Annotated in this window: 45 protein-coding genes (1 of these 45 cut by a window edge); 29 read left to right on the top strand and 16 right to left on the bottom strand. The window is 67.2% G+C overall.

Features of this window, described 5'->3' with window-relative positions; translation table 11 throughout:
- The 6 genes from ACQ4WR_RS18000 to ACQ4WR_RS17975 all read left to right on the top strand — a co-directional run.
- Positions 1–424, top strand: partial view of a M20/M25/M40 family metallo-hydrolase gene (locus ACQ4WR_RS18000; protein WP_436488935.1) — the final stretch only. It extends 656 nt beyond the left edge of the window; only the last 424 of its 1,080 coding nucleotides appear in the window; its start codon lies beyond the left edge, outside the window; its stop codon occupies positions 422–424.
- A 73-nt stretch (positions 425–497) separates the two neighbouring features.
- Entirely contained in the window at positions 498–731 is a 234-nt protein-coding gene (locus ACQ4WR_RS17995) for a hypothetical protein (RefSeq protein ID WP_436488934.1), read from the top strand.
- Positions 732–951: 220 nt separating this feature from the next.
- Positions 952–2,496 carry an ABC transporter substrate-binding protein gene (locus tag ACQ4WR_RS17990; protein WP_436488932.1) on the top strand — a complete coding sequence of 515 codons (1,545 nt, stop codon included), beginning with the start codon at positions 952–954 and terminating at the stop codon, positions 2,494–2,496.
- Positions 2,497–2,560: 64 nt separating this feature from the next.
- Complete coding sequence (locus tag ACQ4WR_RS17985; protein ID WP_436488930.1) at positions 2,561–3,499, top strand: ABC transporter permease; 939 nt, start codon at positions 2,561–2,563, stop codon at positions 3,497–3,499.
- The gene (locus ACQ4WR_RS17980; protein ID WP_436488928.1) at positions 3,496–4,281 is read left to right on the top strand and encodes an ABC transporter permease; all 786 of its coding nucleotides are present in this window, start codon (positions 3,496–3,498) and stop codon (positions 4,279–4,281) included. Before ACQ4WR_RS17985 ends, ACQ4WR_RS17980 begins: the two co-directional genes overlap by 4 nt.
- Positions 4,275–5,885, top strand: a complete 1,611-nt coding sequence (locus ACQ4WR_RS17975) for an ABC transporter ATP-binding protein (RefSeq protein ID WP_436488926.1) — start codon at positions 4,275–4,277, stop codon at positions 5,883–5,885. Before ACQ4WR_RS17980 ends, ACQ4WR_RS17975 begins: the two co-directional genes overlap by 7 nt.
- Here the strand turns inward: ACQ4WR_RS17975 and ACQ4WR_RS17970 are convergent.
- The 4 genes from ACQ4WR_RS17970 to gshB all read right to left on the bottom strand — a co-directional run bounded on the left by ACQ4WR_RS17970 (position 5,882) and on the right by gshB (position 12,025).
- Positions 5,882–6,646, bottom strand: coding sequence for an SAM-dependent methyltransferase (locus ACQ4WR_RS17970; protein WP_436488925.1), 765 nt, complete (start codon positions 6,644–6,646; stop codon positions 5,882–5,884). The genes ACQ4WR_RS17975 and ACQ4WR_RS17970 overlap by 4 nt on opposite strands.
- Before the next feature lie 45 nt (positions 6,647–6,691).
- Positions 6,692–8,758, bottom strand: a complete 2,067-nt coding sequence (locus ACQ4WR_RS17965) for a TonB-dependent receptor domain-containing protein (protein WP_436488923.1) — start codon at positions 8,756–8,758, stop codon at positions 6,692–6,694.
- Between the two features lie 247 nt (positions 8,759–9,005).
- The gene (paaZ, locus tag ACQ4WR_RS17960; protein WP_436488921.1) at positions 9,006–11,060 is read right to left on the bottom strand and encodes a phenylacetic acid degradation bifunctional protein PaaZ; all 2,055 of its coding nucleotides are present in this window, start codon (positions 11,058–11,060) and stop codon (positions 9,006–9,008) included.
- Positions 11,057–12,025: a glutathione synthase gene (gene gshB / locus ACQ4WR_RS17955; protein ID WP_436488920.1), complete on the bottom strand. Its 969-nt coding sequence runs from the start codon at positions 12,023–12,025 to the stop codon at positions 11,057–11,059. Before gshB ends, paaZ begins: the two co-directional genes overlap by 4 nt.
- A 275-nt stretch (positions 12,026–12,300) precedes the next feature.
- Between gshB and ACQ4WR_RS17950 the strand changes: the two genes are divergently transcribed.
- From ACQ4WR_RS17950 to ACQ4WR_RS17915, 8 genes are all read left to right on the top strand, one after another.
- Positions 12,301–12,717, top strand: a complete 417-nt coding sequence (locus ACQ4WR_RS17950; protein ID WP_102299494.1) for an acyl-CoA thioesterase — start codon at positions 12,301–12,303, stop codon at positions 12,715–12,717.
- Position 12,718: 1 nt separating this feature from the next.
- Positions 12,719–13,279, top strand: coding sequence for a hypothetical protein (locus tag ACQ4WR_RS17945; RefSeq protein WP_436488918.1), 561 nt, complete (start codon positions 12,719–12,721; stop codon positions 13,277–13,279).
- A complete protein-coding gene (locus tag ACQ4WR_RS17940) occupies positions 13,276–13,983 on the top strand; it encodes a peptidoglycan DD-metalloendopeptidase family protein (RefSeq protein ID WP_436488916.1) in 708 nt (235 codons plus the stop codon). The genes ACQ4WR_RS17945 and ACQ4WR_RS17940 overlap by 4 nt, the downstream gene beginning before the upstream one ends.
- Complete coding sequence (locus ACQ4WR_RS17935; RefSeq protein WP_102298742.1) at positions 13,976–14,698, top strand: glutamine amidotransferase; 723 nt, start codon at positions 13,976–13,978, stop codon at positions 14,696–14,698. The genes ACQ4WR_RS17940 and ACQ4WR_RS17935 overlap by 8 nt, the downstream gene beginning before the upstream one ends.
- Complete coding sequence (locus ACQ4WR_RS17930; RefSeq protein WP_436488914.1) at positions 14,695–15,915, top strand: MalY/PatB family protein; 1,221 nt, start codon at positions 14,695–14,697, stop codon at positions 15,913–15,915. Before ACQ4WR_RS17935 ends, ACQ4WR_RS17930 begins: the two co-directional genes overlap by 4 nt.
- A 36-nt stretch (positions 15,916–15,951) precedes the next feature.
- Positions 15,952–16,560, top strand: coding sequence for a flavoprotein (locus tag ACQ4WR_RS17925; protein WP_436488912.1), 609 nt, complete (start codon positions 15,952–15,954; stop codon positions 16,558–16,560).
- 30 nt (positions 16,561–16,590) lie between these two features.
- Positions 16,591–17,283 (top strand): glutathione S-transferase family protein, encoded by a 693-nt coding sequence (locus tag ACQ4WR_RS17920; protein WP_102298746.1) that lies wholly within the window; start codon positions 16,591–16,593, stop codon positions 17,281–17,283.
- A gap of 62 nt (positions 17,284–17,345) precedes the next feature.
- Positions 17,346–18,473 carry an acyl-CoA dehydrogenase family protein gene (locus ACQ4WR_RS17915; RefSeq protein WP_436488910.1) on the top strand — a complete coding sequence of 376 codons (1,128 nt, stop codon included), beginning with the start codon at positions 17,346–17,348 and terminating at the stop codon, positions 18,471–18,473.
- A 43-nt stretch (positions 18,474–18,516) separates the two neighbouring features.
- Here the strand turns inward: ACQ4WR_RS17915 and ACQ4WR_RS17910 are convergent, their stop codons facing one another.
- The 3 genes from ACQ4WR_RS17910 to ACQ4WR_RS17900 form a co-directional block, all read right to left on the bottom strand.
- Positions 18,517–19,404 carry a LysR family transcriptional regulator gene (locus tag ACQ4WR_RS17910; protein ID WP_102298750.1) on the bottom strand — a complete coding sequence of 296 codons (888 nt, stop codon included), beginning with the start codon at positions 19,402–19,404 and terminating at the stop codon, positions 18,517–18,519.
- A 242-nt stretch (positions 19,405–19,646) separates the two neighbouring features.
- Entirely contained in the window at positions 19,647–21,041 is a 1,395-nt protein-coding gene (locus ACQ4WR_RS17905; protein WP_436489253.1) for an SLC13 family permease, read from the bottom strand.
- Positions 21,042–21,117: 76 nt separating this feature from the next.
- Complete coding sequence (locus ACQ4WR_RS17900; protein WP_436489251.1) at positions 21,118–24,657, bottom strand: indolepyruvate ferredoxin oxidoreductase family protein; 3,540 nt, start codon at positions 24,655–24,657, stop codon at positions 21,118–21,120.
- Positions 24,658–25,086: 429 nt separating this feature from the next.
- On the opposite strand from ACQ4WR_RS17900, the gene gshA reads away from it, so the two are divergent.
- From gshA to ACQ4WR_RS17875, 5 genes are all read left to right on the top strand, one after another.
- A complete protein-coding gene (gene gshA / locus ACQ4WR_RS17895; RefSeq protein WP_436488908.1) occupies positions 25,087–26,715 on the top strand; it encodes a glutamate--cysteine ligase in 1,629 nt (542 codons plus the stop codon).
- A 32-nt stretch (positions 26,716–26,747) separates the two neighbouring features.
- Positions 26,748–27,143: a lactoylglutathione lyase gene (gloA, locus tag ACQ4WR_RS17890; protein ID WP_102299658.1), complete on the top strand. Its 396-nt coding sequence runs from the start codon at positions 26,748–26,750 to the stop codon at positions 27,141–27,143.
- Between the two features lie 83 nt (positions 27,144–27,226).
- Positions 27,227–28,744, top strand: a complete 1,518-nt coding sequence (gene bufA1, locus ACQ4WR_RS17885; protein ID WP_436488906.1) for a BufA1 family periplasmic bufferin-type metallophore — start codon at positions 27,227–27,229, stop codon at positions 28,742–28,744.
- Positions 28,745–28,758: 14 nt separating this feature from the next.
- Positions 28,759–29,604, top strand: coding sequence for an MNIO family bufferin maturase (gene bufB, locus ACQ4WR_RS17880; protein ID WP_436488904.1), 846 nt, complete (start codon positions 28,759–28,761; stop codon positions 29,602–29,604).
- Complete coding sequence (locus ACQ4WR_RS17875; RefSeq protein WP_436488903.1) at positions 29,594–30,403, top strand: HvfC/BufC family peptide modification chaperone; 810 nt, start codon at positions 29,594–29,596, stop codon at positions 30,401–30,403. Before bufB ends, ACQ4WR_RS17875 begins: the two co-directional genes overlap by 11 nt.
- A gap of 219 nt (positions 30,404–30,622) precedes the next feature.
- Here ACQ4WR_RS17875 and ACQ4WR_RS17870 read toward each other — a convergent pair whose 3' ends face one another.
- Entirely contained in the window at positions 30,623–31,417 is a 795-nt protein-coding gene (locus tag ACQ4WR_RS17870) for a class I SAM-dependent methyltransferase (RefSeq protein WP_436488901.1), read from the bottom strand.
- Positions 31,418–31,463: 46 nt separating this feature from the next.
- Between ACQ4WR_RS17870 and ACQ4WR_RS17865 the strand changes: the two genes are divergently transcribed.
- The gene (locus ACQ4WR_RS17865; protein WP_102299625.1) at positions 31,464–32,369 is read left to right on the top strand and encodes a LysR family transcriptional regulator; all 906 of its coding nucleotides are present in this window, start codon (positions 31,464–31,466) and stop codon (positions 32,367–32,369) included.
- Between the two features lie 19 nt (positions 32,370–32,388).
- Here ACQ4WR_RS17865 and ACQ4WR_RS17860 read toward each other — a convergent pair whose 3' ends face one another.
- From ACQ4WR_RS17860 to ACQ4WR_RS17825, 8 genes are all read right to left on the bottom strand, one after another.
- Positions 32,389–33,837 carry an efflux transporter outer membrane subunit gene (locus ACQ4WR_RS17860; protein ID WP_436488899.1) on the bottom strand — a complete coding sequence of 483 codons (1,449 nt, stop codon included), beginning with the start codon at positions 33,835–33,837 and terminating at the stop codon, positions 32,389–32,391.
- Complete coding sequence (locus tag ACQ4WR_RS17855) at positions 33,834–36,974, bottom strand: efflux RND transporter permease subunit (RefSeq protein WP_436488897.1); 3,141 nt, start codon at positions 36,972–36,974, stop codon at positions 33,834–33,836. Before ACQ4WR_RS17855 ends, ACQ4WR_RS17860 begins: the two co-directional genes overlap by 4 nt.
- Before the next feature lie 9 nt (positions 36,975–36,983).
- Positions 36,984–38,126: an efflux RND transporter periplasmic adaptor subunit gene (locus tag ACQ4WR_RS17850; RefSeq protein WP_102299591.1), complete on the bottom strand. Its 1,143-nt coding sequence runs from the start codon at positions 38,124–38,126 to the stop codon at positions 36,984–36,986.
- Positions 38,123–39,592, bottom strand: a complete 1,470-nt coding sequence (locus ACQ4WR_RS17845) for an MFS transporter (protein WP_436488896.1) — start codon at positions 39,590–39,592, stop codon at positions 38,123–38,125. The genes ACQ4WR_RS17850 and ACQ4WR_RS17845 overlap by 4 nt, the downstream gene beginning before the upstream one ends.
- Positions 39,593–39,714: 122 nt before the next feature.
- The gene (gene cysE, locus ACQ4WR_RS17840) at positions 39,715–40,572 is read right to left on the bottom strand and encodes a serine O-acetyltransferase (RefSeq protein ID WP_436488894.1); all 858 of its coding nucleotides are present in this window, start codon (positions 40,570–40,572) and stop codon (positions 39,715–39,717) included.
- A gap of 316 nt (positions 40,573–40,888) precedes the next feature.
- The gene (locus ACQ4WR_RS17835; RefSeq protein WP_102293359.1) at positions 40,889–42,217 is read right to left on the bottom strand and encodes a hypothetical protein; all 1,329 of its coding nucleotides are present in this window, start codon (positions 42,215–42,217) and stop codon (positions 40,889–40,891) included.
- A 130-nt stretch (positions 42,218–42,347) separates the two neighbouring features.
- The gene (locus tag ACQ4WR_RS17830; protein ID WP_436488892.1) at positions 42,348–44,477 is read right to left on the bottom strand and encodes a T6SS effector phospholipase Tle3 domain-containing protein; all 2,130 of its coding nucleotides are present in this window, start codon (positions 44,475–44,477) and stop codon (positions 42,348–42,350) included.
- 181 nt (positions 44,478–44,658) lie between these two features.
- Positions 44,659–45,516 carry an MBL fold metallo-hydrolase gene (locus tag ACQ4WR_RS17825; protein ID WP_436488891.1) on the bottom strand — a complete coding sequence of 286 codons (858 nt, stop codon included), beginning with the start codon at positions 45,514–45,516 and terminating at the stop codon, positions 44,659–44,661.
- 177 nt (positions 45,517–45,693) lie between these two features.
- Here ACQ4WR_RS17825 and ACQ4WR_RS17820 point away from each other — a divergent pair, with 177 nt between their 5' ends.
- From ACQ4WR_RS17820 to ACQ4WR_RS17780, 9 genes are all read left to right on the top strand, one after another.
- Positions 45,694–45,930: a hypothetical protein gene (locus ACQ4WR_RS17820; RefSeq protein ID WP_102293362.1), complete on the top strand. Its 237-nt coding sequence runs from the start codon at positions 45,694–45,696 to the stop codon at positions 45,928–45,930.
- A gap of 121 nt (positions 45,931–46,051) precedes the next feature.
- Positions 46,052–46,300 carry a hypothetical protein gene (locus tag ACQ4WR_RS17815; RefSeq protein WP_034783948.1) on the top strand — a complete coding sequence of 83 codons (249 nt, stop codon included), beginning with the start codon at positions 46,052–46,054 and terminating at the stop codon, positions 46,298–46,300.
- A 384-nt stretch (positions 46,301–46,684) separates the two neighbouring features.
- On the top strand, positions 46,685–47,572 hold the full coding sequence (gene prpB / locus ACQ4WR_RS17810; RefSeq protein ID WP_086136626.1) for a methylisocitrate lyase: 888 nt from the start codon (positions 46,685–46,687) through the stop codon (positions 47,570–47,572).
- 69 nt (positions 47,573–47,641) lie between these two features.
- Positions 47,642–48,796: a bifunctional 2-methylcitrate synthase/citrate synthase gene (gene prpC / locus ACQ4WR_RS17805; protein WP_102293363.1), complete on the top strand. Its 1,155-nt coding sequence runs from the start codon at positions 47,642–47,644 to the stop codon at positions 48,794–48,796.
- A 23-nt stretch (positions 48,797–48,819) separates the two neighbouring features.
- Positions 48,820–51,414: a Fe/S-dependent 2-methylisocitrate dehydratase AcnD gene (acnD, locus tag ACQ4WR_RS17800; RefSeq protein ID WP_436489249.1), complete on the top strand. Its 2,595-nt coding sequence runs from the start codon at positions 48,820–48,822 to the stop codon at positions 51,412–51,414.
- A 114-nt stretch (positions 51,415–51,528) separates the two neighbouring features.
- On the top strand, positions 51,529–52,728 hold the full coding sequence (prpF, locus tag ACQ4WR_RS17795; protein WP_436488889.1) for a 2-methylaconitate cis-trans isomerase PrpF: 1,200 nt from the start codon (positions 51,529–51,531) through the stop codon (positions 52,726–52,728).
- Positions 52,729–52,894: 166 nt separating this feature from the next.
- Positions 52,895–54,421 (top strand): MBOAT family O-acyltransferase, encoded by a 1,527-nt coding sequence (locus tag ACQ4WR_RS17790; RefSeq protein WP_436488887.1) that lies wholly within the window; start codon positions 52,895–52,897, stop codon positions 54,419–54,421.
- Between the two features lie 12 nt (positions 54,422–54,433).
- A complete protein-coding gene (locus tag ACQ4WR_RS17785; RefSeq protein WP_436488886.1) occupies positions 54,434–55,687 on the top strand; it encodes a hypothetical protein in 1,254 nt (417 codons plus the stop codon).
- The gene (locus tag ACQ4WR_RS17780) at positions 55,644–57,629 is read left to right on the top strand and encodes a propionate--CoA ligase (protein WP_436488884.1); all 1,986 of its coding nucleotides are present in this window, start codon (positions 55,644–55,646) and stop codon (positions 57,627–57,629) included. Before ACQ4WR_RS17785 ends, ACQ4WR_RS17780 begins: the two co-directional genes overlap by 44 nt.
- Positions 57,630–57,671: the final 42 nt, after the last annotated feature.

Below are 57,671 nucleotides of genomic sequence, written 5' to 3'. Positions count from 1 at the left end.
CGGCCGTGGCGGCCAGGCCTATTTCGAGGCCAACAAGCAGGCGCTGGGCAAGCAGTATGCGGCCATTGAAATGGACAGCGGCGCCGGCCGGCCGTTCGGCATCAAGGCCAGCGTGGGCCCGAAAGCGGAAAAACTGTTCGCCCCCTTGCTGGCGGCCTTGCAGCCGATGGGCGCGCACGCCTTCACGCGCCGCGACGCGCTGGGTACGGGCGACTTGCACCGCCTGGAAACGGGTGGCGTGCCCAGTTTCGAGCCGCTGGTCGACAGCCATAGCTACTTTCACTACCACCACACGGCCGCCGATACGCTGGACAAGGTCGATCCGGAGAACCTCAAGCGCAACGTCGCGCTGATGTCATCGCTGGCCTGGTTCCTCGCCAATATCGATGGCGAGATCGGCCGCGCGCCGGCGCAGGGCGAGTAATTCACGCTATCGCGGGCCGCCGGCTTGCCGGCGCGGCCCGCGTGCTGTTGACCACATCCATCGAACGCATGCCATGACCTCATCTTCCGCCGCCATCGACAGCGCCATCCACCTGATCCGCACCTACACGGCCCTGCATCCCCGCAGCGCCGACACGCTCGAGGGCGTGGCGCAGTGGTGGCTGGACAGGCAAATTCCCCTCGACGTCACGGCGGCCGCGCTGGCGCAGCTGCGCGCGGCCGGCGAAATGGAGCATGTCGACGTCGGCACGCGCCAGCTGTGGCGCCGGCACCGATCCGGCGACTGAACAGGGGCGGGTGGCCAGTCCACCCCTCAGTTTTTCAGATACCAGCCCTCCGCAAAGACAATTTGCCTGGATGGGGCGGCAATCATAAGATGTGCAGCTGTAAATAATTCTCATTTAGTTGGGAATCCATCCTACGCTGCATACTCGCCTGGCCCATGGCGGCCCGGTTTGGCCTCTCTTCTGATTGTCAGGAACGCTGGTGCCCCGTCTTCGCTTGCTTTTGCCCCTACTCCTTGCCGGCTGGCTGGCGCTTGCCGGCGCCCGCGCGCAAGCGCTGGCCGCAGCGCCCGCGCCACGCATCGAGCGCTGTACCATCGCCGATGAACAGGGCGACTTCGGCTTGCCCACGCCCTATACCCATGCCAGCGGCGGCATGGGCTATACGCTGACCAGCCTGATTTTCGACACCCTGGTGTGGCGCGACGCCACTGGCAAGCTGGTGCCGGGGCTGGCCAGCGCGTGGCGGGAAAGCGCCGACCACCGCACCATTGAGTTCACCCTGCGCCCCGACGCGCGCTGGCATGACGGCAAGAGCGTCACGGCGGCCGACGTGGTGTTTACGTTTGCGTATCTGCGCCAGCACCCGCATCCGCTGTTCGACCTGGGCGCCATCGACAATGTGGACGACCTGGGCAAGGGGCGGGTGCGGGTGCGCCTGAAGCGCGTGTATGCGCCATTCGTGGCGCAGCTGGCCGGCTCCGTGCCCATCCTGCCGCAGCATGTGTATGCGCGCCTGGCCGATCCGCAGCACATCAAACAGGCCGACATCGTCGGCAGCGGTCCCTATCGCCTGGGCGCGTATGACAAGGCGGCGGGCCGCTACCTGTTTACGGCGAACGAACAATACTACCTGGGTCCGCCCAGGGTGCGCAGCCTGCTGTTCCTGCGCATGCAGCCTTCGCTTGCCGTGGGCGCGCTCAAGCGGGGGCAGGTGGACATGATCCGCAGCCTGCCGGCGCCGCTGGCCGCCGAAGTGGCCCGTTTCGCCAGCGTGGTCAGCGCCCCTTCCGGCCATCCCGTGCGGCTGCGCTTCAATCATGCGCGTGCGCCGTTCGACGACAAGCGCCTGCGCCAGGCCATCGCGCGCGGCATCGACCGCCAGGAGCTGCTGCGCGTGGTCGAGAACGGGCAGGGCGAAGTGTCCGCCGGACGCTTCGTGCGGGGCAGCATCTGGCAGAGCGGCGCGCCGTTCGATGCGTATGCCTACGATCCCGCCGTCGCGCGGCGCATGCTGGCGGAGCTGGGCTACCGCGCCGCGCCCGATGGCCGCCTGCGCGACAGCGGCGGCAAGCCCTGGGTGCTGGAACTGGCGGCGGCGCGCAGCCTGGCGCGGCCCGCCAGCCAGCTGGCCGGCCAGCTGGAAAAGCTGGGCATGGAAGTCAATGTGCGCATCATGGACAGCGGCATCCTGGGCGCGCGCATCGCCGCCGCCGATTTCGACCTGGCCCTTGTCAGCCAGGGCAGCAATGGCGATCCGGAAAGCATGCTGCGGCAAACGGCGGGCAACGGCGCCTACAGCGATGCCTTCCGCCGCGCCGACCTGCTGGAGCTGCTGCAGCAGCAGGTCGGCACCGTCGACGTGGCCAAGCGGCGCGCGCTGCTCGACCGCGCCCAGGCCATCTATGCCGACGAGCTGCCGGCCTTTTTCCTGTATTCGCCGCAGTGGATCACGGCGGCCAATGCGCGCCTGCGGCCGTGGTTCACGCCGGGCGGCATCGCCGTCGGCATCTCGCTGCCGCTGAACAAACTGATGTTCGTGCAGTAGACGGGAGCCGACGCTGAGCGCTTTTTCCTTCCTGGGCCGGCGCGCCGCAGGCTATGCGCTGGCCTTGCTGGCGCTCGTCAGCCTCGACTTCGCGCTGCCGCTGCTCATGCCGGGCGACCCCGTCACGGCCTTGCTGGGGCAGGATGCGCTGATCGAACTCGATGCGGCCGAACGCGGTGCCCTGCTGGCGCGCCATGGCCTGGGCGGCGGGCAGCCGCTGTGGCAGCTGTACCTGGCGCACCTGGCGCAGCTGCTGCGGTTCGACCTTGGCTATTCCATCCGCCATGGCATGCCGGTGGCGGACCTGCTGGCGCAGCACCTGCCGTGGACCGTGCTGCTGGTGGCCTGCGCGCTGGCGCTGGCCCTGCTGCTGGGCGTGGTGCTGGGCATCGAGGCCGCGTTCGCGCAGGGCAGGCCGATGGACCGCGCGCTGACGGCGGCCACCCTGGCGCTCGACAGCATCCCGCCCTTTGCCCTGGCGATGGGCCTGGTGATGCTGTTCGCCTACGGCCTGGAATGGCTGCCCAGCAATGGCGCCATGGCGCCGTTTTCCACGCGGACGGGCATGGCAGCCTGGCGCGAGCGCGCGCAGCACCTGCTGCTGCCCGTGTGCGCCATGGCGCTGCCGGCCGCCGCCGGCGTGTTCCTGAGCGCGCGCGCCACGGCCGTCGCCGTGCGCCAGCGCACCTTCATGGACCTGGCCCGCGCGCAGGGCACGGGGCCGTTCGCCTTGCGCTACCGCCACCTGGCGCCCAACGTGCTGGCCGTGGTGCTGTCGCGCCTGGGCGCCGTGTCCGCGCGCCTGGTGTCGGGCGCCGTGTACGCGGAAACCGTGTTCGCCTATCCGGGCATCAACCTGGTGCTGACGGACGCCATCGTCAAGCACGACTACCCGCTGGTGCGCGGCGCCCTGCTGGCCACGGGGCTGCTGCTGTTCGCCATGAATCTGCTGGCCGATGTGCTGGCCGGCCGCCTGGCGCGGCGTGCGCAGCGCGCGCCATGAATGCCTCGGTGCGCGCGGGAACGGTGCTGCTGCTGGCGCTGACGCTCATGCTGGCCGGCGCCAGCTGGCTGCAGCCGGGGCCGGGCGACGCCATCGATGCCGTGCTGGCGCCGCCCGGCGCCGGGCACTGGCTGGGCACCGACGACCTGGGCCGCGACGTCTTGCTGCGCCTGGCCGCCGCCGCGCTGCCCATCCTGGGCATCGGCGTGGCCGTGAGCGCTGCCAGCATCGCGCTGGCCGTGCTGCTGGCGCTGTGCGGGCTGGCCTGGCCGGCCGCCGACGCGCTCGTGCTGCGGCTGGCCGACCTGTTCAGCGCCTTGCCGTCGACCCTGGTCTTCATCGTCATCGCCTCGGCCATGCAGCCTGGCGTGCCGGCCCTGGTGGCGATGCTGGCCGTGTTTGGCTGGGATGCGGAATTTCGCGCGTTGCGCCTGCGCCTGCGCCAGGTGTGGCGCCAGGAGAGCCTGGACGCGGCGCGCCTGGCGGCGGCATCGGGCACGTATCTGCTGCGCCGCCATGTGTGGCCGGCCATGGCGGGGCTGCTGGCCGTGCAAGCCGTCGCCCTGGTGCGGCGCGCCGTGTTTCACTACGCGGGCCTGGCTTTCCTGGGGCTGGCCGATCCGCGCACCCCGACCTGGGGCGGCATGCTCAATGAAGCCATGCCCTATCTGGCCCACCCGGACGCGCGCGCCTGGATCCTGGCGGCATGGGGATGCCTGGCCATGCTGCTGATCGCGCTGGCGCTGCTGGGCCAGGGCCTCGACGAGCGCGCGCGATGCTAGCGGCGCGCGCTTTCTGCGTCGAAGCCGATGGCCGCCAGTTGCTGCGCCAGCTGCACTTCCAGGCGCGCCCCGGCTTGCCGCTGGTGATCATCGGCGAATCGGGCGCCGGCAAGAGCACCCTGGCGCGCGCCTTGCTCGGCATGGCGCCGGGGCGCGCCAGCGGCAGCCTGCGCGCCGGCGGCATGCAGCTGGTGGGGGCGGACGAAGCGGCGCTGCGGCGCTGGCGCGGCCGCCAGGCGGGCCTGGTGCCGCAAGACGTGCACGACGCCCTCAACCCCCAGCACACCTTGCTGGCCCAGGTGGCGGCGCCGTTGCGGCGGCACCTGGGCCTGCGGCGCGGTCCGGCGGAACAGGCGGCCGCTGACTTGCTGCTCTCGCTGGGCCTGGCGGAAAACCTGCACCGGCGCTATCCGGCCCAGTGCAGCGGCGGCCAGCTGCAGCGCGTGCTGCTGGCGGCGGCGCTGGCGCCTGCGCCGGCCCTGCTGGTGCTGGACGAACCGACGTCCGCGCTCGATCCGGCCACCAGCGCGCTGGTGCTCGAACGCCTGCGCGCCGAGGCGGCGCGGCGCCAGCTGGTGGTGGTGACGCACGACCTGGATCTGGCGCGCGCGCTCGATGGCGACGTGCTGGTGCTGTATGGAGGCAGCGCCGTGGAAATGGGGCCGGCCGCATCGCTGCTGGCGTCGCCGCGCCATCCCTACACGCGCGGCCTGCTGCGCGCCTGGCCGCGCGAGAACGGCAAGGATTTGCAGGGCATCGCCGGCATCCATGAAGAAAGAGCGCGCGGCTGCGCCTTCGCCAGCCGCTGCAGCCAGCGCATCGCCCGCTGCGGCGAAGAAGCGCCGGCGCTCGACGCGCAAGGCGTGGCCTGCCTGCGTGGCGGCATCGTCAGCGTGCTGTCGGCGCGCGGCCTGCACAAGCGCCTGGGCGGGCAAGCCGTGCTGGCGGGCGCGGACCTGGAAGTGCAGTCGGGCGAGACGGTGGTCATCGTCGGCGCGTCCGGCGCCGGCAAGTCGACCCTGGCGCGCATCCTCGTCGGTCTGCAGCAGGCCGACGCGGGCACGGTGGCCACGCCGGCGCGCGAGGAGGGCGGCGCGGCGGTCGGCATCGCCTATGTGCCGCAACATGCGGGCGCCTCGGTGGCCAGCCATTTCACGGTGTTCGAGGCGGTGGCCGAGCCGCTCCTCATTGCAGGCAGCGACGGCATGGACGCCTGCCGCGCGGCGGCGCTGCGGGCGCTGGCCGACGTGCGCCTGCCGGCCACGCCGGCTTTCCTGGCGCGCCAGGCGCGCAGCTTGAGCGGCGGGGAATTGCAGCGCCTGGCCATCGCGCGGGCGCTGATCGCCGATCCTGCCGTGCTGGTGGCCGATGAGCCGACCGCCGCGCTGGACGCCTCGGTGCAGGCCAAGGTGCTGCGGCTGCTGCTCGATGTGCAGGAGGCGCGCGGCCTGGCCCTGCTGCTGATCACGCACAATCTGCCCGTCGCCCGCCACGTGGCGGACCGCATCGTGCGGCTGGAAAACGGCCGCTGCGTGGCAGAGGCCCCGGGGTCGCCGGCGGGCCAGGAAGGCGCCGCGCCGGTGGCCTGGATGCGCCTGGCCTAATTGAGGAAATCGCCTACATACACCAGGTGTTCGAACGGCGGTTTTTCGTTCTCCGTGCGGGCCAGCACCGTGCCCAGGGTGGCGCGCAGCACGGCCTGTTTCGCGTCGGCGCCCGCATGCGCGACGATGGCCAGCGGCGTGCTGGCTGGCAGGTGGCGCGAGAGGCGTTCGACCAGCGAGGGCAGGTCGGCGCGCATGGTGAAGAACACCAGGGTGGAACCCGTGGCGGCCAGCTTGTCCAGGGTGTCGCTGCCCGTGTAGTCGTCGCGCGTGTCGGCCGAGGCGGCGAGGATGACGGAGCGGCTGTGCTTGCCGCCGGTGACATCGCGGGCCAGCGCCGCATTGGCCGCATTGAAGCAGGAGATGCCAGGCACGACGATGGGATTGAGTTCGCTGAACTCGCTCAGGTAGCCAGATTGCGGCCCGAAGATCATGGCGTCGCCATAGTCAAGCACGGCGACGGTCTTGCCGGCCGCCGCCGCCGCGTGGATGATCTCGCGCGTCTGCTTTTCCATGGCATCGACTTCCTCTTCCGGCGTATCGCGCCGCGCCAGGGGGCTGAACAGGCCGTGGCCCGCCTTGTGCTGCTCCTTGCCGCTGAGCAGTTCGGCGAATGCTTCCAGCAGGCGCGGGATGCCGAACACGATATCGACGCCGCGCAGGGTTTTCTGCGCCTTGACGGTGATGCTGTCCGGGTCGCCGATGCCGGCGCTGACGAGGTACAGGCCGCAGCGCGCGCCCGCTTGGGTGGTGTAGGTCATGGTGGTCTTCTCTCTACGGATGGATGATGGGGATGATGCTTTCGCTTAAAAATGGTAGCTGGCGCTCACGCGCACGTCGCGTCCCGGCTCCGGCAGGATGTTGCCGGTACCGCCATCGAGCGAACTGTGGCTCGTGTAGCGCTTGTCGCCCAGGTTGCGCACGGCCAGCGCCAGGCTCAGGGCGCGCAGCGCGGCCGGCTGCCATTGCAGCTGCACGTCGTGCAGCACGTAGCCGGCCCGCTGCACCGCCGCTTTCGGCACGTCGTCCAGGCGCCGCACGGCGTTCAGCGTGTAGCCGGCTGTCAGGCCGGGCAGCACCTGCCACTGGCTGTCCCACGTCAGGCGGTCGCCCAGCGCCGTGCCCACGCGCCGCGCCGGGCTCAATGGCTTGCCGCCCACGGTGGTATCGGCCAGCACCACGCCCAGGGACGTGTGATAGCTGCCGCGCTGCCAGAGCGCTTTGCCTTCCCAGCCCTTGCTGCGCAAGGTGTCGGGCATGTTGCGGATATACGCGGGGTAGACGGCGCCCTGGCCGGCCCATTCGATCAGGTTGGCGATGCGCGTGTCGAAATAGCCGAGGCGCACGGTCAGGCGGTCGCCGTCCCGCAGCGCATTGGCGCCTTCGTACTGCAGGCCCGCTTCGCGCGTGGCGGAGGTTTCCGGCTTGAAGGGCTTGCCGTTATTGAAATTGCTTTTTTTATCCACGCTGGTGAGGAAACCGATGGGGATGATGCCGCTGGCGCGCACGGCTTCGCCATAGCTGGCGAAGGCGCCCACGCCGCGGCCCAGTTCCAGTTCGGCGCCCGCGTTCGGCGACGTCTTGCCGCCCTTCACATTACGCGGTCCGAAGGCCGTGTTGTAGTGGTCATGGCGCACGCCCAGCGACAGCTGCAAGGCTTGCCAGCGCATGCGCTCCTGTACGAAGACGCCCAGGTTGCGCGCCTGCGTCGATTTGCGGCCCGGCCCCAGGATGGCCGCACCGAGCACGCCATTGGTGATGCCTTCCTCGTCCATGAAGTCGGCGCCGGCCGTCAGGCGGTGCTGCGTGCCGGCCCAGGCCAGGTGCGCCGTGTTGCGCACGCTGCCGCCCCGTTCCCGCGTCCTGGCGCTGCGCGCCTGGCTCACGTCTTCCAGTGCGTTCTCATTCTGGTACAGATTGAATTTCCAGTCCAGCAGGCCATTGCCGGCCGGCTGGTAGCGGTGCTCCACGGTATAGGTATGGCGTTCGCTGCGCTGGTAGGTGGGCACGGCGTTCGCGGGTGCATAGCCGTTGTCGCTGCCGACCCTGCTGAACAGGTAGAGGCCCGCATTGCGGTTGCGCGCCGCGCCCAGCCGCAGGCTGTGGCCGGCCAGGTCCAGCAAGCTCAGTTTGAGCAGGTAGTCGCGGTCATGGCCGGCCGAATTGGGCACGTCGCCGCCGCCGCCGATGCGGTAGTTTTCGCGGTTGACGGCGCTCACGTGGGCCAGCAAGCCCAGTTTATTGTCCAGCGTTTCGCCGGGCATACCATACACGCTGATGGCGCCGCGCAGCGCCTCGTCGGCGCTGGCGTAGGCCGCGCGCACGCTGGCGCCCGCGCGCTTGCCGGGCGCCAGCAAGTCTTGCGCATCGACCGTGTCAAAGCGGATGCTGCCGCCCAGCGCGCCCGGCCCCGCATCGGCGCTGGGCCCAGGCTGGATATCGACCTGTTTCAGCAGGTCGGGGTCGATGCCGCCCAGGTCGCCCCGGTGCTGGTGCAGGCTGCGTCCCTGGTGCGCGCCATCGATGCTGATGTTCAGGTTGGCGCCATCGACGCCGCGTAGGTAGAGGCGCTGCGCATTGCTGGCGCCGCCGCCGATGCTGACGGCAGGTTCGTTGGCGAAGATGTCGGCCACGTCCATCGCCTGCTGGCGCTGCAGGGTCTCGCGGGAAATGCGCGTAATGCCGGGCAGCGGCGCGTCCGGTGCGGACTGGCCGATGAGTTTGACTTCGGGCAGGGTCGCCAGCGGCGCGGCTGGTTCGGCGAGTTCGGCGCGCGTGTCCGGCGTTTGCTGCGCGAAAGCGAGGGGGGCGATGGGCAGCGCGCTGGCGCCAAGCAGGAACAGTGGAACGGCAAGGGGTACGGCATGTCGCATGGGAAGGTCGTCTTTATCAGAAGGGAAGCCACGGGGGTAGGGAGGGCGCAGGTGCTGGCCTGCGCAGCGTCAGTCGAATCTGCTACAGCAGCGCTGTCCCGGGACTGGAAGTGGCGCGCCGCGCCGCTCCCGGTCCCTGAAATACCCGGTTGGCTTCATCTCGTCAGCCGCCATTCTGGAAGAGGCGGACGACCTTGGCTATTTGTATTTCTTGAGACGGCCCATCAGGAAAACTGAGGGCTGGCGCTCAATGGCAGGCGCGCTTGGCCACCAGGGTCAGGATGTCGTAGCTGGCCACCAGCTCGTCGTTCTGGTTGGTGACCTGCACGTCCCACGACACCACGCCCTGGCCCACGCCCTTGTCGTCGCGGCGCTGGCGGTCGACCTTGCGCTTGCAGGTGAGGCGCGCGCGGATGGTGTCGCCGATGCCGACCGGGGCGACGAAGCGCAGGTCGTCGAGCCCGTAATTGGCCAGCACGGGACCGGGCGCCGGCGAGACGAACAGGCCGGCGGCCGCGGCCAGCACGAAATAGCCGTGCGCGATGCGCCTGCCGAACTGCGAATCGCGCGCGGCGATCTCGTCGAAATGCATGTAGAAATAATCGCCCGAGATGCCGCCAAAGCCGACGATGTCGGCCTCGCAGACGGTGCGCCGGTGCGTCAGCAGCGATTCGCCCACTTCCAGTTCGTCGAAATGCTTGCGGAACGGATGCTGCACGCTTTCGCGCACGGCGGCGCCGCGCACGTATTCGCCCGTCACGGCCGTCAGCATGGTGGGTGAGCCTTGCAGCGCCGAGCGTTGCAAATATTGCGAGATGGCGCGCAGGCCGCCCAGCTGCTCGCCGCAGCCGGCGCGTCCGGGGCCGCCGTATTTCAGGTGCGCCGACGCCAGCACGTCCGTTCCCGCCGCCGCCACTTCGCGTTCCAGCACCAGCACGCGCCCGTGCGAGGCGGCCAGGCGCGGCACGGCATACGCGGCCAGCTTCGGATCGCGCGTGGCCAGCGTGCTGGCCAGGCTGCCCCGACCACGCGCGGCCAGCGCCAGCGCTTCTTCCACGTCCGCATACGGCATCAGCGCGCAGACGGGGCCGAAGGCCTCGATTTCATGCACGGCGTCGCCGCGCGCGCCGCCACGGCACAGCAGCAGGGTGGGCGCGGCAAAGGCGCCATCGCGCACGCCGTCGCCCGAGGGCGCGTAGCCGTCCACCTGGCCGCAGACGATGTCGCTTTCCTCGGCCAGCGCGCGCACGCGGGCGCCCAGTTCGCTGCGCTGTGCCTGCGAGGCCAGCGGTCCCATTTGCACGCCAGCCTGCGCCGGGTCGCCGATCACCACGGCCGCCAGGCGTTCGCGCAGGCGCGCCGTCAGCGCCTCGATCTGCCCGTGCGGCACCATGACGCGGCGGATGGCGGCGCCGTCCTGGCCCGCCTTGACCGTCATCGACCGCACGATGGCGTCGACCAGCAGCTCGAATTCCGGCTCGCCGCTGCGCACGTCCGGTCCCAGGATGGCGCAATTGAGCGACGCCGCGCCCAGGCTGACCTGCACCGAGCGCGCCAGCAGGTTGGGGTGGTTGCGCAAGGTCGTGGCGGTGGCGTCCGAACCGGTGAAGCTGACGGCGTCGTTGTCCTGCAGCCGTGCCAGCAGCGCGTCGGCCGGGCCGATGGCCAGCTGCAGCGCGCCTTTCGGCAGCAGGCCGGAAGCGTCGATCAGGCGCACCAGCGCCTCGGCCAGGTAGCTGGTGCAGGTGGCCGGCTTGACGATGCAGGGCATGGCGGCCAGGAAGCTGGCGGCGAATTTTTCCAGCAGCGACCAGACGGGCAGGTTGAAGGGGTTGATATGCAGGGCCACGCCGCCGCGCGGCACCATGATGTGGGTGCCGGCCGCGCCGCCGCGCCGGCACAGCGACATGGCGGGCGCTTCATGCAGCACATTGCCCGAAGGCAGGCCGCTGGCGGCGATGCCGGCGTAGGAATTGAGCACGCCGATGCCGGCGCAGATATCCTGCTTGCTGTCGGCGCGCGTGGCGCCGCTCTGGTAGGCGATGGTATACAGCGCTTCGCGATGCTGCTGGATATGCGTTGCCAGCGCCCGCAGGCAGGCCGCCCGCTGCTGGAAGTCCAGGGCCATCAGGGCCGGCACGCCGGTGCGGCGCGCATAATCGAGCGCCTGCTGCGCGTCGACCGACTCGGCATGCGTGTGATAGATCAGCGAATTGTCGATGGCGCTGTGCAGCGACAGGCCCGCTTCGCTGCCCATCCAGCGTCCGCCTATCCAGCTTTGCAGTGTGCTTACCTTGTTCATGCTTGTTCCTCGTTTGTCTGCGTGAGCGATGCCGCCGTTTCCAGCGCATCGATGAACATGCCCGCCACGTCGAAACCCGTCTGCTGCATGATTTCGCGGAAGCAGGTGGGACTGGTGACATTGATTTCGGTCAGGTGCGCGCCGATCACGTCCAGCCCGACCAGCAGCAGGCCGCGCGCCGCCAGCAGCGGCGCCAGGGTCTCGGCGATATCGCGGTCGCGCGCCGTCAGCACGCGCGCTTCGCCGCGTCCGCCGGCCGCCAGGTTGCCGCGCACTTCGCCTGCCTGCGGTATGCGTGCCAGCGCATGCGGCACGGGCTTGCCGCCGATCAGCAGGATGCGCTTGTCGCCTTCGCTGATGGCTGGAATGTAGCGCTGCGCCATGATGGTGACGGCGCCGTCGCGCGTCAGCATTTCCACGGTGGCGCCCAGGTTCATGCCATCCTCGCGCACGCGGAAAATGCCGGCGCCGCCCATGCCGTCGAGCGGCTTGAAGATGACGTCGCCGTGCTCGGCGTGGAAGGCGCGCAGGCGCGACGGCTCGCGGCTGACGAGGGTCGGCGCGCAGAATTGCGCAAATTCCAGGATCGCCAGTTTCTCGTTGTGCTTGCGCACGGCCGAAGGCCGGTTGAAGACGCGCGCACCCTGGCGCTCGGCCATGTCCAGCAGGTGCGTGCTGTACAGGTATTCCATGTCGAAGGGTGGATCCTTGCGCACCAAAACCGCGTCGAACTGCGCCAGCGGCAGCGTTGTCGCCGCCTCGCGGCGGAACCACGTGCCCGCTTCGTCGACCAGCTGCACGCGCGCCGCGTTGGCGCTGACCACGCCGCCTTCGCAGTGCAGATGCTGCTGCTCGAACACGTGCAGTGCGTGGCCGCGCGCGGACGCTTCCTGCATCATCGCGTAAGTCGAATCTTTCTTGATGTTCAACAGCTCGAGGCGGTCGGCCAGGATCGCGATTTTCATCGATGCGCCTTTCATTCAAATGGGGTGGGGTAGAGGAAAACTATGCTGCCGCGCCAGTGCGCGCCGCAGCCGTGGCGCCATGCGCCAGGTCCGTGTTGCCGGCATATTTCTGCAGCGATGGTAGCGCAACGAACGCCATTCGGCTCCTCAGATATTTGGACGTCCGCCCTCAGATATTGCGTCTTGTGAGGCACCCTCGATCGGTCTTAGCATCATTGGCGAAATGTCACTACCCAAGCCGGCATGACCGGATATAACCGCCACATGAGGACACAATGATGCGCCGCTCTTTCAAGACCAATCTCGACATCCGTTACCGCGACACCGACTCGATGGGCCACGTCAGCAGCCCCGTGTACTACGAGTACATGCAGACGGCCTACCTCGAATACATGCACCGCATCCTGGAAATTCCAAAGAGCGAAAAGCTGCCGCACATCATGGTGAAAACCGCGTGCGAATACATCGCCCAGGCCAAGTACGGCGACAAGGTGCTGGTGCTCAGCCATGTCTCCAAGTTCGGCGGCAAGAGCTTTGAAATGGAGCACATCATGCACATCGGCGACGAGCAGGGCGTGGTGATGGCCAAGGCCATTTCCGTGCACGTCATGTACGACTACGACAAGCAGGCCACGCAGCCCGTGCCCGAGTCGTTCAAGCAGACCGTGCTGGCCTACCAGGGCAGCCTTTAAGATGGCGCGCCTGGCATCGCTGCAAGCGTTGGGCGCTTCGCTGCTCATGATCGCGGGCGCCACGGCGTGCGTGGCCGCCGGCGCCGCAGAACCGGCGCGGCGCGTGCTGACGCCGATCGACTGGCCCGCTGCCGGCCAGGCCCGCGCCAGCGCGGCGCAGGCCGACGCCGTGCTGCGGCCGCTGCGCGCCACGGCGCCGGCCGGCCTGGCGCAGGTCAGGATACCGGTACTGCTGCTGCCGGCCGAAGGCGACTGGGGCGCGCCGCGTTTCCATGGGCAGGGCACGGCCTATGCGGCCCTGTATGCGCCGGCCGGTGCGAAGCTGGGCCTGTTCGGCAGCGCCACGCACCTCGTCGCGCCAAGTGACCTGAAACTTGAACATGCGGGCGGCGCCTTCGAATCGATAGGCGACGGCGCCGACTACAGCTTCACGCGCTTTGGCGCCGCCTACACCTTGCGCATGAGCTGCGACGAACCGCTGAAGGACAAGCGCTGCACCGATCCGCAATATCTGGCCGACACGGCGCGCGCGCTGCTGCTGGTGGCGGGAGAAAAACCATGATGAAAATGACTGTATTACATGGCGTGCTGGCCGCTGCGCTGGGCGCCATGGCGCTGCCGGCGCTGGCCGGCAACGATGACCGTTTCCTGCCACCCGGCGCGCTGCTGCCCGGCAGCGGCAGCGGCGTGGCCAGCACCGCCGTGCTGTATCCGGACATGCGCTTTCCCATCGAGAAGGGCGCGGCCTACGCCAGTTCGCATTTCTATGGCGTCGGCGGCCAGCGCGGCAAGGCAGGCGATTCCTGCGACGACAGCAATTATGCCTATCCGTGGCGCGACAATTTTTGCGAGCTGCGCAAGGACAACCTGCCGTTCTGCCTGTCCGGCGGGCACCAGGGCCAGGACCTGCGCCCGGCCACCTGCCGCGCCAACTATCACTGGGCGGTAGCGGCCGATGATGGCGTCATCGTGCAGATCGCGCGCTTCAGCGTGACCCTGCAGACGGCCGCCGGCACCCTGTACCGCTATGTGCACCTCAATACCAGCGACCTGGCCGTGCGCGAACTGCAGCCGGTGGCGCGCGGCGCGCGCATCGGCAGGATATCCAACAACTGGATCGACAAGCTGCCGATCCATCTGCATTTCGACGTCAAGGACACCATCAAGGTGGGCCAGCAGACCCTGGTGACCTTCGTGCCGCCGTATGCCAGCCTGGTGGAGTCCTACATCCAGCGCAACAAGCTACAAGGAGAGCAACATGAGTGAAACGATGCAGGGCCGGCGCGGCAGCAAGCGGCCGATCCTGGCGATCTTGCGGCAGGAGGCGTCGACCCCTGGCCGCGCCGGCAAGCTGCTGCGCGACAAGGGCTTCGAGCTCGATATCCGCCGCCCCGTGTGCGGCGATCCGCTGCCCGACACGCTCGACGGCCACGCGGGCGTGATCTCGTTCGGCGGGCCGATGAGTGCCAACGACGGCGACGCGCACATCCGCCGCGAGATCGAGTGGCTGTCCGTGCCGCTGGCGGAAAACCGGCCGTACCTGGGCATCTGCCTGGGCGCGCAGATGCTGGCCAAGAACCTCGGCTGCAAGGTGACGGCGGCCGAGGGCGACGTCACGGAAATCGGCTGGTATCCGCTCAAGCCGACGGCCGAGGGCGAGCGCATCATGCCCAAGTGGCCGGAGATGGTGTACCACTTCCACATGGAGGGCTTCGAGCTGCCCAAGGGCGCCATCCTGCTGGCCGAGGGCGACGCCTACCGCAACCAGGCTTTCCGCTATGGCGAAAAGGCCTGGGGCATCCAGTACCACCCCGAGCTGACCCTGGCCATGCAGCGCCGCTGGGCCGTGAAGGGCGCGCACCGCTTCCACCTGCCGAACGCGCAGCAGGGCGAACAGCATCTGCAGGGACGGGTGCTGCACGACAAGGCGCTGCGGGCCTGGTTCAACGGCTTCCTGAACCGCGTGTTTACCGAAGCATGAGCCGCCAGCTCGCTACCCTGCAAGAGGGCCTGGCGCTGAGCCTGGATCAGCTGCTGGCGCGCCAGAGTTTCAAGTGGCGCCAGTACCAGCCCGGCGTGCTGGCCGCCTGCGTGGCCGACATGGACCTGGGCACGGCGCCCGCCGTGCAGGCGGCGCTGGCGCAGGTGCTGCGACGCGTCGACTTTACGTATCCGCTGCGCGACGGGCGCAAGGCTGACCGCGCCGTGGCCCATGCGTTCGCCGCGCGCATGCGCCGCCTGTACGGCTGGCAGGCCGAGGCCGACCAGGTGCTGGTGCTGCCCGACCTGGTGCAGGCGACGTTTGCCGCCGTGATGGCGTTTTCCGACCCGGGCGACGGCGTGATCGTGCAAGTGCCGCACTACGCGCCGTTCCGCGAAGCGGTCGAGGGCACGGGCCGGCGCCTGGTGCCGCTGGAAATGCGCGCCGGTCCTGACGGCTACCAGCTCGACCTGGAAGGTCTGGCGCAGGCCGTCGACGCCCGCACGCGCGTGCTGATCCTGTGCAATCCGCACAATCCGACGGGGCGCGTGATGAGCCGCGCGGAACTCGACGGCGTGCTGGCCTTCGCCGAGCGCCATGCCTTGATTGTGGTGTCCGACGAAATCCATGCCGACCTGGTCTACCCTGGCGCGCAGCACCTGCCGTTCGCCGCACTGTCCGACGCGGCCGCGGCGCGCACCGTGACCCTGAACTCGGCCACCAAGAGCTTCAATATCGCCGGCCTGCGCTGCGCCGTCGCGCATTTCGGCACGCCGCAGCTGCAGCAGCGCTTCCACGCGCGTGTGCCCGCGCGCCTGACGGGCGCCGTCAACAACCTGGGCATCGACGCCACCGTGGCGGCCTGGAATGAGGGCGAATCCTGGCTCGACGCCGTGCGCGCGCACCTGCTGGCCATGCGCGACTATGCGGTGGAGATCCTGCGCCGCGAGCTGCCGTCCGTCCGCTTCCACGTGCCGCAGGGCACGTATCTGCTGTGGCTCGATTGCGCGGCGCTGGAACTGGACCAGCCGGCGGCGGCATTCTTCCTGCAGCATGCGAAGGTGGCGCTCAGCCCGGGTGAAGTCTTCGACGCGCGCGCGCCGCACTGCGCGCGCCTCAATTTCGCCACCTCGCAGCCGCTGCTGGCCGAGATCCTCGACCGCATGGTCATGGCGGTGCGCGCGCACCAGCGCCGCCGCCAGCCTGTACACACTTAACCCGGCACACCCTTGCCACCACCTGGACCTCACACCATGGAAACGCCAGTCAAAAAACACAAGCCGCGCATCCTCATCGGCGTCACGGGCTCGCTCGATTCGACCCTGCTGCCGAACTACCTGCGCATCATCAAGGACCATCTCGATTGCGAACTGAGCGTGCTGATGACGCCCAACGCCACCAACTTCCTCAAGCCGGAATCGATCGCGCTGTATGTCGACCGCGTCATCAGCGGCGAACGGCCACAGGATTGGCCGACCGACAAGCCGGGCCGCCTGGCCGCCGAGCATGACCTGCTGCTGGTGCTGCCCGCCACCGCGAATACCCTGGCGGCCGTGGCGAACGGCTTTTCCGGCAACCGCCTGACCACCGTGATCCTGGCCGCCACCTTCCCCGTGCTGCTGTTTCCTGTGATGGGCGGGCCGATGCTGGCCAAGCCGGCCGTGCAGCGCAACCTGGCACAGCTGCGCGAGGACGGCTACATCATCATCGAACCCGTGTGGCGCGACCATTTCGATCCGCTGCTCGAGCGCATGCATGGCCACCATTCGCTGCCCAGCCCCGAGCAAGTGCTGGCGCTGCTGCGCGAACGCTTCCCCGCCAGCGGCATACAGCGCCTGGCGCTGACCGGCGCCGCGGCCTGACCTTCCACGCCAACCTGAGAGAACCGCATCATGTCCATCATCCTGTACAGCCTGTGCGCCGCCGACCGGCGCCGGCATTATTCGCCCCATGTGTGGAAAATCATCATGGCACTCAAGCACAAGGAACTGCAGGCCGAGGTGCGGCCCGTCTCTTTCGCCGAAATCGCCGGCATCGAGGACGGCAGCTACAAGAGCGTGCCGGTGCTGAACGACAATGGCCACATCGAGGGCGACAGCTTTGAAATCGCCGTGCACCTGGAGCGCGCCTATCCAGACAGGCCAAGCCTGTTCGGCGGCCCCGGCGGCCAGGCCATGGCCCGCTTTGTCGAAAGCTTCAGCCAGACTGTCATCCATCCGCCCGTCTCGGCCATCGCCGCCATGGACATGCATGCGCTGATGTCGCCGGCGGACCAGGCGTACTTCCGCGCGGCGCGCGAGAAGCGCTTCGGCAAGACCTTGGAAGAGGCTGCTGCCACGCGCCACATCGAACTGGCGGCGCTGCCGGAAAAATTCGCGCCGCTGCGCAGCGTGCTGGCAAAACAGCGCTGGCTGGGCGGTGCGCAGCCCCTGTTTGCCGACTACATCCTGTTCGGCGTGCTGCAGTGGGCGCGCATCACCGTGCCGGCGCCCTTGCTGCCGGCCGACGATCCCGTCAGCACCTGGTTCGAGCGCTGCCTCGACCTGCACGGCGCCATCGGCCGCTCCGTCGTCCTGTCGGACTGACGGCTTGCTTGCCAGGGCCGCCCGCGCGGCCCTGTTCCCCTCACTGAATGACAAGGCTAACCATGATGTTTACACCGCAACAGGGCGAGATACGCCAGCGCTATGCCGGCATCGGCAGCGAGATTGCCGCCGGCGCCGCCGCGCGCGCAGAAGGTTTTGATTTTGACGGATGGCTGCGCCTGCGCGACGCCGGCCTGTGGCGCATGATCGTGCCCGGCAGCGATCACGCGACGGGCGACTGGTGGAATTTCACCGCCGCCCTCGACGGCCTGTCGTCGACCATCGGCGCGCCGGAACTGCTGCTGTCGGTCATCGCCCAGGCCGGCATGGTGCGGGGCCTGGCGCGGCACGGCACGGAAGCGCAGCGCGACCGCTATTTCGGCGCCATCCTGCGCGGCGAGGTCAGCGCCACCGGCATTGCCGAGCCGGGCACGGGCACGGACGTGCGCAGCATCCAGAGCACCCTGCGCGCCACGGCCGACGGCTATGTGCTCAATGGCGGCAAATACAATATCGCGCACGCACCGATCATGGATTTCGCCCTGATCGTCTGCCGCCTGGCGGACAAGGAAGAGCACAACATCGCGCTGGCGCTGCTCGACCGCGGCACGCCTGGTCTGCGCGCCGGCCAGGTGGACGACAAGCTGGGCAACCGCAACCTGCCCACCGGCGCCCTGCATTTCGAGGATGTCGCGGTGCGCCCGTCGCAGCTGCTGGGCGCACCCGGGCGCGGCCTGGCCACCCTGATCGACACCATTTCGCTGGGACGCCTGTACTACGGCCTGGCGGCGGCCAACCTGATCGCGCCCTACCTGGACGAGGCGATGCGCTACGCGGCCAGCCGCAGCAGCTTCAATAGCAGCATCGACAACCACCAGTATGTGCAGCGGCGCCTGGTCGATATCCGCATCGGCATGGAACGTTCGCGCTGGCTGGCGTTTGGCGCGCTGTCGCAATTGCTGGCAGGCCAGCGCGAAGGCTTGATGAGCTGCTCCATTGCCAAGCTGGTGGGATCCGAAGACTTGATCAACAGCGCCACCAGCCTGGTCAAGCTGTACGGCAGCCTGGGCTACCACAATGGCAGGGTGGCCGAGCTGATGAAAAACGCCCTGGCTTTCGCCAGCGTGGGCGGCACGGAAGAAATGCACCGCAAAAACATCTTCAACCAGATGCAGCGCCTGGCTGGCTAGGTTTCCCCTGCTGGCTGCGGCACTGGCGTGGCATATTGGCGGTTCAGGCGGCCAATATGCCCGATTCGCTCAACGCATCATTGATCGCCTCGAACATCGGCTCGCTGGCGCGCGAAGCCAGGTGCGCAAACAGATTGCGCACGGAAGACTGGGCCACGCACAGGATGTCGATCTCGCCGAGGCGCTGCGCTTCCATCGCCGTGTCGCCATGCAGCAGACCGACGCCGAGGCGCTCGGCCAGCATCGAGCGCGTGACGCTTTCGCGGTCGATGCTGATGATGCGGCGCGGGCGGAAATTGCGCGTCTTGAACAGGTGTTCGGCGGCGCCGCCGCAGCACAGGCTCGATGGCGCGAAAATCCACGGCAGCTCGGCCAGCGCATTCCAGTCCAGCGGCTGGGTGGTATCGAGCATGCCGGCGGGCGCCGCCACATACACAGGGAAACACGCCACTTCGATCGTCATCAGGTCGTCGTCGGGCGAGCGCGCCTCATTGTAGAAGCCGGCGTCCAGCGTGCCGCTGCGGATGCCGTTCAGGGTGCCGGTGGAGCTGCCGTGTTCCAGCGAGACTTCGACTTCCGGATGGTGCTCGGAAAAGCGCCGCACCAGCCGGCCGATCGCTTCGTTGTTGGACTGGCCGCCGACGCCGATGCGCAGCTTGCCGGCCAGGCGGCCCTTGATGTGGTTGGCCTCGTCCAGCAGTTCGCGGTGGATGTTGAGGGTGCGTTCGGCCTTGGCCAGGATGCGCTGGCCGCTGCTGGTCAGGCTCATGCCGCGCGCCGTGCGTTCAAACAAGGTGAGGCCGAGATAATCCTCCATCGCCTTGACATGGGCACTGACTGCGGGCTGGCTGAGGAACAGCCGTTCGGATGCGCGCGTAATGCTGCCCTCGCGCGCCACCGTGGCGAAGGTTTTCAGGTGATGGATTTCCATGAGGGGCGGGTCCACTAAGTTAAAAGATGAATGAAATTCCGGATATTCTTATTTGTTTTTCAACTATGCATTATATGTGATTTTAATAAGAATACCGCATTAACAATGCCTGCGAAATGGGTAATAATTTGTGACTTTTTCCTTCTCCTTTTCACCATAGTGGTGCGCGGCTGCCCTTGAAATAGCGTAAATTGTTACTTTTCGTGAGAAAGTGCCGGCGCGCCAACTGCCGCGCCACGGCGCTACAGCAGGCCCAGCACGTGCCACCACAGGAAGTCCAGCGGCGTGAGGATCAGCAGGCTGAGCACGAACAGGCTCAGGCAAAGCCGGGTGACGGCCGCCAGCGGCAGGCTGGCCGCCTGCATGGCGAAAATCAGCGGCGGCGCCTGGTAGGGCAGGCAGACATTCGAAAAGGCCAGCACCTGCGTCATCAGCACCGTCATCAGCGGCAGGCCCGTGACGGCCGCCAGGTCCTGCGCCAGCGGCGTCATCGTCGCCGGCACGCCGGCCAGGTTGGTCACCAGCGATACCACGGTCGAGATCAGCGTCAACACGGCGGCGTTCCACAGCGGCGTGTCGGCGGCGAAGCGCGCATGCCGGCTCAGGCCATGCACCACGGCTTCGCCCAGGCCGCTTTCCGAAATCACCGCGCCCAGGCCCATCACGCCGGCCACGAACAGCAGCGAGCCATAGTTGATTTCCTGGTTCAGGCATTTTTTCGACGTCAGGTCGGCGGCCGGCCACAGGCAGACCAGGGCGGCGGCCAGGCCGACCCAGGCCGGCGACACATGGTGCAGGCCATCCGTCATCCACAGGGCCAGGCAGATGCCCAGCACCACGGCCAGGCCCGTCTCCTGCGCCGACATGGGGCCTTGCCGCTGCGCCTGCGCGGCCGCGCGCACGGGGTCGGCGGCGGGAAACATCCACAGGATCAGCAGCACCAGCAGCACGGACTTGAGGATGCCCAGCACGGGGAAATGCAGCAGCAGGTAGTTGACATACGAAATCTGCACGCCATACAGATTGTCCGCCATGCCGGAGAGGATCATGTTCGGCGCGTTCGACGGCAGGATGGCGAAGGTCGGCAGGAAACTGGAAAAGCTGGCCGCCATCAGCATGCCCGTGCGGCCGTTGTGGCCCGCGCCATAGCCGATATGCTCGGCCACGGCCATGGTGATGGGAATGAGCAGCACCACGCGGCCCATGCCCGACGGCATGACAAAGGCCAGCGCCACGCTGAACAGCACGATGCCGGCGATGACGCCGGCGTAGCGCCGTCCCAGCATGCGCGACAGGATGGCCGCCGCGCGCTTGCCCAGGCCCGTATGGCCGATGGCCGCGCCCATCACGGCGCCGCTGAACAGCAGCCAGAAGGTGGTCGACTGCAGGCCGGAGAACACGCTTTGCGCGGGCGCCATCTTGCACAGCATGGCCACCAGGAAGAAGGCCAGCGCCGGCCAGTATTCGGGCACCAGGGCCGTGGCCCACATGCTGATGCAAAAAACCAGCAGCGCCACCACGCCGGCCATCGGGGCCGGCAGGTAGAGCGAGGCGGCCAGGCCGCTGACGATGGTCAGCGCGGCGACGGCGGCCAGCGCGCGCAGGCGCGCAGGGGGCAGGGGAAGGGCGAGGGACACGGACTTCAAGGCAGGACTCCTGGGCGCGGCGGCGCGGCAAGGCGCCGCGCCGCGTGGTGGTCAATGAAAAACATGGCTACTGGTAGCGCCGGATGGCGATGGTGCGGAAAGGCGGCTGGGCGGGCGGCACGGCGCCTGGGACAGCCGTACCGGCGGCGGCCGGCTGTTCCAGTGTCGCCAGCAGCGCCTGCGCGCGCTGTTCGGCCGCGTCGATGCTGGCCAGTTTCACATGGCCGTAGCCGCGGATGGCTTGCGGCAGTTCGGCCAGCGCCACGATGGATGCCAGGTTGCCGGCGTTCAGGCGCGGCAGCAGGGTGTCCAGGCGCGCCGTGTAGTCGCTGATCAGCTGGCGCTCGCGGCGCCGTTCCGCGCTGTAGCCAAACACGTCGAAGCGCGTGCCGCGCAGCCCCCTGGCCCTGGCCAGCAGCGCCAGCAGCTTGCCCATCCACGGGCCGAAGGCGCGCTTGCGCTTGCCCAGCAGCGGCGGCGCCATGTGGAAGGTGAGGGTCACGTCGCCCTCGAACTGCTGCCGCAGCTCGCGCTGGAAGTGGCCGTCCGAAAACAGCCGCGCCACCTCGTATTCATCCTTGTAGGCCAGCAGCTTGCTGTAGCCGCGCGCCACGGCCAGGGTCAGCACGGGCGGCGTATCGGCGCCGAAGACGGCGCTTTCTCGCTCGCGCACGCGCGCCACAAAGGCCTGAAAGCGTTCCGCCAGCGCCCTATTCTGGTAGCGCGCCAGCATGGCGCTGCGCTCCGCCACCAGCGCGCCCAGGCTGGCGTCCTGCGCGGCCGGGGCCGGGCCGGACGTCACATCCTGCAGCAGGGGCGCACCGCAGGCGGCCAGGCGGCCGGCGGCGAAGGCCGTCTTGTTGGCCTCGACGGCCACGCCATTCAGTTCGATGGCCCGTTCCAGCGCCGCCAGGCCGACGGGGATCAGCCCGCGCTGCCAGGCAAAGCCCATCAGCAGTATATTGGCCATGATGGTGTCGCCCATCAGCTGGCGCGCCAGCACCTGGCCGTTGCATTCGGCGATGTGTTCCATGCCGACGGCGTGGCGCAGCTTGTCCATCAGGGCGCCCGCATGCTGCGGCGCGTCCGGATCGCGCACCATGGCGGCGGTGGGAAACTGGTGCGTGTTGGCGACCACGCGCGTGTGGCCGTGGCGCAGGGTTTGCAGCGCGTCGGCGCTGGCGCCCACCACCATGTCGCAGGCCAGCATGGCATCGGTCTGGCCGATGTCGATGCGCGCCTGGTGCAGGTCCTCGCCGGCCAGGGCCAGGCGCACGAAGGACAGCACGGCGCCGCCTTTTTGCGCAAAGCCCATGAAGTCGAGCACCGACGCCTGCTTGCCTTCCAGGTGCGCCGCCATGGAGACCAGCGCGCCCACCGTCACCACGCCCGTGCCGCCGACGCCCGTCACCAGCAGGTTGAAGGGGCCGTGCCAGGCGTGCGGCGCGGGCAGGGGCAGGGCGGCGGCGGCGCGGCGCAGCGCTTGCGGGTCGATGGCGGCGTCGGCCGCCTTGCGCAAGGCGCCGCCGCGCACGGAGACGAAGCTGGGACAAAAGCCGTTGGCGCAGGAATAATCCTTGTTGCACGACGACTGGTCGATGGCGCGCTTGCGGCCATAGCTGGTCTCCAGCGGCACGATGGACAGGCAGTTCGACTGCACGCCGCAGTCGCCGCAGCCTTCGCACACGGCGCTGTTGATGACCATGCGGCGCGGCGGATCGGCCAATTCCTTTTTCTTGCGGCGCCGGCGCAGTTCGGCCGCGCAGGTCTGGTCGTAAATCAGCACGGTGACGCCCTTGACGTCGCGCAGGCGGCGCTGCACCTGGTCGAGGTCCTCGCGCCCGTGGAAGGTGGCGGGCGGCGGGAAGCGGCCGTGCAGGCCCGCGTATTTTTCCGGCGCGTCGCTGACCACGGCGATGGCCTTGGCGCCTTCTGCATGCACTTGCCAGGCGATGGCGTCAACCGTCAGGCTGCCGTCGATGGGCTGGCCGCCCGTCATGGCCACCGCGTCGTTGTATAGAATCTTGTAGGTGATGTTGGCGCGCCCGGCGATGGCCTGGCGGATGGCCAGGAAGCCCGAGTGGAAATACGTGCCGTCGCCCAGGTTCTGGAATACGTGCGGGGTGGCGCTGAACATGGAGTGGGCCACCCAGTCGACGCCTTCACCGCCCATCTGTATCAGGCCCGTGGTGTCGCGGTCCATCCACGACGCCATGAAATGGCAGCCGATGCCGGCCTGCGCGCGCGAACCCTGCGGCACCTTGGTGGAACTGTTGTGCGGGCAGCCGGAACAGAAGTAGGGCAGGCGGCGCACGCCGTCGGCCGCATTCGCCAGCAGCGCGGCAGGCGCGAAGCCGGGCAGCAGGCTGCGGCGGTCGAGCGCCGGCTTGTGGTGCGCCAGCCATTGCGCCAGCACGCCGGCGATGCGCGACGGGCGCAGCTCGCCCTGTGCCGGCAGCAGCGGCGCGCCGTCCGCATCGAGCTTGCCCAGCACCAGCGGGCGCGCGCTGTCCGGCAGGTTATAGAACAGGGTGCGGATCTGCTGTTCCACCACCGGCCCCTTTTCCTCGATGACGAGGATTTCCCGCAAGCCCGCCTTGAACTGCGCCAGGCGCTGCGCTTCCAGCGGAAAGCTCAGGCCCACCTTGTACAGGCGCACGCCGGCGCGCTCCAGCACATCGAGGCTCAAGCCCAGGCGCCGCAGCACTTCCAGCACGTCCAGGTGCGCCTTGCCGCAGGTGACGATGCCGATATCGGCTTGCGGGCTGGGGCATAGCAGGCGGTCGATGCTGTTGGCGCGCGCGAACGCGTGCACGGCGGCCAGCTTGTGCGCGTGGCGCGTCTCGATGGGCAGGCCGGGCAGGTCGGGCCAGCGGTAATGCAGGCCGCCAGCCGGCGCGCTGTAGTCGGCCGGCTGGTCGAAGCGCGTGTGCAGGGCGTCCAGGTCGACCGTGGCGCCGCTTTCCACCGTTTCGGAAATGGCCTTGAAGCCCACCCACATGCCGGAAAAGCGCGACAGCGCCCAGCCGTACAAGCCGAATTCCAGGTATTCGGCGATGCTGGCCGGATTGACGATGGGCATGCTCCACGCCTGCATGGCGAAATCGCTCTGGTGCGGCATCGACGAGGAAACGCAGCCGTGGTCGTCGCCGGCCACCACCAGCACGCCGCCGTGCGGCGAGGAGCCATACACATTGCCATGCTTGAGCGCATCGCCGGCCCGGTCCACGCCCGGTCCCTTGCCGTACCAGAGCGCAAATACGCCCTCGGCCGTGCGCTGCGGATCGGTCTCGACCTGCTGGCTGCCCAGCACGGCGGTGGCGGCCAGCTCTTCGTTGATGGCAGGCAGGAAGCGGATCTGCTGCGCTTCCAGCAGGGTGCGCGCGCGCCACAGGGCCTGGTCGTAGCCGCCCAGCGGCGAACCGCGGTAGCCGCTGATGAAACCGGCCGTGTTCAAGCCGCGCTCGCGGTCCAGCCAGCGCTGCATCAGCGGCAGGCGCACCAGGGCCTGGGTGCCGGTGAGAAAAACGCTGCCGCCGCGTGCCTGCAGGTTGTCTTCCAGCGCATACGTGCTCAGGCGTACAACGCCAGGGTCGGCCGCGACCATCTTGTCCATCACTTTCACCTGTGTTCTCCCATCGCCTTGTCGGCTTCCTAGTTGGCTTGCATGCCGCATGCACGCATGCATGCGTCGTGAGCACGCGGCCATGTCGGCGCGCCGGATACGGAGGAAGGGGCGCGCCGGCGCTGCGATGCCGGCGCAACCAAACTTTTCCGTCTATTGATATTCGTTTATCAAGATAAGGGCCATGGCGGGACGGCGCAATTCGCAAATCCTGAGTGCAGCACTCACTAACGCTGATGCGAACGCCGGCGCCCGGCGCAGGCCCCGCAAATCCAGACGCCTGGCCCCTGGCATCAGTGTTTCTGATCGCCGTACTCAGGATTTGCGAGTTGTGTGGCGCGGGGTTTGGGGCTTATCGTCGGCGTCGAGATGGAAAGCCGAACGATACTTTTTTGTAAAGGTAGCACAGCTATGAGTTCACTATTGACGCGCCGTATGGCGCTGCTGGCCAACGCGGACGGACGTGCGCTGCTGGCCCGGGGATTGCGCGGCATCGAACGCGAAGCGCTGCGCGTGGACAGCCGCGGCCACCTGGCCGCCACCGCGCATCCGCTGGCGCTGGGCGCGGCCCTGACCCATCCCACCATCACCACCGATTACGCGGAAGCGCTGATCGAGCTGATCACGCCGCCCGAGCAGGACACGGCCGCCATGCTCGATGGCTACGACGCCTTGCACCGCTTCGTCTTCAGTGGCCTGGGCGACGAAATGCTGTGGAGTCATTCGATGCCGTGCCGGCTGCCCGCCGACCCGGACATCCCGATCGCCTGGTATGGCAGCTCGCACATCGGCATGCTCAAGCATGTCTACCGGCGCGGCCTGGCGCTGCGCTATGGCAAGAGCATGCAGTGCATCGCCGGCATCCACTACAACTACTCGCTGCCGCCCGAATGGTGGCAGCGCCTGCGCGCGGACGAGGGCGACGGCGGCACGGCGATGCAGTTTCAGTCGGAAAGCTATGTCGCCCTGATCCGCAACTTCCGCCGCTACGGCTGGCTGCTGATGTACCTGTTCGGCGCCGCGCCGGCGCTGGCGGCGCATTTTCCGGGGCGCGGCGACTTCCCGCTGGAGCAGCTGTCGGCCGATACCGTGTACCTGCCGTACGCCACCAGCCTGCGCATGAGCGACATGGGCTACCAGAACGATGCCCAGGCCGGCCTGACGCCCGACTACAACACGCTCGACAGCTATATCACCAGCCTGGCGGCGGCGATGAACCACCCGTACCTGCCGTATGTCGAGCTGGGCACGCGGCGCGAGGGCCAGTGGGTGCAGATCAACACCAACCGCCTGCAGATCGAGAACGAATACTACTCGGCGATCCGCCCCAAGCGCGTGGCGCACAGCGGCGAGCGCCCGCTGCATGCGCTGGCCCAGCGCGGCGTGCAGTACGTGGAAGTGCGCTGCCTCGATGTCGACCCGTTCGAGCCGCTGGGCATCGGCGCGCCGACCTGCCACTTCCTCGACGCCTTCCTGCTGTTTTGCGCGTTGCAGGACAGCCCGCTCACCGGCAATGCGGAAAGCCGCGAGAACACCGAGAATTTCGCCCGCACCGTCAAGGAAGGACGCCGTCCCGGCCTGCTGCTGGAACGCCACGGCGAACAAATCACCCTGCAAGCCTGGGCCGGCGAACTGCTCGAACGCATCGCCCCCATGGCCGCGCTGCTGGACCAGGCGCGCGGCGGCGACGATTGCGCCACGGCGCTGGCGGCGCAGCGCGCCAAACTGGCGGACGTGGCGCTGACGCCCTCGGCGCGCGTGCTGGCGGCGATCCGCGCCGAGCAGGGCAGCTTTGACGCGTTCGCCCTGCGCCAGAGCGCGGCCCACGCGGCGCATTTTCGCGGCCGTCCGCTCGATGCGGCGGCGCTGGCGCGCTTCACGGCGCAGGCCGATGCCTCGCTAGCCGAGCAGGAAAGGGTGGAGCGCGCCGACAGCGGCGATTTTGGCCAGTTCGTGCAGCGCTACCAGGCTGGCGCCCGCTACCTGCCCGTGCCGGACGAACCATCGGCCCCTGCCATTGTCCAGCAACGCGTGGCCTGACCCTTGTTCCCATTTGACGGAGCCATCACACCATGCGCATATTGCATTCCATGCTGCGCGTCGCCGACCTCGACGCCGCCCTGCATTTTTACCGCGACGCCCTGGGCATGACCTTGCAGCGGCGCCACGACTATCCGGACGCGCGCTTTACGCGCGCCATCGTTGCCTATGGCGAGACGCCCGCGCACGCCGCCATCGAACTGACGCATAACTGGGACCGGCAAGCCTATACCCATGGCGACGCCTATGGCTACCTGGCCGTGGCCGTCGACGATGCGGCCAGCGTGTGCGCCAAAGTGCGCGCGCATGGCGGCACCGTCACGCGCGAAGCGGGGCCGATGAAACATGGCAGCAATATCATCGCTTTCGTGCAGGACCCGGACGGCTACCGCATCGAACTGATCGAAGCGAGCGCCCACTATGACTGATCGCCAGTTCAACGAACACTGACACGGCATGGCAGGCGCGCCGCTGGCGGCGCCTGCCGGCATTTTGAAAAGGAAGCCACCGCATGGTGCATGTATCAACGACAAGCAAGGCCGCGACGCCGGCAATGCCAACGCCGGCGCCGCAGCCGCAGAACCGGCAGGCGCTGGTGCAGGCCGCCGTGGCCGCCGCCTGCGCACTGGCCGTGGCCATTCCCGCGCCGGCCCAGGCGCCGGAGAAAAAGGCCGCCGCCAAGAGCGAAATCTGCTATGGCGTGGCCAAGGCGGGGCAGAATGAATGCGCGAATACCACCTGCTTCCATTTGTGCTCGGGCATGGCCACCGTCGACCGCGACCCTGGCGAATGGATGACCGTGCCGGCCGGCACCTGCACGGCGCTGGGCGGCAAGGTGGAAGCGGCGCCGCTGGCCTGCCCGGGAGCGGCGCCCGCCAGGACGGGACCGCCGGCCGATGTAGCGGCGGGCGAGGCGCTGTACCACGAGGGCGACGCTGCCCGCGCGCTGCCGGCGTGCGCCGCCTGCCACGGCCCGAAGGGCAATGCGGCCGTCGCCGATTATCCGAAGCTGGCCGGGCAGAACCTGGCCTACCTGGACAGCCAGCTGCGCGCCTTCCGTTCGCATGCGCGCGTCAGCCCCTTGATGAACACGGCCGTGGCGCCCCTGACGGATGGCGACATCGCCAACCTGTCCGCCTATCTGTCGCGGCAAAAGCTCGATGCCATCGATCCGGCCCTGACCACCCCCGTGGTCGCCGGCAAGTCCTTCCGCGATTGCGACGGCGCGTGCCCGGAAATGGTGCCGCTGCCGGCCGGGCGCTTCCTCATGGGATCGCCACCGGGCGAGAGCGGGCGTTTCGGCAATGAAGGCCAGCATCCGGTCGAAATCCTGCAGCCGTTTGCCATCGGTCGCTTCAGCCTGACGTTCGCGCAGTTCGACGCCTGCGTGCAGGATGGCGGTTGCGACGCCTACCGGCCATCGGACGAAGGCTGGGGACGCGGCACGCGGCCGGCCGTCAACGTCAGCTGGAACGATGCGCAAAGCTATCTGCGCTGGCTGTCGAAGAAGAGCGGCGCGCGCTACCGCCTGCCCACCGAGGCCGAGTGGGAATATGCGGCGCGCGCCGGCACCGTCACGGCGCGCTGGTGGGGCGAGGACATCACGCGCGGCGACGCCAAGTACGGCCCCGACGACTGCCCGCAGCAGAAGCATTGCGGCGGCGTCGTTTCCGGTTCGGGCAACTGGCCCACGACGGCGCCGGTGGGCAGCTACGCGCCGAATCCGGCAGGGCTGTACGATGTGCTGGGCAATGTGTGGCAGTGGACCGCCGATTGCTGGCACAGCGACTACGAGGGCGCGCCGAAAGATAGCCGCGTGTGGGAAGAGCCGGGCTGCAAGAAGCGCGTGGCGCGCGGCGCCTCCTGGACCGATACGCCGAACTTCGTGCGCGCGGCCACTCGCCTGGGCCTGGGCGCGGAAGGGCGGCGCGGCTGGATCGGCCTGCGCGTGGTGCGCGAGCTCGATGCGGCGCCCGGCACGGCCGCCAAGGCCGGTGCGGCGCCGGCGGGCGCGCGCGGCTTGCCCTGATGCGCGAGCAGGCGATGGCCGCGCCCCCGGTGGGCATCGGCCTGCGCGGCGCGCACTACCGCGACATGCTGGCGCGGCGCCCGCCCGTGGACTGGCTCGAAGTCCATAGCGAGAACTATCTGGCCGAAGGTGGCTGGGACCTGCATGTGCTGGAAACCCTGCGCGCCGATTATCCCGTCTCGCTGCATGGCGTGGGCATGGGCCTCGGTTCCGTGCACGGCTTTTCGCGCACGCACGTGGAACGCATCGCCCGCCTGGCCGCGCGCATCGAGCCGATGCTGGTGTCCGAGCACCTGTGCTGGGGCGCCACCGGCGCGGCGACGCTCAACGACTTGCTGCCGCTGCCGCTGAACGGCGCCAGCCTGGAACTGGTGTGCCAGCGCGTGGACCTGGTGCAGGAAGTGCTGCGCCGCCCGATCCTGCTGGAGAACGTCTCTACCTATTTGCGCTTTGCCGGCGACAGCTGGGGCGAGACGGATTTCCTCGCCTGCGTGGCGCGCCGCACCGGTTGCGGCGTGCTGCTGGACATCAACAACCTGTATGTCAATCAATGCAACCACGGTGAGGACGCGCTGGCCGCCATGGCGGCGCTGGCGCCCGGCATGGTGGGTGAACTGCACCTGGCCGGCCACTGCGACGATGGCGGCTTGCTGGTCGACCACCATGGCGCGTCCGTGGCCGCTCCCGTGTGGGAACTGTACCGCGCCGCCTTGCGCCGCTACGGCCCGCTGCCCACGCTGGTCGAATGGGATACCAACTTGCCGCCGCTGGCCACCTTGCTCGACGAAGTGGCCCGCGCGCGGGCGCTGGCCGGCGAGGCGCTGGCGCCGGCAGCCCTGGCGGCCTGCGATGACGCTTGAGGAACTGGCGCGCCTGCAGGCCGCGTTCGGCGCGCAGATCAGCGCGCGCACGCCCGATGCGGCCGCGCTGGCGCCGTGGCTGGGCCTTCATGCGCGCGGCGCCGGCGCCCTGGCGCGCTATGGCCAGGCGCTGCGCCAGCATCACGCGCGCGCGCTGGAACTCGTGTATCCGGTGCTGCGCGCGCTGGGCGGCGCGGCCTGGTTCCGCGCCATGGCGCATGCCTACGGCGATGCGCATCCGTCGCGCAGCGCCGACCTGGCCCATTTTGGCGCCAGCCTGCCCCTGTTCCTGGCCGCCTGGCGGCCGGCCGCCGCGCACGGCTATTTTGCCGATGTGGCGCGCCTGGAATGGCTGCTGCACCAGGCGCATGGCGCGCCCGATGCCGTGGCCCTGACCTTGCTGGACGTGCAGGCGGCCAAGGCGGGCCAGGTCGAGGCGTGGCGGCTGGCGCTGCATCCGGCGGCGGTGCTGTACCGCTCGCCCTGGCGCGCGGCGGCCATCTGGCTGGCGCATGAGGATTCGGGGCGGCACGCCATGCCGCCCGACGCCGAAGGCACGACGCTGGCGCTCGTGTACCGCAGCGGCTGGACGGCGCGGGTGCGCGAAATCGATGCGGCAGAAGCGGCGGCGCTGGCCGTGCTGGCTGGCGGGGCGGCCCTGGGCGATGCGCTGGCGGCGGCGCAGCAGGCGCATTTGCAGGACCAGGCTGCCGCGCCATTCGCGCCGGCGCCCTTGCTGCTGCGCTGGCTGGCCGATGGCGTGCTGATACGGACAGGCGAAGGCGGGCGCGCGTGCTGAAGCAAGGCGATTACAGGGGCCAGCCGCAGGTGCCCCAGCCGGTGGCGTCGAGCGGATAGGCGTCGGCCGGCGCGGAGGAGGTCCGCTCTTCGCCGGCGTCCCGCCCCTGTTCCCGCTCTTGTCCCCGCTCCTGTGAATGTTCCTGTTCTGTCTTTGGCTGCCGGACCTGCGCCGGGCTGTCCGGCGCGATGCAGCGCACGGCCCAGGAGAGCAGGCGCCTCAATTGGCGCTCCCTGACGCCGCCGCGCGGGCGCAGCCGGTGGCACCGTCAAGCTTGCGCGTGGCGCGCAGCAGCAGGCCGGCCGTGTCGCCGCTGCCGCAGCGGCCCGCCTTGTCGATGTGGAAGGCCGCGCCCAGCAAGGCCTGCACCTTGTCCAGGCGGTAGAGCAGTTCGGCATGCTGCGGCCCGCCGTGGCCATGCGCGAAGCTGTCCGCGTCATGCGCCAGCAGCAGGAAAGTGCCGCCGGGCGCCACGGCCCTGGCCGCGCGCGCCAGTATCGGCGTCAATTCCTGCTGCGGCAGGTGCAGATATGCCAGCAGCACCAGCTCAAACTGGCTGGCGCCGATGGCATAGTGGCGCAGGTCGGCCAGCACGAAGTCGATGCGCGCCTCGACCTGGCGCGCATGCGCCAGTTGCCGGCCCTTGTCGAGTCCCGCCTTGGCGAAATCGACGGCCCGCACCTGCCAGCCTTGCTGCGCCAGCCAGACCGCGTGGCGTCCGGTGCCGCTGGCCAGGTCGATCGCGTTGCCAGGTGCGAGGCCGGCCACTTCGACGGCCAGCAGCGCGCTGGCGTCGCACGGCGCGGCGCCATCCTCGCCGGCATGGCGGCGGTTCCAGTCGGCGCTGTCCATCGGCCGCAGCGGCATGCCTGGCAGCGCAAAACGCGGGCGCGCGGCAGGGCCGGCGGCAGGAGCAAGAATGGCTTGCATGTCGTTGTCGATCGAAGTGGCGATGCGTCCATCGTAGCGCCGCGCCAGGCGCGCCGGAAGGCGTGCCGCGCGCAATGTATCCATGCGTCTGACGCCATGGGCCGAGTAAATCATGCTAAGGTAAGAAACTATGTCGATACCCGATCTGAACCTGTTAATCACCCTCGATGTGCTGCTGGCGGAAGGCAGCGTCACGCGCGCCGCGCGGCGCTTGCGCCTGAGCCCATCGGCCATGAGCCGCGCCCTGGCGCGCCTGCGCGAGACGACCGGCGATCCGCTGCTGGTGCGCGCCGGCCGTGAACTGGTGCCCACGCCGCGCGCGCTGGAATTGCGCGAACGGGTGGGCCAGCTGGTGGGCGAGGCGCTGGCCGTGCTGGGCCCGGCCCAGCGCCTCGATCCGCGCCAGCTGGAGCAGACCTTCACGCTGCGTTCGAGCGATGGTTTCGTGGAAAATTTCGGTCCTGCGCTGCTCGCGCATATCGGCGCGCAGGCGCCCGGCGTGCGTTTGCGCTTCGTGCAAAAGGTCGACCGCGAAAGCGTGCAGCTGCGCGAGGGCAGCATCGATCTGGAGACGGGCGTGATCGGCAGTTTCACCAGCCCGGAAGTGCGCACACGCAGGCTGTTCGGCGACCGTTTCGTCGGTGTGGTGCGCAGCGGCCATGCGCTGGCGCAGGGCGAGATCAGCGCCGAGCGCTACGCGGCCGGCCAGCACGTGCTGGTGGCGCGGCGCGACCAGGATACGGGGCCGATGGATGACGCGCTGGCCGCGCTGGGACTGCAGCGCAGCATCGCCAGCATCGTCGGCGGCTTTACGGCGGCGCTGGCGCTGGCCGATGGCTCCGACCTGATCGCCACCGTGCCGGAACGGCACACGGGCAATCTGCGTGCCGGCATGTTCAGCTTTGCGCTGCCGTTGCGCATGCCGGACCTGACCGTGTCCCTGATGTGGCATCCGCGCATGGATGCCGACCCTGCCCACCGCTGGCTGCGCGGCTGCGTGGTCGACGCGTGCGCCAGCCAGGTCGGCGCCGCCTGACGCCGCCGGCGTCTGTCTTCTAGCGCTGCACCGGCCCGTCGAAGCCGCCCGCCATGGCCGTGTAGCCATGGGCCGTGGCGATGGCCACGTCGCGGTGCGCCGTCACCAGCTGCTCCTGCGTGGCCAGGGCGATGCGTTCCGCTTCGAGCACGCCCAGCAGGCTTTCCGCGCCTTCCTGGTAGCGCACCCTGGCCAGGCGCGCGCTTTCCTGCGCCAGCTGGTGCGCCTCGCGCAGTTCCGCATGGCGGCTGCGCAGCTGCACCCATTGCGCGATGGCGCTGTCGGTTTCTTCCAATGCCAGCGCCAGCGCCTTGTCGAAGCCGGCCTGCGCGGCCAGCACTTCGGCACCGGCCGCGCGCGCGCGGGCGCGGCGCGTGCCGCCATCGAACAGCGGCAGGGAAATGGCGGCGCCCGCGTGCCAGCGCGCCGCGTCGCCGCCGTTCCAGTCGCCCGCCACGCCCGAGGCGCCAAACAGCGCGCCCAGGCTGATGCGCGGGAAGCGCTCGGCGATGGCTGCGCCTTCGCGCGCGCTGGCCGCAGCCAGCGCGCGTTCGGCCGCGCGCACGTCGGGCCGGCGCAGCAGCAAATGGGCCGGCTCATCCGTCAGCAGGGTCTGTGGCAGCGCCAGCGGCATCGGCCGGTCGAGCGCCGCCAGTTCCGGCGCATCCAGGCGCTGCCCCGTGAGTGTCGCCAGGCGGTTGCGCGCCACGCGTTCCTCGGCATTCAGGCTGGGCAGGCGGGCGCTGGCCAGGCGCATCTGTGCTTCGGCGCGCATGCGTTCGGCCGGCGCCGCGCGGCCCGCGTTTTCGCGCTCGCGTACCAGCCGCAAGGTGCCGGACTGGTTCGACAATTGCTCCTGCAGGCTGGCGCGCATCTGCTGCGCGCCGCGCAGCACCAGGTAGGCATCCACCACTTGCGCCAGGATCAGGCGCCGCACGTCGTCGCGCACGGCGGCGCGCTCGTCCGCCGTGGCCTCGGCGGCGGCGATGCTGTGGCGCACGCGGCCAAACAGGTCAAGTTCCCAGCTGAAGACGGCGTTCCACTGCACCGGCGAGGCGATATGCGGCTGGCCGTCGCTGCTCTCGATGGCCGCCAGGCGCGCGCGCCCGGCCTGCGCATCGAGATCCAGCGCCGGCAGGCGGGCGCCGCGCGCCGCCTGCGCGTATTCGCTGGCGCTGGCCAGGCGCGCGGCGGCGATGCGCACATCGTAATTGTCTTGCCAGGCGCGCCTGACCAGTTGCTCCAGGCCCGCATCGCCCAGGTCCTGCCACCACAGCGCTGGCGGCGCGCCGGCCTGCAGTTCCGCCGCGCCGGCGGCCGAGGGCAGGGCCGGCAGCTGCGCCGTGTCGAGTGCCCGCGTCGCCGTGGGCGTGCCGACGCTGCAGCCGGCCAGGGCCAGCAGCGCCGCCGCCAGCAGCGGCGCGGCGCGGCGCGCGTTCACATTATTCATGCGGTGTGTGCGGCTCATGCGGCTTCTCCCAGCGCGACCGTGCGTGCGGCGGGCGCCGCGCGGCGCCTGCTCAGCAAGGTGAAAAACAACGGTGTAAACAACAGGCCCGACAAGGTCACGCCCAGCATGCCGGCAAAGACGGCCGTGCCCATCGACTGGCGCATTTCCGCGCCCGCGCCGGAAGACAGCATCAGCGGTATCGCGCCCAAGAGGAATGCCAGTGAGGTCATCAGGATCGGCCGCAGACGGGTGCGGGCGGCGGCGATGGCCGCTTCGCGCGCATCGGCGCCGGCCGCCATCGCCTGGCGCGCGAATTCCACGATCAGGATGGCATTCTTGGCCGCCAGGCCGATCAGCACCACAATGCTGATCTGCGTCAGCACGTTGTTGTCCATACCGCGCCACGACACGCCGACCAGCGTGGCCAGCACGCAGCTGGGCACGATCAGCACGACGGACAGGGGCAGCAGCCAGCTTTCAAACAAAGCCGCCAGCAGCAGGTAGACGAGCAGCACGGCCAGGCCCAGCACCATGCCGGTGCTGCCGCCCGCGTGTTTTTCCTGCAGTGCCAGTTCCGTCCACTCGTAGTCGAAGCCGGCCGGCAGGCGGGCCTTGAGCAGCTCTTCCATCGCGGCGATGGTTTGCCCCGTCGAATAGCCAGGCTTGGTGCTGCCCTGGATTTCGGCGGCCGGATACAGGTTGTAGCGCGGCACGCGGAACGGCGCCGTGCCTTCGCTGAAGGTGGCCACGCTGCCCAGCGGCACCATGTCGCCGTTGGCGGCGCGCGTTTTCAGCGCGGCCAGGTCGGCCACGCTGCGCCGGTAGGGCGCGTCCGCCTGGGCCGTGACGCGCCACACCCTGCCCATCAGGTTCATGTCGTTGACGAAGACGGGCGCCATGTAGCTTTGCAGGGTCTCGTTGACGCGCAGCAGCGGCACGCCCAGGTATTCCGCCTTGGTGCGGTCCAGTTCCACCTTGACCTGCGGGCTCATGGCGTTGAACGGCGTGAAAGCACCCATTACCGAGGGCAGCTTGGATGCCTCTTCGACGATGCCGCGCGCGGCCGCCTGCAAGGCTTGCGGTCCCAGGCCGCCCGTGTCGCGCAGCATCAGCTTGAAGCCGCCGCCCGTGCCGATGCCGGGCACGGAGGGCGGGGGTATCACCATCACGTGCGCCGCGCTGATGGGCGCCAGCCTGGCGCGCATGGCGCCCAGCATGGCCGGGCCGTCCAGGCCATCGCTGGCGCGCGCGCCGAAGTCCTTGAACATGGTGAAGATGACGGCCGTATTCGGCGCCGACGTAAACGTGGCGCCGTCGGTGCCGACAAAGGCGGCCGTGTGGGCCACGCCGGGGTGGCTCATCAGGCGTGCCGTGGCGTCCTGCACCACTTCGCTGGTGCGCGCCAGGGTCGAGCCGGCCGGCAGCTGGATCGAGACGATGGCGTAGCCGCGGTCCAGCTGCGGCACGAAACCGCGCGGCGTCACGTCCAGGCGCCACAGGGTCAGACCCGCCAGCAGCAGGTACACCGGCAGCATCAGCCAGCGCCGCGAGAGGATGCGCCCCGTCAGCCGCACGTAGCCGCCCGTCAGGCGGGAAAAGCCGCGGTTGAAGATGGTCATCCAGCGCGCGCCCAGGCTGCTGGCATCGTGCTGCGGCTTGAGCAGCAGCGCGGCCAGGGCCGGCGACAGTGTCAGCGAGACCAGCGCCGAGATGACGGTGGAGGCGGCGATGGTGACGGCGAACTGGCGGTAGAACATGCCGGAGATGCCGTCGATGAAGGCCGTCGGCACGAACACGGCCACCAGCACCAGCGCGATGGCGATCAGGGCGAAGCCCACCTCGTTCATGCTGCGCTGCGCCGCAGCGACGGGGCTCATGCCTTCCTCCATGTGGCGCTCGACGTTTTCCACCACCACGATGGCGTCATCGACGACGATGCCGATGGCCAGCACCAGGCCGAACAGCGACAGGGTATTCAGGGTGTAGCCCATCGCGGCGAGAACCGTGAAGGTGCCGACCAGGGACACGGGAATGGCCAGGATGGGAATGATGGCGGCGCGCCAGGAGCCGAGGAACAGCAGCATGGCCACGCAAACCAGCAGCGCGGCCTCGAAGATGGTGTCGCGCACCTTGTCGATCGAGAAGCGGATGAATTCGGTCGGATTGTAATACGCGTGGTAGGCCACGTCCTGCGGGAACTCGGCTTCCATTTTGGCCAGCTGCGCCAGCACGCGGTCGCCGGTGGCCAGCGCGTTCGAGCCGGGCAGCAGGCTGATGCCCAGCGCGATGGCCGTGCGGTTGTCGACGAAGCCGCTTTCCGTATAGTCCTGCGCGCCCATCTCGACGCGCGCCACGTCGCGCAGGCGCACCACGCCGCCGTCCGCATGGGCAGCCACGACGATCGCCTCGAATTCGGCCACATCGCGCAGGCGGCTTTGCGCCTGCACCTGCACCTGGTAGGCGCCGTCGCTGCCGCCCGGCGGCTGGTTCAGCACCCCGGCGGCGACCTGCGAGTTGGCTTGCCGCACGGCGGCGATGACTTCCGGCGCCGTCAGGCCCAGCGAGGCCACGCGTGCCGGGTCGAGCCAGATGCGCATCGAGAAGTCGCGCGCGCCGCGCGTGTAGATGTCGCCCACGCCTTCCACGCGGGCCAGCTTGTCCTTGACGGCGGTGCCGATGAAGTTGGAGATGTATTGCTGGTCGCGCGTGCCTTTGGGCGAATCGAACAGCACCACCATCAGCAGGTCGGGCGAAGCCTTCTTGACGGCCAGCCCCAGGCGCCGCACGGCTTCGGGCAGGCGCGCTTCGGCCACCGCCACGCGGTTCTGCACCAGCGACTGCGCCTGTTCGACGTTGGTGCCCGGCTTGAACACCACGCTGATGGTCAGCTTGCCGTCGCCCACCGATTGCGATGACATGTAGAGCATGCCGTCGACGCCGTTGATTTCCTGTTCGATCGGCGCGGCGACGGTATCGGCGATTTCCTGCGCCGAGGCGCCAGGATAGTTGGCCTTCACCGTCACCGTGGGCGGCACGATTTCGGGGAACTCCGAGATCGGCAGGCGCATGGCCGACACCGCGCCCACCAGGGTGATGAGGATGGACAGCACGATGGCAAACACGGGCCGGCGGATGAAAAATTGGGAGAAACGCATGGCCCCTCCTTAAGCGCCGTTGGCGCGCGGAGCGGCCACCAGCACCTGGTCGCCCGGGCGCACCTTGGCCGCGCCGGAGACGATGACCTTGTCCTGCGGTCCGAGGCCGGACAGCACGATCTGCTTGTCGCCCCGCAGGCCGCCAAGTTCCAGCTTGCGCGGCGCCACCTTGCCCGCCGCGTCCACGACGAACACCATCTTTTTGTTCTGGTCGCTGAGGATGGCGGCGTCGGGCACCAGCAGGCGCTCCTGCGCCGCGCCGACGGGGATGCGCACGCGCGCAAAGCTGCCCGGCATGACGGCGCGGTCGGCATTGGCCAGGCTGGCGCGCAGGCGCACCGTGCCCGAGCGGGCGCTGATTTCGTTGTCGACAAAGTCGACGGTGGCATCCTGGGCGGGGCCGCCGCCATCGAGCGCCAGCTGCACCTTCGATGGCAGCTTGCTTTGCTGGCGCAGGCGCTGGAAATCCGCTTCCGACAGGTCGACCATGGCGCGCACGGGGCTGTGCGCGACGATGGTGGTCAGCACGCCGCTTTGCGCCGCGCCGCCGGCCACGTAGTTGCCGACATCCACGCGGCGGTCCGACACGGTGCCGGCGATGGGCGCGCGCATGGTGGTGAAGGACAGTTCCAGTTCGGCGCTGCGCAGCTCCGCCTGGCTCAGCATGACGGCCGCCTGCGCGCCTTCCAGTTCGCCGCGCGCCCGCTCCAGCTCCTCGGTGCTGGCCGCGCCCGTTTGCTGCAGCCGGCTGCTGCGCTCGAACTGGGCTGTGGCCAGCTTGCTGCGCGCGCTGGCCTGGGCCAGGCTGGCCTGGGCGCGGTCGCGCGCCGCCGCGAAGGGGCGCGGGTCGATGACGAACAGCGCATCGCCGGCCTTGACCTGCTGGCCATCGCGAAAGGCGATCTGCTGCAAATAGCCCGACACGCGCGAGCGCACTTCCACGCGCTGCGACGGCTCGATGCGGCCCGTGTAGTCGAGGGTCGCCTGCACCATCGATGTTTCGGGCAGGGCCACGGACACGGTGGCCTTGGGCGGCGGGCCGCCAGGCGCGGCCTGGGAACGGCCGCAGCCGGATAATGTGGCGCTGCAGGCCAGTGCCAGCAGTAGTAACAGCGGGACGGGCAGGGACGGAATCGGACGGGGGCGCATCATGCGGGGTCTCCAGAAGGCGTTGGGGGCTTGGCCAGGGCGCGGCCGAGCGCAAAAATGGCCAGCGCGGCGAGTATCAGCGCGCTGGCGACGGCAAAGGTGGCGTGCATGCCACGGATCATGGCGGCTGGCTGGGCGCTGGCGAGATCGCTGGCGCTGGCAAAAAAAGCGAAGATGGCACCCATCACGGAAGCGCCCGTGACGAGGCCCAGATTGCGCGACAGATTGAGCATGCCGGAGATGAGGCCGCGCTGGTCGGGAACGATGTCGCCCATCACGGCCGTATTGTTGGCCGCCTGGAACAGCGCGTAGCTGGCCGTGAGCAGCATGATGGGCGCGACATAACCGGGGATGCCCAGGCTGGCGGGCAGCAGCGACAGCGCCAGGCAGGCGGCAGCCGCGCCGCACAGGCCCGCGCCGCCCATGCGCTGCGCGCCGTAACGGTCGACCAGCCAGCCGGACGGCACGCCGCAGAACGCCGCCACCAGCGGCCCGGCCGCCAGCACCATGCCCGTGACTGCCGTGCCCAGGCCCAGGCCGCGCGCCAGGTAGAAGGGGCCGACCACCAGGGTGGACATCATGACCGTCGACACCAGCATGCTGGTTGCCAGGCCGGCGCTGAGCACGGGCGCGCGCAACATGGCCAGGCGGATCAGCGGCGCCGGCGCCTTCAGTTCCACATACACGAAGAGGGCGGCGCCCGCGCAGGCGGCCAGCAGCAGGGCCACGTTGCGCATGCCGAAATGGCCGCGCCCCAGGGTCATGGCCAGCGCATAGGCGGCCAGGGTCAGGGCCAGCAGCAGGGTGCCGCGGTGGTCGAACACGGGCCGCTTGGCGTTGGCGCCGCGCTGGTCCGCCGGCAGGAAGCGCCAGGCCATCAGCAGGGCCACGCCGGCCAGCGGCACGTTGACGAGGAAGATGGCTTGCCAGCCGAAGCGGGCGATCAGCAGGCCGCCCAGCGCGGGGCCGAGCGTGGTGCCGACGGCCGACATGGTGCCGAGCAGGCCCATGGCGCTGCCCGTCTGCGCCTTGGGCACGATGCTGCCGACAAAGGCCATGGTCAGCGCCATCATGACGGAAGCGCCCAGGCCCTGCAGGGCGCGCGCGGCGACCAGCAGCCACAAGGTGGGCGCCAGCGCGCACAGGATGGAGGCGAGCGCGAACAGGGCGATGCCGGCCAGCAGCAGGCGGCGCCGGCCGATCATGTCGCCAAGGCGGCCCACGCTGACGATCAGCGCGGTGATGGCCAGCAGGTAGGACAGCACGATCCATTGCACATCCTGGAACGGCGCGTGCAGGGCCCTGGCCATGTCGGGCAAGCCCACGTTGGCGATGCTGGTGCCCAGCGCGGGCAGCAGCATCGCCAGGGACAGGCTGGCAAGCGCGCCGCGCACGGGGCGCGTGGCGGCGATGGCCGGGGTGGCCTGCTGGCTGGAGGCGGGTGGTACGGGTTTTGACGGCGAATTCATAGCGTGGCTTGTCCATCCAATAAGAGTCATTACATGGTACTGAGGGATATGACATGGCGGAAGACGCATCATTTGCACAATGTTGTTGCGTTTGGCGCCATGTCAGTGTGAAGGCGGGCTGGCTACAGCATCTGGTCCATCTCGAAGGCGGGCAGGCTGTCGGCCTGGTGGTAGCGGACGATGCGCCCGGGAATGCCGGCCACGGTGCAGTGCGCGGGCACGTCGCGCAGGACCACGCTGCCGGCGGCCACCTTGCTCATGGCGCCGATTTCGATATTGCCGAGGATTTTGGCGCCCGCACCCAGCATCACGCCCGAGCGGATCTTCGGATGCCGGTCGCCATGCTCCTTGCCGGTGCCGCCGAGGGTGACGTTCTGCAGGATGGAGACGTTGTCGTCGACCACGGCCGTTTCGCCGATGACGATGCCGCTGCCGTGGTCGAGCATGATGCCAGCGCCAATGCGCGCGGCCGGATGGATGTCGATGCCGAAGACGCTGGCCGCATGGCTGGACAGGGAATACGCGGCCTCGCTGCGGCCCGCCGTCCACAGGTGGTGCGCCATGCGGTAGGTTTGCAGCGCGTGAAAACCCTTCAGGTTCAGCAGCGCGTGCAGGCCGTCGGGACAGGCAGGATCGCGCTGCGCGATGGCCGCCAGGTCGGCCGTGATGCTGGCGAGGATGGCCGGCTGTGTGCTTAAAATGTCCTCGAAAAGGGGCCGCAGCACGGCCGGGCGCATGTCGCGCGCCCCCAGGCGCTGGGCCAGGACGGCGGCGAGCAGCGCGGCGGCGCTGTCGCGCGGCAGTATCAGCTCGTCGAGCATGGGCCGTAGCAGCGGCTCGCGCGCGGCGAGCCGCTGCGCCTGTTCGCGCACCTGTTCCCACGCGCAGTGCACGCCTGCGGGCTGGCTGGCTGCGGCGGCATCGATGCGGCGCAAGGGCGGCGCGGGCGGCAGGGGGCTGGCGTATGTCAAGTAAGTCATGGCGGTGCCTGTCCAGGCAAGGGAAGGGAAAAGTGGAGCGCCTGGCAAAGGCCGGCACCGGCTGGCAAGCGCACAGGCCCGCGGAAGGGCGTGCTGCGCGCAGTGCGGGTACACGATAAGCCGCCGCAGGGGGAGGAAGCAAATCGTAAATACTGAGCGCGCGGCTCACGATTCCTGATGCTTCGGGGGGGGGGGGGATTTGGCTGGGGTGCATGCCGCGCTGGTGTTCAGGCGGGTGCTGCAAAGCGACGTGAATGGACGCGGTGGAGCAGGGCACGCGGCGCGCGCTGGGTACTGGCAGCCAGCCTCCCGGGCTTTATTTCGAGTAGCCCTGCATAGCGTCTGCCGCGTCGTGGCGCAGGCCCCACCAAGGCAGATACGCATTGTTTTCGCCGCGTGCGCGGAACCACGGCTTGTCGTGGTCGATGGGCCGCACCTTGTCCGGTGGCGATACCAGCACGCCGGTCACCTGTGTTGCATCGCTGGTGCCGGCCACCAGCACGGGCTTGCCGACGTGGTTGGCATGGGCGATGCCGAGCGCCACGTTGGTCAGGGCCGTGCCGGCGCCCATCTCGCCCAGCAGGGCTGGCGTATTGAAACTCTGCGGCAGGAAGTCGAAGCCCGGCACTTCCAGGGCCAGTGCATGCGCCAGGTGGCGCAGGCGGTCCGACGAAGTGGGCAAGGTGATATTGGCGTCGTGGATGACGTAGCCGATATCGGCCTCAGTCTTGCCGCCCTGGCGCGCCGCCTCGGCAAATACGTGCTGCCACGCCTGCACGGCGCGCGGCGGCTGGTCCTTGGCCAGTGCATGATCGGCGATGGTTTTGCTCGATGGATAGCCTATCCACGCCAGCGCCGCCCGCTCCGTGTTGTAGTGGGGGCCTGCCAGCACCAGCAGCACCAGGTTTTCGTTGATCTGCATGGTTTTTGGCCGGCTCGGCGCATCCCAGTTCATGACCCACACGGTTTCCTTCGGATGCGCTTGCAGGTAGGCCAGCGCGGCGGTCAATGACGTGAAGCCCGCATTATTGCCGCCCAGGGTGATGCGTACATCGGGTGGCGTGGCGCGGGTCCAGAGGGTTGGGAAGTTGACATTGCCTATGCTGAAGGTGTCGTTGATGGTTTGCTGCGTGAATTGGTGTACTTCTGCCAAATCAAATTTTTCTTCAGGCAGGGCATGTTCAACGCGGATGCCTGCCAGTTCGCGCCAGTTCTGTTTTTTATCCTTGGGATAGACATGGTAGAAGTAGTTAGGGCTGGAATAATAAATATCATGGAAATTGGTCATCAGTTCGCGTAGATATTTATGGTGATAGCCCTTGAACGTTTCCTTGCCATTTATATCGTGAGCAATGGGGGCGACCGCCTGCAAGGTACTGAATCCCCTGGGATCCGTCCTGACCATATCGTCATTCTTGTTGGGCTTGGCGAGGCCGAGCGTCCACAGTAGTTGCCACTCGGTCGGATAGTCGCGCCGCTGCAGGGGATTGAGCCACTGCAGGCCCACCACCTGCGCCTTGAAAGGGATGTTGACGGCAAGACTTGATGACGTTTCTGTATTTTTCACAGGCTTCACGGCGCACCCTGCCAATAGTATATGCATGGCGATGGCGGCGAGCGTGGGCAACGCAAGGAACTGTTTCATGAGGTCTCCAGGTGAATGGATATTCTGGTGACTGGCATAGCGTGGCCAGGTGAACCAAAGTGCCAGGAAAATGACGAAGAGAAATGTGGTCAATGCCCAGCCCAGTCGCTGGCGCGGTGTGGCAATGAACTTACGCACCGTCAGTCCTCAGCGCAACGTTGGTGGAATTACTGGTGGAATTGGCATTCTGGCGTTCGTCAACGATGCCTTTTGGCTTTCTGGCAGGGCTGTCTTTGTCATTTGCCCATGTAAATAAAGATGCATTTTTAAATGTGCCGTTGTCGTAGTACTCAAAGAACTCTCCAGACTCGAAAGATGTCCCTTTGAGCAGACTCCAATCCGCCGCCACCCTTAATTCGCGCAACTGCTCCTGCCTGATCGTGCACACCCCCACCGCCACGTCATACGCCAGCGCCTTTTCCGCATGCTCGGGATTGGTCATGATGGTCGAGTGATCGGTGGCGTGGGTGTCGATATTGGCGGCCAGGTAGTTCTGGATTTCCTGTTTGCGCCAGATATTGAATTCCCTGGATGCCTCCTCCGGCTTGTCCACCGCCGTCACAGGCTGGTCCTTCTCGACCCAGCCTTCGCGTCTGGCCTGCATACGCAGCATGCCGTTCTGTTCATAGCGCAGCGCCGCTTCGGTTTCCGCATTGCCCTTGCCATGCGCGCGCTCAGATGCATACACGTCGTCCGCTTCGGGCGGACGGTCTTTGTGCAGGGAATCGGCGGGCGCATTGCAGCCCTCGTCAAACTGCTCGCTGAGATCTGCGTAGCGTTTCGCTTGCGGCATAAAAGGCTCGGGCAACGTTGGCGCCTTCATCGGTAGCCGCCAGACTTTGGGCGGCAGGGCGTTGATGCGCGTGCCGGCTGCCCTGGAGAGCACGATGGCGATGGGCGCAAACAAGAAAGTCAGTATCTTGCGCCCGATCCCCTTGCTTGAGCGCATGCCCTTTTTGATTGAATACTCGGCGACCAGCGAACGCGGGTGCCAGAAGTCGATGCTGTCCGGCGTCAACGGCTGGCCATTGCGCTGCCAGATATCGTAGTCCGTTTCATTTTCCTGGCCGACAAGGTGATGTTGCGCAAAGACGCGCTGGGTGAACACGCCTTCGCCAGCCGTATCGGCAATTTCCTGCGCCGACATGCCGCGCCAGCCGATGCCTTGCACGGGCGTGGCGGAAATGACCTGGTCATGTGGGTTGAAGTACAAGGTGACCCTGCCATAGGTGGAACCATGCAAACCGTAGTCGGCGCGGTCGAAGGCGGCCGTATAGCTGCCCTTGCGTTCAGGCTTTTTGTTGCCGGAGAATTTATCGACAAAGTCGGCATCCTGCTGCAGGGCAGAGCGGGTGCGCAAAATATTGAAAAACGCCTTCAGGGTTTGCGTGCGCGCCGCGTATTTTTGCCGGCCCGAGTTGCCATGTGCATCCTGCAAATTTCCGCTGACCCAGTTTTCCGTGAAATTGCTGTCCAACAGGCTATACGGCGGGTTGCACAGCACATAGCTGTCGGCCACGGCAGACGGACCCAGCGTTTCGCCCAGAAAGGCGGCCGCCATGGCCACCATATTGCCCTGGCTGTGGCAGACGATGGTGACGGGCGCGTCCGCCTGGCAGGCGCGCACCGATTGGATCAGCCGTGCCAGGCGCCAGGCGGCGAAAACGAAATACGGACGCGGCGGGCAGGCATACACTTGCCGGTCATTGGTCGGATTCATGTGCTGGATATGCATCCACAGGAACAGCTGCTCCGATAGACCGTCGCTCCACAAATCGGGCAGGGCGCTGCAGCCGTTGGCGAAGGGGCCGCCGCCCCAGTAATTTTTTTCGTTGAGATAGATGCCGTCGCCAAACGCCTGCAACTCCTCGCCGCTAGCCTTGTAGCCCCAGCGAAAGCGGATGACCGGTGAGTTGGCGTCGTCCGCTTGCAAAAAGGTGCTGGCGCTGCGCCTGGGGTTGAGGAAGCCGTCGTCCGTCAGTTCGCGCTCGTAGCGCGCCGCTTGCATTTGCCCGGCGGCCGGACCGGGGATCTCCAGGTCTTCGTCGCGGCGTTTGAGCCGATTGTTGAGGCCTGCGCACAGCCCTTGCTCGGCCTGGTCATACCATTCGCCATCGGAGTTCACGCCATGCACGAAGATGACGATGCCGGGGCGCGGCAGCCGAACCACTGCCTTGAGCAATCCATGGCTGAACAGGGTCGTGCCTTCGGCGTCGGCCAGGAGCACGCAGTCCGCGCCCGGCGTAGTGTCGGAAACCATGCTGGCGCTCCATCAACGTTGAATGGGAAACAGCTGCGCCTAAGCAAGCTCAGGCAATCTGCACTGTATGCGGATTGTCAGTTGCTGGACTTGCGTGGGATCAAGAATGGGCGGCGCACTTGTTGCGGCCCGTTGGGGCTTGAGCCTCCACTTGAAAGAGGTGGCTCTCAAAGGGGCGCTCTTAGATGGCGTTCAGCGGAATCTTCAGATAGCGCACGCCATTGTCTTCCGGCTCGGGCAGTTTGCCTGCGTTGATGTTGACCTGGATGGCGGGCAGGATCAGGGTCGGCATGTCCAGGGTGGCGTCGCGGCCCGTGCGCATGGCCACGAATTGTGCTTCCGTGATGCCGTCGCGCAGGTGGATGTTGCTGGCGCGCTGTTCGGCCACCGTCACTTCCCAGCGCGGCGCGCGGCCGTTGGGCGGGTAGTCGTGGCACATGAACAGCCTGGTTTGCGGCGGCAGCGCCAGCAGGCGCCGCACGGAGCGGTACAGCAGGGCGGCCGAGCCGCCGGGGAAATCGCAGCGGGCCGAGCCCACGTCCGGCATGAACAGGGTGTCGCCGACGAAGACGGCGTCGCCGATCTGGTAGGCCAGGTCGGCCGGCGTGTGGCCGGGCACGTGCAGGGCGCGCACTTCCAGCTGGCCGATATGGAATACCTGGTCGGGCGCGAACAGCTGGTCGAACTGCGAACCGTCGGCGCGCGCGCCCGCCTGGTGGTACACCTGGGAAAACGCCTGCTGCACCGTCTGGATGGCCGCGCCGATGGCGACGTCGCCGCCCAACTGCTGCTGCAGGTAGGGCGCGGCGGACAGGTGGTCCGCATGCGCATGGGTTTCCAGCAGCCAGCGGCACTGCAAGTCGTGTTCGCGCACGAAGGCGATGACCTTGTCGGCCGAGGTGGTCGAGGTGCGGCCCGCCTTCGGGTCATAGTCGAGCACGGAGTCGATGATGGCGCATTCCTGGCCATCTTCCGCATAGACAACATAGGTGACGGTGGCGGTAGCCGGGTCGAAGAAGGCTTGGATTTGTGGGGTCATCACAGTGAAAAAGTGCGGGCAGGGAGCATCATTATATCGTCACAGTTCGCTAAAAAAATGCTGCAAATTGACTTTTGACATGCGAAAAACAGATAAGGCCGCCAAACTGCATGCGGCACAGCCGTGCGCACCCTGCGGCTTGCTGCGTGGTAATCTCATTCTCACAAGGAGGAATTCATGAACGATACCACTGCACGCAGCGAACAGTACCGCGGTTTCACCATCTCCGTGACGCCGCAAAAGGACAATGACGACTTATGGGATTTTACCTACCGCCTGCAGCGCGACGGTGAACCCGAGGCGCAGGCCATCACGCGCAGCCGCACCCTGGGCGGCTATCCGGCACCGGACACGGCATGCATCGCCGGGCTGGAAGTGGCCAAGACGGAAGTGGATAATCTGCTGCGCCCTTGAGCCAGCGTAAATCGTTTAGCCTGAAAGCCGGCCTGACGGCGTGCGGCGCGTGAAACACGTCGCCTGAGGCCGCGCTTCATGCTACGATTTATGATCGAATCAGTTCTTATGGAGGCACCCCATGGATAGCAGTTCTAAAATTCACTATAAAGGCTGGGAAATCGTTCCCTTGGCCGTGCCCACCACCGATGGCAAATGGTCAGCCAGTTGCGACATCGAACGCGCCACCGCGGAAGGCCTGGAAGTATTCGAAGGCTCGACCATGCAGTTCGTGCGCGACGACGAGGAGGGCGCCATTGCCGCCGCCTGCGAGGAAGCGGTGCGCCAGATCGACAACATCATCGCCAACCCGCTGGTGCGGCTGGCCTAGCCTGTCCGCGCAGCCTCACCCGCAGATTCACCCGTATTACTCCCAGCCGGCGCCCGCCGGCTGTTTTTGTTCTGGGCTGGACCCTTGCCCGTTTCCGCGTTTGCATCGCCACCTTGATATGCCTCTTGTTGCATGTTTCACTGCGATGTTTCAAAATGGATTGAATGAAACAAGAATGAAACATTTTGTGCCTCGAACGTCACAATGCTGGTCTGCTGCGTGACAGCCGGCCAATGTCGCCATATGGGCGTTTCAAGGCATTTTCACTCTGCCGGCACACCATGTTCACGCCGCCGCGCAAGCCTGGCACGGCATTTGCAATACTGGTAGGCATAGCCGTTCCATGAAACATTTGGGACGCCCCGAACCCCATAAGGTGAACACATGACCCAATACTCCGCAGGTGCCGCATTCCGCAAGGCCGTCCAGGAAGAATCCCCTTTACAAGTCGTTGGCGCCATCAACGCCAACCACGCCCTGCTGGCCAAGCGCGCCGGCTATAAAGCCATCTACCTGTCCGGCGGCGGCGTCGCGGCCGGTTCCCTGGGCTTGCCCGACCTGGGCATTTCCAGCCTGGACGACGTGCTGACCGATATCCGCCGCATCACCGACGTGTGCGACCTGCCGCTGCTGGTCGATGCGGACACGGGTTTCGGTTCGTCCGCCTTCAACGTGGCGCGCACGGTCAAATCGATGATCAAGTTCGGCGCGGCCGGACTGCACATCGAAGACCAGGTGGGCGCCAAGCGCTGCGGCCACCGTCCGGGCAAGGAAATCGTGAGCAAGGAAGAAATGGTCGACCGCATCAAGGCGGCCGTCGACGCGCGCACGGATCCGAACTTCGTCATCATGGCGCGCACCGATGCACTGGCCGTCGATGGCCTGGAAGCGGCCCTGGAACGCGCCGTCGCCTGCGTCGAAGCGGGTGCCGACATGATCTTCCCGGAAGCCATCACGGACCTGGACATGTACGCCACCTTCGCCAAGGCCGTCAACGTGCCGATCCTGGCCAACATCACGGAATTCGGCGCCACGCCGCTGTTCACGCTGGACGAACTGCGCAGCGCGCACGTGGGCCTGGCCCTGTATCCCCTGTCCGCTTTCCGCGCCATGAACAAGGCGGCGGAAAACGTCTACCAGGCGCTGCGCCGCGACGGCACGCAAAAGAACGTGGTCGACACCATGCAGACGCGCATGGAGCTGTATGAATCGATCAATTACCACGACTTCGAGCAAAAGCTCGATGCGCTGTTCGCCGCGCAAAAGAAATAAGTAAAGAAGCAGGGACCGCCTGCCGGTCCCGCAGTGACGCACCCGAGACAATTCAATCTGGAGAACACAATGACCGCACCGCAAGCCGCCACTTTCAAGCCTAAAAAATCCGTCGCCCTGTCCGGCGTCACCGCCGGCAACACGGCGCTGTGCTCGGTCGGCAAGACCGGCAACGATTTGCACTACCGCGGCTATGACATCCTGGACGTGGCCGACAGCTGCGAGTTCGAGGAAATCGCCTACCTGCTGGTGCACGGCAAGCTGCCCACTTCCGCCGAACTGAAAGGCTACAAGGCCAAGCTGAAATCCCTGCGCGGCTTGCCGTCGGCCGTGAAGCTGGCGCTCGAAGCGCTGCCGGCCGCCGCCCACCCGATGGACGTGATGCGCACGGGCGTGTCCGTGCTGGGCTGCACCTTGCCGGAAAAGGACGACCATAACGCACCGGGCGCGCGCGACATCGCCGACCGCCTGATGGCGTCGTTCGGCTCCATGCTGCTGTACTGGTACCACTACAGCCATAACGGCAAGCGCATCGAAGTGGAAACGGACGACGACTCGATCGGCGGCCACTTCCTGCATCTGCTGCACGGCGAAAAACCGTCGGCATCGTGGGAAAAAGCCATGCACACGTCCTTGATCCTGTACGCGGAGCATGAGTTCAACGCCTCGACCTTCACCAGCCGCGTGATCGCCGGCACGGGTTCGGACATCCACTCGGCCATCACGGGCGCCATCGGCGCGCTGCGCGGCCCGAAACACGGCGGCGCGAATGAAGTGGCGCTGGAGATCCAGAAACGCTACGACAACCCCGACGAAGCGGAAGCGGATATCCGCGAGCGCGTTGCCAACAAGGAAGTGGTGATCGGTTTCGGCCACCCCGTCTACACGATTTCCGATCCGCGCAACGTGGTCATCAAGGAAGTGGCGCGCAATCTGTCTTTGGCCGCCGGTTCCACCAAGATGTTCGACATCGCCGAGCGCCTCGAATCGGTCATGTGGGAAATTAAGAACATGTTCCCGAACCTGGACTGGTTCTCGGCCGTGTCCTACCACATGATGGGCGTGCCGACGGCGATGTTCACGCCGCTGTTCGTCATTTCGCGCACTTCCGGTTGGGCCGCCCACATCATCGAACAGCGCATCGACAACAAGATCATCCGTCCGAGCGCCAACTATGTCGGCCCGGAAGACCTGGAATTCGTGCCGATCAAGGACCGCAAATAATGAGCACTGCAATGACTACGCCGATGAATACCCTGCACCGCAAGCGCTTGCCGGGCACCCAGCTAGACTACTTCGACACGCGTGCCGCCGTCGATGCGATCCAGCCAGGCGCCTACGCCACCTTGCCCTACACCTCGCGCGTGCTGGCCGAAAACCTGGTGCGTCGCTGCGACCCGGCGACCTTGAACGCTTCGCTGAGCCAGTTCATCGAACGCCGCCGCGACCTCGATTTCCCGTGGTTCCCCGCGCGCGTCGTCTGCCATGACATTTTGGGCCAGACGGCCCTGGTCGACCTGGCCGGCCTGCGCGACGCCATCGCGGCCCAGGGCGGCGACCCGGCCCTGGTCAACCCCGTGGTGCCGACGCAGCTGGTGGTCGACCATTCGCTGGCCGTCGAATGCGGCGGTTTCGACCCCGACGCCTTTGCCAAGAACCGCGCCATCGAAGACCGCCGCAACGAAGACCGTTTCGACTTCATCGACTGGACCAAGAAGGCGTTCAAGAACGTCGACGTGATCCCGCCCGGGAACGGCATCCTGCACCAGATTAACCTCGAGCGCATGTCGCCCGTGATCCAGGTGCAGGACGGCGTGGCCTATCCCGACACCCTGGTCGGCACGGATTCGCACACGCCCATGGTCGACGCGCTGGGCGTGATCGCCATCGGCGTGGGCGGCCTGGAAGCGGAAAGCGTGATGCTGGGCCGCGCTTCGTGGATGCGCCTGCCTGACATCATCGGCGTCAAGCTGACGGGCAAACCGCAGCCGGGCATCACGGCCACGGACACGGTGCTGGCGCTGACGGAATTCCTGCGCAAGCAGAAAGTCGTCTCGTCCTACCTGGAATTCTTTGGCGAGGGCGCGTCGCACCTGACCCTGGGCGACCGCGCCACGATTTCCAACATGGCGCCGGAATTCGGCGCCACGGCCGCCATGTTCTACATCGACGAACAAACCATCAAGTATCTGAAGCTGACGGGCCGCGACGACGAACTGGTGAAACTGGTGGAGCTGTACGCGAAAGAGACGGGCCTGTGGGCCGACAACCTGAAGGACGCCGAGTACCAGCGCGTGCTGAGCTTCGACCTGTCGTCCGTGGTGCGCAATATCGCCGGACCATCGAACCCGCACAACCGTGTGCCGACGTCGGAACTGGCCGCGCGCGGCATCTCCGGCGTGGTGGAGAACGAACCGGGCAAGATGCCGGATGGCGCTGTCATCATCGCGGCCATTACCAGCTGCACCAATACGAACAACCCGCGCAACATGATCGCCGCCGGCCTGATCGCGCGCAATGCGAACCGCCTGGGCCTCACGCGTAAACCTTGGGTGAAATCCTCATTGGCACCCGGCTCGAAAACCGTGGAACTGTATCTGCAGGAAGCGGGCCTGATGCCGGAGCTGGAAACACTGGGCTTTGGCGTGGTGGCGTTTGCCTGCACCTCGTGCAACGGCATGTCGGGCGCGCTCGACCCCGTGATCCAGGATGAAGTGGTGTCGCGCGACCTGTACGCCACGGCTGTCCTGTCGGGCAACCGCAACTTCGATGGCCGCATCCACCCGTACGCGAAACAGGCTTTCCTCGCCTCGCCGCCGCTGGTGGTGGCGTATGCGATCGCCGGCACCATCCGCTTCGATATCGAGAAGGATGTGCTGGGCCATGACGCGGACGGCAAGGCGATTTTGCTCAAGGATATCTGGCCGTCCGACGAGGAAATCGACGCCATCGTCGCCTCCAGCGTCAAGCCGGAGCAGTTCCGCAAGGTGTATATCCCGATGTTCGCCGCGCAGGCGGATGACGGCATCAAGGTCAGCCCGCTGTACGACTGGCGTCCGCAGACGACGTATATCCGCCGTCCGCCATACTGGGAAGGCGCGCTGGCTGGCGCGCGTCCATTGAAGGGCATGCGTCCGCTGGCCGTGTTGGGCGACAACATCACCACCGACCACTTGTCGCCATCGAACGCCATCATGCTCGATAGCGCGGCCGGCGAATACCTGGCGAAAATGGGTTTGCCGGAAGAAGACTTCAATTCCTACGCCACGCACCGGGGCGACCATCTGACGGCGCAGCGCGCCACGTTCGCCAATCCGACCTTGAAGAACGAGATGGTCATCGAGGACGGCAAAGTAAAAGCCGGTTCGCTCACGCGCATCGAGCCGGACGGCACGATTTCGCGCATGTGGGAAGCCATCGAAACCTACATGGAGCGCAAGCAGCCCTTGATCATCATCGCCGGCGCCGACTACGGCCAGGGTTCTTCGCGCGACTGGGCCGCCAAGGGCGTGCGCCTGGCCGGCGTGGAAGCCATCGTGGCCGAAGGTTTTGAACGCATCCACCGCACCAACCTGGTGGGCATGGGCGTGCTGCCGCTGGAGTTTTTGCCTGGCGTGAACCGCAAGACCCTGGGCATCGATGGCAGCGAAACCTACGACGTCGTGGGCGAGCGCACGCCGCGCTCCACTTTGACCCTGCTGATCCACCGCAAGAACGGCGAGACGGTCGAAGTGCCCGTCACCTGCCGCCTGGATACGGCAGAAGAGGTGTCGATCTATGAGGCCGGTGGCGTGCTGCAACGCTTTGCGCAGGATTTCCTGGAGTCGTCGAAGGCAGCGTAGGAGTGATGTGATCGCACAATTTACCCCAAAGGCAAGGTCTGGGGTCGGACCCTCAGGGTCCGACCCCGGCACTTCGCCGTTGGGCTTAATCAGTCATTCAACGCAGGAACTTCAATGACCCACACCCCCCAAATCAAAATCCCCGCCACCTACATGCGTGGCGGCACCAGCAAGGGCGTGTTCTTCCGCCTGCAGGATTTGCCCGCCAGCGCGCAAGTGCCTGGCGCCGCGCGCGATGCCTTGTTATTGCGCGTGATCGGCAGCCCCGACCCCTACGGCAAGCAGATCGACGGCATGGGCGGCGCCACTTCCAGCACCAGCAAGACGGTGATCCTGGCGAAAAGCAGCAAGCCTGAGCACGACGTCGACTACCTGTTCGGCCAGGTGTCCATCGACAAGCCGTTCGTCGACTGGAGCGGCAACTGCGGCAACCTGTCGGCCGCCGTGGGGTCGTTTGCGATTGCCAGCGGGCTGGTAGACGCCGCCCGCGTGCCTGAAAACGGCATCGCCACGGTGCGCATCTGGCAAGCCAATATCGGCAAGACCATCATCGCCCACGTGCCCATGACGAACGGCGAAGTGCAGGAAACGGGCGACTTCGAACTCGATGGCGTGACCTTCCCGGCGGCCGAAGTGAAGCTCGAATTCCTCGATCCGGCTGCCGACGAAGAGGGCGGCGACGGTAGCACCTCTGCCATGTTCCCGACCGGCAACCTGGTCGATGACCTCGACGTGCCCGGCATCGGCGTGTTGAAAGTCACCATGATCAACGCCGGCATTCCGACGATTTTTGTCGACGCCGACGCCATCGGCTACACCGGCACGGAACTGCAGGACGCCATCAATGGCGACCCGGCCGCCCTGGCCCGTTTTGAAACCATCCGCGCGCATGGGGCCCTGCGCATGGGTTTGATTTCCCGCCTGGATGAAGCGGCCAAGCGCCAGCACACGCCGAAAGTGGCTTTTGTCGCCAGGCCGGCCGGCTATGTCTCGTCCAGCGGCAAGCGGGTGGAGGCGGGCGATATCGACCTGCTGGTGCGCGCCATGTCCATGGGCAAGCTGCACCACGCCATGATGGGCACGGCCGCTGTCGCCATCGGCACGGCGGCGGCCATCCCCGGTACTCTGGTCAACCTGGCTGCGGGCGGCGGCGAAAAAGCCAGCGTGCGCTTCGGCCACCCGTCCGGCACCCTGATGGTGGGTGCGGAAGCGGTACAGGCGGGCGGCGACTGGAGCGTCACCAGGGCCATCATGAGCCGCAGCGCGCGCGTGCTGATGGAAGGGACCGTGCGCGTGCCCGGCGACGCGTTCTAGCCGGAACACGGTATCGCAGGGCCATAGGGCTGCTGCATTGCAGATAAGTTGATATTTCTGCTGGCAACGAAACCGAGCGACAAGGAAAATGGCGGGGCGTCAGCCGCGAGGCACGTGAGCGTGCAGCGTGAGTTGGCGACCGCCCATTTTCCTGACAGGTGAACCGATGCTATTCAATTCCTGGATATTCCTGTTTGCCTATCTGCCCGTCACGCTGGCCGGTTTTTTCATCCTGGGACGGCGCAGCGAATTATGCGCGGCGGCATGGCTGGCGGCGGCCTCGCTGTTTTTCTACGCATACTGGGACTACCGCTACCTGCCACTGCTGCTGGGCTCCGTCGTCTTCAACTACGGCTGCGCAGCCTGGCTGGCCGCCAGCGTGCCGGCGCGCCGCAAGTGGATACTGGCAGCGGCCATTGCCGCCAACCTTGGCTTGCTCGCCTATTACAAATACGCGGGCTTTTTCGTTTCCAGCCTGGCGCAATTGCTGGACCAGCCGCTTCCCGTCCTGCATGTGATTCTGCCGGTCGGCATCTCCTTTTTCACTTTCACGCAGATCGCTTTCCTGGTCGATACCTGCAAGGGGATGGCGCGGGAAAGCCGCTTTGTCCACTACCTGCTCTTCGTCACCTATTTCCCGCACCTGATCGCCGGCCCTGTCCTGCATCACAAGGAAATGATGCCGCAGTTCGCCGACAGGCGCACCTTTCGCCTCTCGGCCGGCAATATCGCCATCGGCAGCACGATTTTCTTCATCGGCCTGGCCAAGAAGGTGCTGATCGCCGATAACATAGGCGCCTATTCAGCGCCTTTGTTCGACGATCCCGAGGCGCCTTCGCTGCTGATCGCCTGGGCTGGCGTGCTGGCGTATGCCTTCCAGCTGTACTTCGATTTCTCCGGCTATTCCGACATGGCCATCGGTTTGTCGAGACTATTTGGCGTGCGCCTGCCACTCAATTTCGCCTCGCCCTACAAGGCGCGCAATATCGCCCAGTTCTGGCGCCGCTGGCACATGACCCTGTCGCGCTTCCTGCGCGATTACCTGTATATCCCGCTGGGCGGCAAGCGCTGCGGCCCGCTGCGGCGCTACTGCAATCTGATGATCACCATGGTACTGGGCGGCTTGTGGCATGGCGCCGGCTGGAACTTCATCGTCTGGGGCGCGCTGCACGGCGCCTACCTGGCCATCCACAAGGGCTGGTGCGCATTCACCCGCAGATTCCACCTGCCGGCAGACACGCGGGCGGGCAACGCCATGGCGATCCTGCTCACCTTTACCGCCGTCTGCCTTGCCTGGGTCTTTTTCCGCGCCCCGGACATGCCGACCGCCCTGACGATCATCAAGGGCATGGCGGGCCGCTTTGGCCTGGCCTTGCCCGATGCGCTGGCGCCGCATTTGCTGCCGCTGCAGCCGCTGCTGGCCAGCATGGGCATCGATTATTACCTGGGCGGCGGCACGCTCTTCATCGAGACGTGGACGTGGATAGCGGTGGCGGCGCTGATCACCTTTGCCTTGCCCAATACGCAGCAGATCATGCGCCGTTTCGACCCGGCGCTGGATTTCCAGGCAGGAGGGGAGCGCTGGCTCACCTGGCGCGCTTCGCCCGGGTGGGCGGCGGCCATCGCCGTGCTGGCGCTGGCGAGCATGCTGGCCCTGAACCGGCCCGCCGAATTCCTGTATTTCCAATTCTAAGGGGAGCGAACCGTGACGGCATCCTCCTTCAAATCCTACCTGGCCATGCTGGCGCTGCTGCTGGCGGGCGGCGCCATGCTGGTGGGCGCTTTCGTGGTCATTGTCGACCCTTACGGCCTGTATGGCGTCGTCCGGCGTGCCGGTTTCAATGCCGTCAAGCCGGGCTTGAGCCGTTACCAGAACCAGATCAAGCAGGAGCACGCGCTGCGCCGACGGCCACAATTCATCATCCTTGGTAATTCGCGCGCGGAAATCGGCTTCGATCCGCGCGCCAGCGCCCTCGCAGCGCTGGGGGCCGGCTACAACCTGGCGATACCCGGCACGGGGCTGGCCACCTCCGCCAGCCAGTTCGCGCAACTGCGCCAGGCTGGCATCCGTCCGCGCACGGTCATCGTGGGGCTGGAATTCATTGATTTTCTCAACCCCGCCGTTGCGCCAGCCGCACGCCCGGCGCCAGCCGGCGTGTCGCCCGCCCAGGGCCGCGCCGACTGGCGCTTCGACGCGATTTTTTCGCTGGCCTCCGTCAAGGATGCCGTGCATACGCTGCGCATCCAGCGTGACGGCGAGGCGGCCACCATGTCGGCTGACGGCTTCAATCCCTTGCAGGAATATGGCGCGCATGTGCGCCGGGACGGCTACCACAAGATGTTTGCGCAGCGGGCGCGGGAAAGCGCCGCCAACCTGGGCCGCAAATCGACGCGCGGCCTTGCCACCGACGACTTTCTCGCCCTGCGTGCCTTTTTGCTGGCGATGGCGGCCACGCAGGCCGACATCAAGCTGGTGATCTATCCGTATCACGCGCAAATGCTGGCCATGTTTGAAGCGGCAGGGCTGTGGCCATTGTTCGACGAGTGGAAGGCACAGCTGGTGCTGGCAATCGGCGACGTCAGGGTGCGGTTCCCGCACGCGCGCATTTCCCTGACGGATTTCAGCGGCTATGGCGCATACAACTGCGAGCGCATTCCCGCTGCCAATGAGCGGGACGCGGCCACCCGCTGGTACTGGGAAGCGGGGCATTTCAAGAAGGCGCTGGGTGATATCGTGCTGCAGCGGCTGATCGCGCCGCAGGAGATCGCTGCTGGCGACGGGCAGTTCGGCATGCCGCTCGATGGCGCCAGCCTGGCGGCAAACCGCGCGCGGATCGCGCAGGAACGCGGCAGCTGCGCGGCGGCGCAGCCGCGATTGTTTTCAAATCAGTTGCCCGCTACGCAAGATAGTCATTTTGGAGGACGCACACACACACAAACAAGCGCAACATATAAATAAGCGCAAGATATACGAACAAATAACAACGACAGATTGCAAGCCTACCGGAGGAGACATGAATTTCGCAGCATTTTATCAACGCTCGATCGACACGCCTGACGCTTTCTGGCGCGAGGAAGCGGAAAAGATCGACTGGAATACCCCGTTTTCGCAAGTGCTCGATTATTCGCGCCCGCCATTTGCCAAATGGTTCGTGGGCGGCACCACCAATTTGTGCCACAACGCCGTCGACCGCTGGGTCGATAGCCAGGGCGATGCCGCCGCACTGATCGCCATTTCCACCGAGACGAATACGGAGCGGACGTACAGCTTCCGTGAACTGCAGCGCGAAGTGGAGCGCTGCGCCGCCATCCTGCTGTCGCTGGGCGTGACCAGGGGCGACCGCGTGTTAATTTACATGCCGATGATCGCCGAGGCGGCGTTTGCCATGCTGGCCTGCGCGCGCATCGGCGCCGTGCATTCCGTCGTCTTCGGCGGCTTTGCCGCCAACAGCCTGGCCAGCCGCATCGACGACGCGCAGCCCAAGCTGGTGTTTTCCGCCGATGCCGGCTCGCGCAATGGCAAGGCGATCCCTTACAAGCCGCTGCTTGATGAAGCCATCCGCCTGGCCGGCCACAAGCCCGAACACGTGCTGCTGGTCGACCGCCATCTGGTGCCGATGGAGCTGACGCCGGGCCGCGATGTCGATTATGCGGCCTTGCGCGAACAGCACCTGGATGCGCGTGCGCCCGTCACCTGGCTGGAAGCGAACGAGCCGTCGTACGTGCTGTACACCTCCGGCACGACAGGCAAACCGAAGGGCGTGCAGCGCGACGTGGGCGGCTACGCGGTGGCGCTGGCGTCGTCGATGCAGTACACCTTCTGCGGCAAGCCCGGCGAAACCTTCTTTGCCACCTCGGACATCGGCTGGGTGGTGGGGCATTCCTATATCGTCTACGGCCCGCTGATCGCCGGCATGGCCACCATCCTGTACGAGGGCTTGCCCATTTGCCCTGATGCGGGCATCTGGTGGAGCATCGTCGAGAAATACCAAGTCACGCGCATGTTCTCGGCACCGACGGCCATCCGCGTGCTGCGCAAGCATCCGGTGGAACTGATGCGCAAGCACGACCTGTCTTCCCTGAAGGCGTTGTACCTGGCGGGCGAGCCGCTCGATGAAACCACTTCGCAATGGATCGCCGACGAACTCAAGGTCGACATCATCGACAACTACTGGCAGACGGAGACGGGCTGGCCGATCCTGTCGGTCGCGAAAGGTGTAGCGGATACGCCGACGCGCCTGGGCAGCCCCGGCCTGGCCATGTACGGCTATCAGGTCAAGCTCCTCAACGAGGCGACGGGCAAGGAGTGCGGCGCCAACGAGAAGGGCGTGCTGGTGCTGGAAGGCCCGCTGCCGCCCGGCTGCATGCAGACGGTGTATGGCGACGATGCGCGCTTTGTCGATACCTACTGGTCCACCTTCAGCGGCCGGCAAGTGTATTCCACCTTCGACTGGGGCGTGCGCGACGCCGATGGCTATTACTTCATTCTCGGGCGCACGGACGACGTGATCAACGTGGCCGGCCACCGCCTGGGCACGCGCGAAATCGAGGAAAGCATCACCAGCCACCCGAACGTGTCGGAAGTGGCGGTGGTCGGCGTGGAGGATAAACTCAAGGGCCAGGTGGCGATGGCCTTCGTGATCCTGAAGAACCTGCAGGGCTTCGACAGTGTGGAGGCGAAGGCGCGGCTGGAGCGCGACGTGATGGCCGTCGTCGACCGCCAGCTGGGCGCCGTGGCGCGGCCTGCGCGCGTGCTGTTCGTGACCCAGCTGCCAAAGACGCGCTCCGGCAAGCTGCTGCGCCGTTCCATCCAGGCCATCTGCGAAGGGCGCAGCCCGGGCGACCTGACGTCAATGGATGATCCGGCCGCGCTGCAACAGATCCAGGCGGCGCTGGCTTAAACAGACGGTACATTACCGGAGTTTATCAAACGATAAACTCCG

The sequence above is a fragment of the Janthinobacterium amylolyticum genome, from assembly GCF_051380655.1.
Classification (GTDB): domain Bacteria; phylum Pseudomonadota; class Gammaproteobacteria; order Burkholderiales; family Burkholderiaceae_D; genus Janthinobacterium.
This window is presented reverse-complemented; position numbering and strand designations above follow the sequence as displayed.

Coding starts and splice junctions, on each gene's coding strand:
- gshB (WP_436488920.1), bottom strand. CDS start 12,025: ATGAAAATCGCGATCCTGGCCGACCGCCTCGAGCTGTTGAACATCAAG.
- ACQ4WR_RS17830 (WP_436488892.1), bottom strand. CDS start 44,477: ATGGTTTCCGACACTACGCCGGGCGCGGACTGCGTGCTCCTGGCCGAC.
- ACQ4WR_RS17935 (WP_102298742.1), top strand. CDS start 13,976: ATGAGTGAAACGATGCAGGGCCGGCGCGGCAGCAAGCGGCCGATCCTG.
- ACQ4WR_RS17820 (WP_102293362.1), top strand. CDS start 45,694: ATGAACGATACCACTGCACGCAGCGAACAGTACCGCGGTTTCACCATC.
- paaZ (WP_436488921.1), bottom strand. CDS start 11,060: ATGAACAAGGTAAGCACACTGCAAAGCTGGATAGGCGGACGCTGGATG.
- prpB (WP_086136626.1), top strand. CDS start 46,685: ATGACCCAATACTCCGCAGGTGCCGCATTCCGCAAGGCCGTCCAGGAA.
- ACQ4WR_RS17920 (WP_102298746.1), top strand. CDS start 16,591: ATGTCCATCATCCTGTACAGCCTGTGCGCCGCCGACCGGCGCCGGCAT.
- ACQ4WR_RS17870 (WP_436488901.1), bottom strand. CDS start 31,417: ATGGATACATTGCGCGCGGCACGCCTTCCGGCGCGCCTGGCGCGGCGC.
- ACQ4WR_RS17825 (WP_436488891.1), bottom strand. CDS start 45,516: ATGACCCCACAAATCCAAGCCTTCTTCGACCCGGCTACCGCCACCGTC.
- bufA1 (WP_436488906.1), top strand. CDS start 27,227: ATGGTGCATGTATCAACGACAAGCAAGGCCGCGACGCCGGCAATGCCA.
- ACQ4WR_RS17910 (WP_102298750.1), bottom strand. CDS start 19,404: ATGGAAATCCATCACCTGAAAACCTTCGCCACGGTGGCGCGCGAGGGC.
- ACQ4WR_RS17965 (WP_436488923.1), bottom strand. CDS start 8,758: ATGCGACATGCCGTACCCCTTGCCGTTCCACTGTTCCTGCTTGGCGCC.
- gshA (WP_436488908.1), top strand. CDS start 25,087: ATGAGTTCACTATTGACGCGCCGTATGGCGCTGCTGGCCAACGCGGAC.
- ACQ4WR_RS17815 (WP_034783948.1), top strand. CDS start 46,052: ATGGATAGCAGTTCTAAAATTCACTATAAAGGCTGGGAAATCGTTCCC.
- ACQ4WR_RS17970 (WP_436488925.1), bottom strand. CDS start 6,646: ATGACCTACACCACCCAAGCGGGCGCGCGCTGCGGCCTGTACCTCGTC.
- ACQ4WR_RS17945 (WP_436488918.1), top strand. CDS start 12,719: ATGGCGCGCCTGGCATCGCTGCAAGCGTTGGGCGCTTCGCTGCTCATG.
- prpF (WP_436488889.1), top strand. CDS start 51,529: ATGACCCACACCCCCCAAATCAAAATCCCCGCCACCTACATGCGTGGC.
- ACQ4WR_RS17950 (WP_102299494.1), top strand. CDS start 12,301: ATGATGCGCCGCTCTTTCAAGACCAATCTCGACATCCGTTACCGCGAC.
- ACQ4WR_RS17845 (WP_436488896.1), bottom strand. CDS start 39,592: ATGAATTCGCCGTCAAAACCCGTACCACCCGCCTCCAGCCAGCAGGCC.
- cysE (WP_436488894.1), bottom strand. CDS start 40,572: ATGACTTACTTGACATACGCCAGCCCCCTGCCGCCCGCGCCGCCCTTG.
- ACQ4WR_RS17980 (WP_436488928.1), top strand. CDS start 3,496: ATGAATGCCTCGGTGCGCGCGGGAACGGTGCTGCTGCTGGCGCTGACG.
- ACQ4WR_RS17915 (WP_436488910.1), top strand. CDS start 17,346: ATGATGTTTACACCGCAACAGGGCGAGATACGCCAGCGCTATGCCGGC.
- gloA (WP_102299658.1), top strand. CDS start 26,748: ATGCGCATATTGCATTCCATGCTGCGCGTCGCCGACCTCGACGCCGCC.
- ACQ4WR_RS17790 (WP_436488887.1), top strand. CDS start 52,895: ATGCTATTCAATTCCTGGATATTCCTGTTTGCCTATCTGCCCGTCACG.
- prpC (WP_102293363.1), top strand. CDS start 47,642: ATGACCGCACCGCAAGCCGCCACTTTCAAGCCTAAAAAATCCGTCGCC.
- ACQ4WR_RS17900 (WP_436489251.1), bottom strand. CDS start 24,657: ATGGTCGCGGCCGACCCTGGCGTTGTACGCCTGAGCACGTATGCGCTG.
- bufB (WP_436488904.1), top strand. CDS start 28,759: ATGGCCGCGCCCCCGGTGGGCATCGGCCTGCGCGGCGCGCACTACCGC.
- ACQ4WR_RS17860 (WP_436488899.1), bottom strand. CDS start 33,837: ATGAGCCGCACACACCGCATGAATAATGTGAACGCGCGCCGCGCCGCG.
- ACQ4WR_RS17975 (WP_436488926.1), top strand. CDS start 4,275: ATGCTAGCGGCGCGCGCTTTCTGCGTCGAAGCCGATGGCCGCCAGTTG.
- ACQ4WR_RS17940 (WP_436488916.1), top strand. CDS start 13,276: ATGATGAAAATGACTGTATTACATGGCGTGCTGGCCGCTGCGCTGGGC.
- ACQ4WR_RS17925 (WP_436488912.1), top strand. CDS start 15,952: ATGGAAACGCCAGTCAAAAAACACAAGCCGCGCATCCTCATCGGCGTC.
- ACQ4WR_RS17875 (WP_436488903.1), top strand. CDS start 29,594: ATGACGCTTGAGGAACTGGCGCGCCTGCAGGCCGCGTTCGGCGCGCAG.
- ACQ4WR_RS17850 (WP_102299591.1), bottom strand. CDS start 38,126: ATGATGCGCCCCCGTCCGATTCCGTCCCTGCCCGTCCCGCTGTTACTA.
- ACQ4WR_RS17995 (WP_436488934.1), top strand. CDS start 498: ATGACCTCATCTTCCGCCGCCATCGACAGCGCCATCCACCTGATCCGC.
- ACQ4WR_RS17930 (WP_436488914.1), top strand. CDS start 14,695: ATGAGCCGCCAGCTCGCTACCCTGCAAGAGGGCCTGGCGCTGAGCCTG.
- ACQ4WR_RS17865 (WP_102299625.1), top strand. CDS start 31,464: ATGTCGATACCCGATCTGAACCTGTTAATCACCCTCGATGTGCTGCTG.
- ACQ4WR_RS17835 (WP_102293359.1), bottom strand. CDS start 42,217: ATGAAACAGTTCCTTGCGTTGCCCACGCTCGCCGCCATCGCCATGCAT.
- ACQ4WR_RS17855 (WP_436488897.1), bottom strand. CDS start 36,974: ATGCGTTTCTCCCAATTTTTCATCCGCCGGCCCGTGTTTGCCATCGTG.
- acnD (WP_436489249.1), top strand. CDS start 48,820: ATGAATACCCTGCACCGCAAGCGCTTGCCGGGCACCCAGCTAGACTAC.